Annotated in this window: 46 protein-coding genes and 1 tRNA gene (1 of these 47 running past the window's edge); 42 read left to right on the top strand and 5 right to left on the bottom strand. The window is 71.8% G+C overall.

Annotated elements, in window-relative coordinates:
* The 10 genes in view from DEI95_RS14265 to DEI95_RS14220 are tightly spaced (at most 29 nt apart) and all read left to right on the top strand, a layout consistent with a single transcriptional unit that may run on beyond the window.
* Nucleotides 1-244, top strand: partial view of an aspartate carbamoyltransferase catalytic subunit gene (locus tag DEI95_RS14265; protein ID WP_110825067.1) — the end only. The gene continues 716 nt to the left of window position 1, outside the view; 244 of the gene's 960 nt are visible here — the last part of the coding sequence; its start codon lies beyond the left edge, outside the window; the stop codon is at nt 242-244.
* A complete protein-coding gene (locus DEI95_RS14260; RefSeq protein WP_111060649.1) occupies nt 241-1,596 on the top strand; it encodes a dihydroorotase in 1,356 nt (451 codons plus the stop codon). Before DEI95_RS14265 ends, DEI95_RS14260 begins: the two co-directional genes overlap by 4 nt.
* Nucleotides 1,593-2,135, top strand: a complete 543-nt coding sequence (locus DEI95_RS14255; RefSeq protein ID WP_110890805.1) for a hypothetical protein — start codon at nt 1,593-1,595, stop codon at nt 2,133-2,135. The genes DEI95_RS14260 and DEI95_RS14255 overlap by 4 nt, the downstream gene beginning before the upstream one ends.
* Nucleotides 2,135-3,349, top strand: a complete 1,215-nt coding sequence (gene carA / locus DEI95_RS14250) for a glutamine-hydrolyzing carbamoyl-phosphate synthase small subunit (protein WP_111060648.1) — start codon at nt 2,135-2,137, stop codon at nt 3,347-3,349. Before DEI95_RS14255 ends, carA begins: the two co-directional genes overlap by 1 nt.
* Nucleotides 3,349-6,627, top strand: a complete 3,279-nt coding sequence (gene carB, locus DEI95_RS14245) for a carbamoyl-phosphate synthase large subunit (RefSeq protein WP_110910814.1) — start codon at nt 3,349-3,351, stop codon at nt 6,625-6,627. Before carA ends, carB begins: the two co-directional genes overlap by 1 nt.
* The gene (pyrF, locus tag DEI95_RS14240) at nt 6,624-7,484 is read left to right on the top strand and encodes an orotidine-5'-phosphate decarboxylase (RefSeq protein ID WP_111060655.1); all 861 of its coding nucleotides are present in this window, start codon (nt 6,624-6,626) and stop codon (nt 7,482-7,484) included. Before carB ends, pyrF begins: the two co-directional genes overlap by 4 nt.
* Nucleotides 7,481-8,443, top strand: a complete 963-nt coding sequence (gene gmk, locus DEI95_RS14235; protein ID WP_111060647.1) for a guanylate kinase — start codon at nt 7,481-7,483, stop codon at nt 8,441-8,443. Before pyrF ends, gmk begins: the two co-directional genes overlap by 4 nt.
* A 29-nt stretch (nt 8,444-8,472) precedes the next feature.
* Nucleotides 8,473-8,736, top strand: a complete 264-nt coding sequence (rpoZ, locus tag DEI95_RS14230; RefSeq protein ID WP_110825061.1) for a DNA-directed RNA polymerase subunit omega — start codon at nt 8,473-8,475, stop codon at nt 8,734-8,736.
* 5 nt (nt 8,737-8,741) lie between these two features.
* The gene (metK, locus tag DEI95_RS14225; protein WP_110900186.1) at nt 8,742-9,953 is read left to right on the top strand and encodes a methionine adenosyltransferase; all 1,212 of its coding nucleotides are present in this window, start codon (nt 8,742-8,744) and stop codon (nt 9,951-9,953) included.
* 8 nt (nt 9,954-9,961) lie between these two features.
* Nucleotides 9,962-12,106, top strand: coding sequence for a primosomal protein N' (locus DEI95_RS14220; RefSeq protein ID WP_111060646.1), 2,145 nt, complete (start codon nt 9,962-9,964; stop codon nt 12,104-12,106).
* Nucleotides 12,107-12,248: 142 nt separating this feature from the next.
* Here DEI95_RS14220 and DEI95_RS14215 read toward each other — a convergent pair whose 3' ends face one another.
* Both DEI95_RS14215 and DEI95_RS14210 read right to left on the bottom strand, forming a co-directional pair.
* Nucleotides 12,249-12,725 carry a DUF4383 domain-containing protein gene (locus tag DEI95_RS14215; protein ID WP_110825058.1) on the bottom strand — a complete coding sequence of 159 codons (477 nt, stop codon included), beginning with the start codon at nt 12,723-12,725 and terminating at the stop codon, nt 12,249-12,251.
* Between the two features lie 119 nt (nt 12,726-12,844).
* Nucleotides 12,845-13,171 carry a hypothetical protein gene (locus tag DEI95_RS14210; RefSeq protein WP_110825057.1) on the bottom strand — a complete coding sequence of 109 codons (327 nt, stop codon included), beginning with the start codon at nt 13,169-13,171 and terminating at the stop codon, nt 12,845-12,847.
* Between the two features lie 126 nt (nt 13,172-13,297).
* On the opposite strand from DEI95_RS14210, the gene fmt reads away from it, so the two are divergent.
* The 18 genes from fmt (at nt 13,298) to DEI95_RS14120 (ending at nt 34,739) form a co-directional block, all read left to right on the top strand.
* Entirely contained in the window at nt 13,298-14,236 is a 939-nt protein-coding gene (gene fmt / locus DEI95_RS14205) for a methionyl-tRNA formyltransferase (RefSeq protein ID WP_110825056.1), read from the top strand.
* Complete coding sequence (locus tag DEI95_RS14200) at nt 14,233-15,864, top strand: RsmB/NOP family class I SAM-dependent RNA methyltransferase (RefSeq protein WP_111060645.1); 1,632 nt, start codon at nt 14,233-14,235, stop codon at nt 15,862-15,864. Before fmt ends, DEI95_RS14200 begins: the two co-directional genes overlap by 4 nt.
* 23 nt (nt 15,865-15,887) lie before the next feature.
* Complete coding sequence (gene rpe, locus DEI95_RS14195) at nt 15,888-16,553, top strand: ribulose-phosphate 3-epimerase (RefSeq protein WP_110825054.1); 666 nt, start codon at nt 15,888-15,890, stop codon at nt 16,551-16,553.
* Nucleotides 16,554-16,562: 9 nt separating this feature from the next.
* Nucleotides 16,563-16,826, top strand: a complete 264-nt coding sequence (locus tag DEI95_RS14190; RefSeq protein WP_058742152.1) for a phosphoribosyl-ATP diphosphatase — start codon at nt 16,563-16,565, stop codon at nt 16,824-16,826.
* Nucleotides 16,827-16,888: 62 nt separating this feature from the next.
* A complete protein-coding gene (gene hisG, locus DEI95_RS14185; RefSeq protein ID WP_110910820.1) occupies nt 16,889-17,728 on the top strand; it encodes an ATP phosphoribosyltransferase in 840 nt (279 codons plus the stop codon).
* Nucleotides 17,725-18,516 (top strand): imidazole glycerol phosphate synthase subunit HisF, encoded by a 792-nt coding sequence (gene hisF, locus DEI95_RS14180; protein ID WP_258367617.1) that lies wholly within the window; start codon nt 17,725-17,727, stop codon nt 18,514-18,516. The genes hisG and hisF overlap by 4 nt, the downstream gene beginning before the upstream one ends.
* 89 nt (nt 18,517-18,605) lie before the next feature.
* Nucleotides 18,606-19,034, top strand: coding sequence for a phosphoribosyl-AMP cyclohydrolase (gene hisI, locus DEI95_RS14175; protein WP_111060644.1), 429 nt, complete (start codon nt 18,606-18,608; stop codon nt 19,032-19,034).
* The gene (locus tag DEI95_RS14170) at nt 19,031-20,563 is read left to right on the top strand and encodes an anthranilate synthase component I (protein WP_111060643.1); all 1,533 of its coding nucleotides are present in this window, start codon (nt 19,031-19,033) and stop codon (nt 20,561-20,563) included. The genes hisI and DEI95_RS14170 overlap by 4 nt, the downstream gene beginning before the upstream one ends.
* Nucleotides 20,560-21,384 carry a Trp biosynthesis-associated membrane protein gene (locus DEI95_RS14165; RefSeq protein ID WP_111060642.1) on the top strand — a complete coding sequence of 275 codons (825 nt, stop codon included), beginning with the start codon at nt 20,560-20,562 and terminating at the stop codon, nt 21,382-21,384. Before DEI95_RS14170 ends, DEI95_RS14165 begins: the two co-directional genes overlap by 4 nt.
* On the top strand, nt 21,371-21,610 hold the full coding sequence (locus DEI95_RS14160) for a DUF6704 family protein (RefSeq protein ID WP_110825049.1): 240 nt from the start codon (nt 21,371-21,373) through the stop codon (nt 21,608-21,610). Before DEI95_RS14165 ends, DEI95_RS14160 begins: the two co-directional genes overlap by 14 nt.
* Before the next feature lie 4 nt (nt 21,611-21,614).
* Nucleotides 21,615-22,412, top strand: coding sequence for an indole-3-glycerol phosphate synthase TrpC (trpC, locus tag DEI95_RS14155; protein WP_111060641.1), 798 nt, complete (start codon nt 21,615-21,617; stop codon nt 22,410-22,412).
* Between the two features lie 43 nt (nt 22,413-22,455).
* On the top strand, nt 22,456-23,670 hold the full coding sequence (gene trpB / locus DEI95_RS14150; protein WP_110825217.1) for a tryptophan synthase subunit beta: 1,215 nt from the start codon (nt 22,456-22,458) through the stop codon (nt 23,668-23,670).
* The gene (gene trpA / locus DEI95_RS14145; protein WP_110891290.1) at nt 23,667-24,461 is read left to right on the top strand and encodes a tryptophan synthase subunit alpha; all 795 of its coding nucleotides are present in this window, start codon (nt 23,667-23,669) and stop codon (nt 24,459-24,461) included. The genes trpB and trpA overlap by 4 nt, the downstream gene beginning before the upstream one ends.
* Before the next feature lie 96 nt (nt 24,462-24,557).
* Entirely contained in the window at nt 24,558-25,547 is a 990-nt protein-coding gene (gene lgt / locus DEI95_RS14140; protein WP_110910823.1) for a prolipoprotein diacylglyceryl transferase, read from the top strand.
* A gap of 304 nt (nt 25,548-25,851) precedes the next feature.
* Nucleotides 25,852-30,369, top strand: a complete 4,518-nt coding sequence (gene gltB, locus DEI95_RS14135) for a glutamate synthase large subunit (protein ID WP_111060640.1) — start codon at nt 25,852-25,854, stop codon at nt 30,367-30,369.
* Nucleotides 30,370-30,428: 59 nt separating this feature from the next.
* Nucleotides 30,429-31,886 carry a glutamate synthase subunit beta gene (locus DEI95_RS14130; protein WP_110825044.1) on the top strand — a complete coding sequence of 486 codons (1,458 nt, stop codon included), beginning with the start codon at nt 30,429-30,431 and terminating at the stop codon, nt 31,884-31,886.
* Between the two features lie 99 nt (nt 31,887-31,985).
* Nucleotides 31,986-33,431 carry a pyruvate kinase gene (gene pyk, locus DEI95_RS14125; RefSeq protein ID WP_110891288.1) on the top strand — a complete coding sequence of 482 codons (1,446 nt, stop codon included), beginning with the start codon at nt 31,986-31,988 and terminating at the stop codon, nt 33,429-33,431.
* 168 nt (nt 33,432-33,599) lie between these two features.
* Nucleotides 33,600-34,739 (top strand): VIT1/CCC1 transporter family protein, encoded by a 1,140-nt coding sequence (locus tag DEI95_RS14120; protein ID WP_111060639.1) that lies wholly within the window; start codon nt 33,600-33,602, stop codon nt 34,737-34,739.
* Nucleotides 34,740-34,772: 33 nt separating this feature from the next.
* Here DEI95_RS14120 and DEI95_RS14115 read toward each other — a convergent pair whose 3' ends face one another.
* Nucleotides 34,773-35,312, bottom strand: coding sequence for an HdeD family acid-resistance protein (locus DEI95_RS14115; RefSeq protein WP_181436358.1), 540 nt, complete (start codon nt 35,310-35,312; stop codon nt 34,773-34,775).
* 105 nt (nt 35,313-35,417) lie between these two features.
* Between DEI95_RS14115 and DEI95_RS14110 the strand changes: the two genes are divergently transcribed.
* The 3 genes from DEI95_RS14110 to DEI95_RS14100 all read left to right on the top strand — a co-directional run bounded on the left by DEI95_RS14110 (nt 35,418) and on the right by DEI95_RS14100 (nt 36,779).
* Nucleotides 35,418-35,497: transfer RNA gene (locus tag DEI95_RS14110), tRNA-Leu, on the top strand.
* Nucleotides 35,498-35,597: 100 nt separating this feature from the next.
* Nucleotides 35,598-36,203, top strand: a complete 606-nt coding sequence (locus DEI95_RS14105) for an ANTAR domain-containing response regulator (RefSeq protein ID WP_110825040.1) — start codon at nt 35,598-35,600, stop codon at nt 36,201-36,203.
* A gap of 108 nt (nt 36,204-36,311) precedes the next feature.
* Complete coding sequence (locus DEI95_RS14100; RefSeq protein ID WP_111060637.1) at nt 36,312-36,779, top strand: GNAT family N-acetyltransferase; 468 nt, start codon at nt 36,312-36,314, stop codon at nt 36,777-36,779.
* Between the two features lie 13 nt (nt 36,780-36,792).
* Here DEI95_RS14100 and DEI95_RS14095 read toward each other — a convergent pair whose 3' ends face one another.
* Nucleotides 36,793-37,224 (bottom strand): PaaI family thioesterase, encoded by a 432-nt coding sequence (locus tag DEI95_RS14095; RefSeq protein WP_110825038.1) that lies wholly within the window; start codon nt 37,222-37,224, stop codon nt 36,793-36,795.
* A gap of 85 nt (nt 37,225-37,309) precedes the next feature.
* On the opposite strand from DEI95_RS14095, the gene polA reads away from it, so the two are divergent.
* From polA to DEI95_RS14065, 7 genes are all read left to right on the top strand, one after another.
* The gene (gene polA / locus DEI95_RS14090; RefSeq protein ID WP_111060636.1) at nt 37,310-39,982 is read left to right on the top strand and encodes a DNA polymerase I; all 2,673 of its coding nucleotides are present in this window, start codon (nt 37,310-37,312) and stop codon (nt 39,980-39,982) included.
* 52 nt (nt 39,983-40,034) lie between these two features.
* Nucleotides 40,035-41,714: a DUF885 domain-containing protein gene (locus tag DEI95_RS14085; RefSeq protein WP_111060635.1), complete on the top strand. Its 1,680-nt coding sequence runs from the start codon at nt 40,035-40,037 to the stop codon at nt 41,712-41,714.
* Nucleotides 41,715-41,908: 194 nt separating this feature from the next.
* On the top strand, nt 41,909-43,366 hold the full coding sequence (gene rpsA / locus DEI95_RS14080) for a 30S ribosomal protein S1 (protein ID WP_110825035.1): 1,458 nt from the start codon (nt 41,909-41,911) through the stop codon (nt 43,364-43,366).
* Between the two features lie 118 nt (nt 43,367-43,484).
* Nucleotides 43,485-44,087 carry a dephospho-CoA kinase gene (gene coaE / locus DEI95_RS14075; protein WP_110910829.1) on the top strand — a complete coding sequence of 201 codons (603 nt, stop codon included), beginning with the start codon at nt 43,485-43,487 and terminating at the stop codon, nt 44,085-44,087.
* A complete protein-coding gene (locus tag DEI95_RS16755; protein ID WP_181436356.1) occupies nt 44,084-45,151 on the top strand; it encodes a hypothetical protein in 1,068 nt (355 codons plus the stop codon). Before coaE ends, DEI95_RS16755 begins: the two co-directional genes overlap by 4 nt.
* Nucleotides 45,152-45,173: 22 nt before the next feature.
* On the top strand, nt 45,174-46,739 hold the full coding sequence (locus tag DEI95_RS14070) for a class I adenylate-forming enzyme family protein (protein ID WP_181436353.1): 1,566 nt from the start codon (nt 45,174-45,176) through the stop codon (nt 46,737-46,739).
* The gene (locus DEI95_RS14065) at nt 46,736-48,025 is read left to right on the top strand and encodes an acyltransferase (protein ID WP_111060633.1); all 1,290 of its coding nucleotides are present in this window, start codon (nt 46,736-46,738) and stop codon (nt 48,023-48,025) included. The genes DEI95_RS14070 and DEI95_RS14065 overlap by 4 nt, the downstream gene beginning before the upstream one ends.
* A gap of 45 nt (nt 48,026-48,070) precedes the next feature.
* Here DEI95_RS14065 and DEI95_RS14060 read toward each other — a convergent pair whose 3' ends face one another.
* Nucleotides 48,071-49,414, bottom strand: coding sequence for an MFS transporter (locus tag DEI95_RS14060; RefSeq protein WP_111060632.1), 1,344 nt, complete (start codon nt 49,412-49,414; stop codon nt 48,071-48,073).
* Nucleotides 49,415-49,557: 143 nt separating this feature from the next.
* On the opposite strand from DEI95_RS14060, the gene uvrB reads away from it, so the two are divergent.
* The 4 genes from uvrB to uvrC form a co-directional block, all read left to right on the top strand.
* Entirely contained in the window at nt 49,558-51,648 is a 2,091-nt protein-coding gene (uvrB, locus tag DEI95_RS14055; protein ID WP_110825030.1) for an excinuclease ABC subunit UvrB, read from the top strand.
* Nucleotides 51,638-52,489 (top strand): SDR family NAD(P)-dependent oxidoreductase, encoded by an 852-nt coding sequence (locus DEI95_RS14050; RefSeq protein ID WP_111060631.1) that lies wholly within the window; start codon nt 51,638-51,640, stop codon nt 52,487-52,489. Before uvrB ends, DEI95_RS14050 begins: the two co-directional genes overlap by 11 nt.
* Nucleotides 52,490-52,663: 174 nt before the next feature.
* Nucleotides 52,664-55,687 (top strand): excinuclease ABC subunit UvrA, encoded by a 3,024-nt coding sequence (gene uvrA, locus DEI95_RS14045; protein ID WP_258365883.1) that lies wholly within the window; start codon nt 52,664-52,666, stop codon nt 55,685-55,687.
* On the top strand, nt 55,688-57,671 hold a 1,984-nt coding region (gene uvrC, locus DEI95_RS14040; protein WP_111060630.1), incomplete at its 3' end, for an excinuclease ABC subunit UvrC. It lies immediately after the preceding gene.

Below are 57,671 nucleotides of genomic sequence, written 5' to 3'. Positions count from 1 at the left end.
CTTCCCGAACCCGCGCGAGTACACCCGCCACTTCGGGCTCACCGCCGCGCGCTTCGCCCGGCTGCCCGAGCGCACGCTCGTGATGCACCCCGGCCCGATGAACCGCGGGCTCGAGATCGCCGGCGTGGCCGCCGACGACGCCCGCTCCACCGTGGTCGAGCAGGTCGCGAACGGCGTCTCGGTCCGGATGGCCGTGCTCTACCTCGCCCTCACCGGTGACCACCAGAAGGAGACCGTCGCATGACCGCACACCTCATCCGCGGCGCGCAGCTGGTCGACGGCACCCGGGCCGACATCCGCCTGGAGGGTCGGCTCGTCACCGCGGTCGGGTCCGGTCTCGACACGGCCGGTGCCACGGTCGTCGACGCTGAGGGGCTGCTCGCCCTGCCCGGTCTCGTCGACCTGCACACCCACCTCCGCGAACCCGGCCACGAGGAGTCCGAGACCGTGCTGTCCGGCTCACGGGCCGCCGCCGCCGGCGGGTTCACCGCGGTGAACGCGATGGCGAACTCCTCGCCGGTCGCCGACACCGCCGGGGTGGTCGAGCAGGTGCAGGCGCTCGGGGACGACGCCGGCTACGTCACGGTCCGGCCGATCGGCGCCGTGTCGCAGGGTCTGCAGGGCACGCACCTGTCCGAGATCGGCGCGATGGCGACCTCGCGCGCGGCCGTCCGGGTGTTCTCCGACGACGGCTCGTGCGTCGCCGACCCGCTGCTCATGCGGCGCGCGCTCGAGTACATCAAGGGCTTCGGCGGGGTGCTCGCGCAGCACGCCCAGGAACCCCGTCTGACCATCGGCGCGCAGATGAACGAGGGCCGGCTGTCCTCCGAGCTCGGCCTCGCCGGATGGCCCGCCGTGGCCGAGGAGTCGATCATCGCGCGCGACGTCCTGCTCGCCGACCACGTCGGTGCCCGGCTGCACGTCTGCCACGTCTCGACGGCGGGCAGCGTCGAGGTGATCCGTTGGGCCAAGTCCCGCGGGATCGACGTGACGGCGGAGGTCACCCCGCACCACCTCGTCCTGACCGAGGACCTCATCGCGGGCCACGACGGTGCGCCCGGGTACGACGCCCGCTACAAGGTCAACCCGCCCCTCCGCAGTCGTGAGGACGTCGACGCGCTCCGCGCAGCCCTCGCCGACGGCACGATCGACATCGTCGCCACCGACCACGCGCCGCACCCGGCCGAGGCGAAGCACTGCGAGTGGCCGGCCGCCGCGAACGGGATGGTCGGGCTCGAGTCGGCGCTCAGCGTCGTGCACGCCGCCGTGGTGGCCGACGGTCGCCTCGACTGGGCCGACGTCGCCCGGGTGCTCTCGAGCGCGCCGGCCCGGATCGGCCAGGTCGCCGGCCACGGGCACGCGATCGTCGAGGGGGCACCGGCCGAGGTCACGTTGTACGACCCGGCCGCCGTGCGCACGTTCTCGGTCGACGACCTGCACGGACAGTCGCAGAACTCGCCGTACATCGGCATGCGCCTGCCCGGCCGGGTGGTCGCCACGTTCCACCACGGCATGCCCACCGTCCTCGACGGGGAACTGCTCGACGCCGGGACGGTCGCGGCACAGGCCGCGCACGAGCGGGCGGCGACCGCATGAGCGGTGACACGGCGCGCTGGCTGCTCGGCGGGGTGATCCTGCTCGCGGTGGCGGCGCTGTTCGTCGCGATGGCCCGCACGTGGCGGACGCGCAGCCGACGGCAGGCGGAGGCCGTGCCTCCCGTCCCGGTCCCAGCGGACCCCGGGCCCGTGGTCGGGTCGTGGGACGGGTTCACCGTCGCGACGACCCGCGCCGACGAGCCGCTCGAACGCATCACGGCCGGCGGCCTCGGGTTCCGCGGCCGCGGCGGTGTGACGGTCCACCGGTCCGGCGTCGTGCTGCACCACGCCGGCACGGACGACCGCTGGATCGCCCGGAGCGCGGTGCGCGGTGCCGACCGGGCCACGTGGGCCATCGACCGGGTGGTCGAGCCCGGGGGACTGGTCCGACTGCGATGGACGGCGACCGGCGCCGCAGCTGCGACGGACCTCGACACCTACTTCCGGTTCCCCCAGGGCGACGCGGACGCGCTCCGCGCGCTGCAGGGACCGGCGACGACGAACGACTCCCCGCACACCGCGGGCGAAGGGACGAACTGATGACACGCGAACGGGCCGTACTGGTCCTCGAGGACGGCACCCGGTACGACGGCTGGGCCTACGGCGCCCGCGGGCGCACGCTCGGCGAGGTGGTCTTCGCGACCGGCATGACCGGCTACCAGGAGACGCTCACCGACCCGTCGTACGCGGGCCAGATCGTGGTGCAGACGGCACCGCACATCGGCAACACGGGGGTGAACGACGAGGACCCCGAGTCCCGGCGCATCTGGGTCGCCGGGTACGTCGTGCGCGACCCCAGCCGGGTGGTGTCGAACCACCGGGCCAACGCCTCGCTCGACGAGCACCTCGTGCGCGACGGCATCGTCGGCATCTCCGGGATCGACACCCGGGCCCTGACCCGGCGCATCCGCGACGCCGGCGCGATGAAGGGCGGTGTCTTCAGCGGGGCCGACGCGACGCTCGACGCCGACGAGCAGCTCCGGATCGTCACCGAGCAGACCGGCATGACGGGCAGGAACCTGTCCGCCGAGGTCTCCACGGCCGAGGAGTACGTGGTCGCGCCGGTCGGGGAGCGGATCGGCACGCTGGCCGTCCTCGACCTCGGCGTCAAGGCGTCCACCACGCGGTACCTGTCCGAGCGCGGCTTCGAGGTGCACGTGCTGCCGCAGGACGTCACCGTCGAGCGGCTCCGCGAGCTCGACCCCGACGCGCTGTTCTACTCGAACGGCCCCGGCGACCCGGCCGCCTCCGACGCCCAGGTGTCGCTCCTGCAGGACAGCCTGCGCGACGGCCGACCGTTCTTCGGCATCTGCTTCGGCAACCAGCTGCTCGGCCGCGCGCTCGGCTTCGGCACCTACAAGCTGCCGTTCGGCCACCGCGGGATCAACCAGCCGGTGCTCGACACCACGACGGGCAAGGTGGAGATCACGAGTCAGAACCACGGCTTCGCGGTCGACGCACCGGTCGGGGAGACCCTCGAGTCGCCGGTCGGTTTCGGCCGGGTCGAGGTGTCGCACTACTCGCTGAACGACAACGTCGTCGAGGGCCTCCGCGCGCTCGACATCCCCGCGTTCAGCGTGCAGTACCACCCCGAGGCGGCCGCCGGACCGCACGACAGCATGTACCTGTTCGACCGCTTCCGGGACATGGTCCTCGCCCGACGACAGGGGGAGCCGCTCGACGCGGCCACCGCCGACGCGACCACCCCCGCCGCCGACGTCACGACCGCCGACACCACGAAGGAGGGCAACTGATGCCCAAGCGCTCCGACATCAGCTCCGTCCTGGTCATCGGCTCCGGTCCGATCGTCATCGGGCAGGCCGCCGAGTTCGACTACTCCGGCACCCAGGCGTGCCGCGTCCTGCGCGCCGAGGGCGTCCGGGTCATCCTCGTGAACCCGAACCCGGCGACGATCATGACCGACCCGGACTTCGCCGACGCGACGTACATCGAGCCGATCACGAACGCCTCGCTCGAGGAGATCATCCGCATCGAGCAGCCCGACGCGGTCCTGCCGACGCTCGGCGGGCAGACCGCCCTGAACGCCGCGATCGCGCTCGACGAGGCCGGCATCCTCGAGAAGCACGGCGTCGAGCTCATCGGCGCGAAGGTCGACGCCATCCAGCGCGGTGAGGACCGACAGCTCTTCAAGGAGCTCGTCCTCGAGTCGGGCGCGGACGTCGCCCGCAGCCACATCGCGCACACGCTCGAGGAGGCGAAGGAGTTCGCGCAGGACCTCGGCTACCCGCTCGTGGTCCGGCCCTCCTTCACGATGGGCGGGCTCGGCTCGGGCTTCGCCTACAACGAGGAGGAGCTCGTCCGCTTCGTCGGCGACGGCCTGCAGTCGTCCCCGACGACGGAGGTCCTGCTCGAGGAGTCGATCCTCGGCTGGAAGGAGTACGAGCTCGAGCTGATGCGGGACAACGCCGACAACACGGTCGTCATCTGCTCGATCGAGAACGTCGACCCGGTGGGCGTGCACACCGGTGACTCGATCACGGTCGCCCCCGCGCTCACGCTGACCGACCGCGAGTACCAGAACATGCGGAACATCGGCATCGACATCATCCGTCGGGTGGGCGTCGACACCGGGGGCTGCAACATCCAGTTCGCGGTCGACCCCTCGAACGGTCGCGTGATCGTCATCGAGATGAACCCGCGCGTCTCCCGCTCGTCGGCCCTCGCGTCGAAGGCGACGGGCTTCCCGATCGCCAAGATCGCCGCGAAGCTCGCCATCGGGTACCGGCTCGACGAGATCCAGAACGACATCACGCAGGTCACCCCGGCGAGCTTCGAGCCGACGCTGGACTACGTCGTCGTGAAGACCCCGCGCTTCGCGTTCGAGAAGTTCCCCGCCGCCGACGCGACGCTCACCACGACGATGAAGAGCGTCGGCGAGGCGATGGCCATCGGCCGCAACTACGCCACCGCGCTGCAGAAGTCGCTCCGGTCGCTCGAGAAGCGCGGGTCGAGCTTCCACTGGGACGTCCCGGCGGACCAGCTCGACAAGGCCGCCCTGCTCGAGAAGTCGCGCATCCCGACGGACGGCCGGATCGTCACGGTCCAGCAGGCCCTCGTCGCCGGCGCCACCACGGCGGAGGTCTTCGACGCCACCGGCATCGACCCCTGGTTCATCGACCAGATCGTCCTCATCAACGAGGTCGCGGCCGAGGTCCGGGACGCCGCGACGCTCGACGCCGACACGGTCCGCTGGGCGAAGGAGCACGGGTTCAGCGACGTGCAGATCGCCGCGCTCCGGGGCATCACCGAGCAGGAGGCCCGCGACCAGCGGCACGCGCTCGGCATCCGGCCGGTGTTCAAGACCGTCGACACCTGCGCGGGCGAGTTCCCCGCCCTGACGCCGTACCACTACTCGTCCTACGACACCGAGACCGAGGTCGCCCCGAGCGACCGCAAGAAGGTCGTCATCCTCGGCTCCGGCCCGAACCGCATCGGCCAGGGCGTCGAGTTCGACTACTCCTGCGTGCACGCGTCCTTCGCGCTGAGCGACGCCGGGTTCGAGACGATCATGGTGAACTGCAACCCGGAGACGGTCTCGACCGACTACGACACCTCGGACCGCCTGTACTTCGAGCCGCTCACGGCCGAGGACGTCCTCGAGGTCATCGAGGCCGAGCAGGCGTCCGGGCAGGTGGTGGGCGTCGTCGTGCAGCTCGGCGGGCAGACCGCGCTGGGCCTGGCGAAGCCGCTCGAGGCCGCGGGCATCCCGATCCTCGGCACGAGCCCGGACGCCATCGACCTCGCCGAGGAGCGCGGGGCCTTCTCCCGCATCCTCGACGACGCCGGCCTCCTCGCCCCGAAGAACGGCACCGCCCACGACCTGGCGAGCGCGACCACCGTCGCCGAGGGCATCGGCTACCCGGTGCTCGTCCGCCCGTCCTTCGTGCTCGGTGGGCGCGGCATGGAGATCGTCTACGACTCCGCCGCCCTCGCCGACTACTTCGACCGGATGGCCGACCAGGCGATCATCGGCCCCGACCTGCCGCTGCTGGTGGACCGCTTCCTCGACGACGCGGTGGAGATCGACATCGACGCGCTGTACGACGGCGAGCGGCTGTACGTCGGCGGCATCATGGAGCACATCGAGGAGGCCGGGATCCACTCCGGTGACTCGTCCTGCACCCTGCCCCCGGTCGGCCTCGGTCGCGCCGAGATCCAGGCCGTCGTGGACGCGACCGAGGAGATCGCGCGGGGCGTCGGAGTCCGCGGTCTGCTCAACGTGCAGTTCGCGATCGGTGCGGGCGTGCTCTACGTCCTCGAGGCGAACCCGCGTGCCAGCCGCACGGTGCCGTTCGTGTCGAAGGCACTGGGCATCGCCCTGGCGAAGGCCGCCGCGCGTATCATGACCGGCTCGACGATCGACGGGTTGGTCGACGAGGGGATGCTGCCCGCCCGCGACGGCGCGTTCGTCCCGGCGCAGGCGCCGGTCGCCGTCAAGGAGGCCGTGCTCCCGTTCCGCCGCTTCCGCACCGCCGACGGGCAGGTCGTCGACTCCGTGCTCAGCCCGGAGATGCGCTCGACCGGCGAGGTCATGGGCATCGACCGCGACTTCCCGCGGGCGTTCCTGAAGAGCCAGGAGGCCGCGTACGGCGGGCTCCCGACCAGCGGCACGGTCTTCGTGAGCGTCGCCGACACGGACAAGCGCGCCATCGTCCTGCCGGTGCACCGCCTGCAGCAGCTCGGGTTCCGGATCATCGCGACCGAGGGCACCGCCGAGGTGCTCCGCCGCAACGGCATCCTGGTCGGCACGGTCGGCAAGTACAGCCAGGGGCAGGAGAGCGTCGTCGACCTGCTCGCCCGCAACGAGGTCGACATCGTCATCAACACGCCGAGCGGTGCCTCGGGTCGTGCGGACGGGTACGAGATCCGTGCGGCCACCGTGGCGGCCGACAAGCCGCTGTTCACGACGATCTCGCAGCTCGGCGCGGCGGTCGCGGCGATCGAGACGATCGGGACGCCGCACAGCGTCCGCAGCCTGCAGGACTACGCGCTCGAGCGGGCCGGGTGGTGACGCCGTTCGGCGTCCGGCTCGCGGCCGCCATCGACGCGCGCTCGGCCCTGTGCGTCGGGATCGACCCCCACGCCGCCACGCTGGCGGCGTGGGGGCTCGGCCGCGACGAGGAGGGCCTCACGGCGTTCGGCGCCACCCTCGTCGACGCGGCCGCGGGCCGTGCGGCCGTCGTGAAGCCGCAGGTCGCGTTCTTCGAGGCCGCCGGGGCGGCCGGGTTCCGGGCGCTCGAGGCGACGATCCGTCGGGCGCGGGACGCGGGCCTCCTGGTCGTGGCCGACGTGAAGCGCGGCGACATCGGGTCCACCGGGGACGACTACGCGCTCGCCTGGCTGGACCGCGACGGGCCGTTCGCGGCGGACGCGATGACCGTGTCGCCGTACCTGGGGTACGCCTCGCTCGCCGGGACGATCCGCGTCGCCCGTGCGCACGGAGCGGGTGTGTTCGTGCTCGCCGCGACGAGCAACCCGGAGGCACGCGTGCTCCAGACGGCGGTGGTGGCCGAGGGGCCACGTGCCGGTCGGACCGTGGCGGCCGGTATCGTCGTGGACGTGGCAGACGAGAACCGGACGACGGCCGACCAGGCCCTGGGGGACGTCGGGCTCGTGCTCGGCGCGACGCTCGACCTCGACGACTTCGGCATCACCGCCGACGACATCGGCGCGGCGCCGGTGCTCGCGCCCGGGTTCGGCGCGCAGGGCGCACGCATCGAGGACCTCCGCGGGCTGTACGGCAGCCGTGCCGAGCAGGTCCTGGTGAACGAGTCGCGCGGCCTGCTCGTCGACGGTCCGGACGCCGTCGCCGGCCTGGTGGCGGACCGTGCGGAACGGATCGCGCACGCCCTGGCGGTGGCCGCGTGACCGAGCAGACCGGGGCAGCGCCCGACTCGTCCACGGATGACCGCGCCGAGCTCCCCGCGCACCGGAACCCGCCGGAGGTCGACCGTGTCGCGGCCGCGAAGGCCGCCGTCGCCGCACGACGAGCACGTGCCGCCGTCAAGGCCGCGGTGGCGTCGGGGGAGCGGTCGCCGCTCGAGGTCGCCAAGGCCGCGTGGTCGGAGGACGAGTCGGTCGTCGCGGCGACCGCCGCCGAGCGGTCGCTCCGGGTGCGGGACCTCCTCACGAGCCTGCCCGGTGTCGGTCCGGCCCGGGCCGAGGCCGTGATGGGCGCCCTCCGCATCGCGCCGTCCAAGCGCCTGGGCGGCCTCGGCAGTCGACAGCGCACCGAGCTCGCGGACTGGTTGGCGGCACGTGGGCGCAAGCGGGGGGCCTCGAAGCTCGTCGTGCTCGCGGGGCCGACCGCGGTCGGGAAGGGCACCGTCAGCGCGCACATCCGCGAGCAGTACCCCGAGGTGAACCTCAGCGTGTCCGCGACGACCCGCAAGCCCCGCCCGGGCGAGGTCGACGGCGTGCACTACTACTTCGTCGACGACGCCGAGTTCGACCGGATGATCCGCGACCGCGAACTGCTCGAGTACGCCACCGTGCACAACTCGTACCGGTACGGCACCCCGCGGCCGCCGATCGACCGTGCGCTCGACGCCGGCGAGAAGGTCATGCTCGAGATCGACCTGCAGGGTGCCCGGCAGGTGCGGGACGCCATGCCCGAGGCGGTGCTCGTGTTCCTGCTGCCGCCGACCTGGGACGAACTCGTCCGCCGGCTCATCGGCCGCGGCACCGAGTCCGCCGAGGAGCAGGCCCGGCGGCTCGAGACCGCGAAGGTGGAGCTCGCCGCGCAGGACGAGTTCGACGTGCGGATCGTGAACTCGGATGTCAGCACGGCGGCACGCGAGGTCGTAGACTTGTTCTCTGCGCCCTGACGGGTGCACCGACGACGAGGAGCAACCCCATGGCCAACCCCCAGGGCATCATCGACCCGCCCATCGACGACCTGCTCAGCAAGGTCGAGTCGAAGTACGCGCTCGTGATCTTCGCCTCCAAGCGCGCCCGCCAGATCAACGACTACTACGCCGACCTGCACGAGGGCTCGCTCTTCGACAACGTCGGCCCGCTCGTCGACTCGACGATCGACGACAAGCCGCTCTCGGTCGCGCTCCACGAGATCAACGAGGACAAGCTGACCGTCACCAAGCAGCAGCAGCCCACCGTCTGATCCCGGTGACGAGCGCACTCCGTCTCTTCACGTCGGAATCGGTGACAGAAGGCCACCCCGACAAGATCTGCGACCAGATCTCGGACGCCATCCTGGACGCCCTCCTCACGGTCGACCCGCACGCCCGGGTCGCCGTCGAGACGATGGTGACGACCGGGCTCGTGCACGTCGCCGGCGAGGTCACCACCTCCGGCTACGTCGAGATCCCGCAGCTGGTCCGTGACGTCATCACGGGCATCGGTTACGACTCCTCCGACGTGAGCTTCGACGGCCGTACCTGCGGCGTCGAGATCTCGATCGGTGCGCAGTCGCCCGACATCGCGCAGGGCGTCGACGAGTCGCTCGACACCCGATCGGGTGCCGGGGTCGACCCGCTCGACCGCCAGGGCGCGGGCGACCAGGGCATCATGTTCGGCTTCGCGACGAACGAGACGCCCGAGTACATGCCCGTCGCCATCTGGCTCGCACACCGTCTGGCGGAGAAGCTCGCAGCGGTCCGCAAGTCCGGTGAGCTGACGTACCTGCGCCCGGACGGCAAGACCCAGGTCACGGTCGGGTACGACGGCGTCACGCCGAAGACCGTCGAGACCGTGGTGCTGTCGACGCAGCACGCGCCGAGCGTCACGCTCGAGCAGCTGACGGCCGACATCACCGAGCACGTCATCCGTCCGGTCCTCGACCTGGTGGACCTCGACTCGTCCCGTGTGGACGTCATCGTGAACCCGACCGGTCGGTTCGAGATCGGCGGGCCCCAGGGCGACGCGGGCCTGACCGGGCGCAAGGTGATCGTCGACACCTACGGTGGGGCATCGCGGCACGGCGGTGGCGCGTTCAGCGGCAAGGACCCCTCGAAGGTGGACCGCTCGGCGGCGTACGCCCTGCGCTGGGTCGCCAAGAACGCCGTCGCGGCGGGACTCGCCGACCGGCTCGAGGTGCAGGTCGCCTACGCGATCGGTCGCGCCAAGCCGGTCGGTCTGTACGTCGAGTCCTTCGGCACCGGCCACGTCGACGACGCCACGATCGAAGCCGCGATCACCGAGGTGTTCGACCTCCGACCGGCCGCGATCATCCGCGACCTCGACCTGCTCACGCCGAAGTACGCGCAGACGGCGACCTACGGGCACTTCGGTCGCGACCTGCCCGGCTTCACCTGGGAGCAGCTCGACCGCGTCGAGGAGCTCCGCACCGCGGCAGGACTCGTCCCCGCCACCGCCTGAGGCCCTCCGTGGCCACCGTCGCGCGCGTCGTCCTCGACTCGCCGCTCCCGCAGCTCGACCGTCTGTTCGACTACCGGGTGCCGACCGAGTTCGAGGACGACTGCGTGCCGGGGGTCCGCGTGAAGGTGCCGCTGCGCTCCGGTGCGCGCATGACCGACGCCTACGTGGTCGAGGTCGTGTCGGACGACGCCCTGTCCCCGGAACACGACTTCCCGGGGGAACTCAGCGTCATCGAGGAACTCGTGAGCCCGGTGCCGGTGCTCGCGCCCGAGGTCTGGCGACTCGCGCGGGCCGTGGCCGACCGTGCCGCCGGGGTCGCGAGTGACGTGCTGCGGCTCGCGGTGCCGACCCGGCAGGTCCGGCCCGAGAAGGCCTGGCTCGAGCGGGACCCGGAGCACGTACCGCCGGCGGTCGAGGCGGTCCCGGTCACCGGGTACGCGGACGGCGCGCTCGAGGCCGTCATCGACGCCGGTGGCCGTGCGGCGGTCAGTGCCGTCCCGCACCCGGTGCTGCTCGCGGCACCGGCACCGGCACCGGCACCGGCACCGACGCCCGCGACGGAGCCAGACGTCGACGCTGACGCTGACGCTGACGCCGGCGCTGACGCCGACCCGACAGCGGACGGCCCTGCTCCCGGCGACGGCGGTCCGCAGCCGGTCGCCGCAGACGCGCCCGACGGCGTCTGGGTGCCGGGCTGGGCCGCCACCCTGGCCCAGGCCGCGGCGCACACCCTGGCGGGCGAGCGCTCCGCCGTGCTTGCCGTCCCCGACTTCCGGGACGTCGCCGACCTCGAGCGTGCGCTGCACGTCCTCGTGCCGCCGGAGCGGGTCGTCCGCTTCGACGCCAAGCAGACGAACGGGCAGCGGGCCCGCGCGCTCCTGACCGCCCGGACCCACCCCGTGGTGGCGATCGGCAGCCGGGCCGCCGTGTACGCCCCGGCCGCCGACCTCGGGCTCATCGCGCTGTGGGACGACGGCGACCCGTCTTTCGCCGAGCAGCGTGCACCGTACGTGCACACCCGGGACGTCGCCCTCGTGCGGACCGCGCAGTCGGGCGCGGCGCTGCTCATGCTCTCGCACGCCCGGAGCACCGACGTGCAGCGGCTCGTCGAGCTCGGCTGGTTGCAGGAGCTCGCTCCGCACCGGGTCCGGGTGCCGAAGGTCGTGCCGACGGCGCACCAGACGAACGCCGACGGGTACGCCGCGCAGGCCCGGATCCCGAGCAGCGCGTGGCGGGCCGCCCGCGAGGCGAGTCGTGAGGGTCCGGTCCTCGTCCAGGTGTCGAACCCTGGGTTCGGGACGGGACTGGTCTGCTCCGAGTGCGGGGAGCGCGCGCACTGCCGGGTCTGCGGCGGCCCGCTCGGCAGTCCACACGCGGGATCGACCCCGCAGTGCCGGTTCTGCGGTGCCCTCGCCGCCGGCTACCGCTGCCCGACGTGCGGCAACGGCACGCTCAAGCCGGTCGGCCAGGGGGCACAGCGCACCGCCGACGAACTCGGCCGGGCCTTCCCGAACACCCGCATCGTCGTCGCCGACGGGTCCCGCCCGATCGACGAGGTCCCGGCGCGTCCCGCGGTCGTCGTCGCGACCCGCGGAGCCGAGCCGGACGTCGCCGGCGGGTACGCGTGCGTCCTGCTCCTCGACGGCGAGCGGATGCTGGCGCGGGAGGGGCTCCGGGTGCAGGAGGACGTCCTGCGCGTGTGGGCGAACGCCGCGGCCAAGGGCGCGCCCGGTGCTCCGGTCTACCTGGTCGGGATCGGCGGGAAGCTCGCGAACGCGATGGCACTCTGGCGGCTCGACCTGCCTGCGCACGACGAGTTGACCGACCGCCGCGAGCTGTTCTTCCCGCCGGCCGTCCGGGTCGCGACCCTCACCGGCACCGACGAGGCCGTCACCGGCGCGGTCGAGGCACTCGGCGACGCTCCGGTGGGGCCCGTCCTCGGGCCCGTCCCGGTGGAGGACCCGACGCCGGGCACGGTCCGCGCGATCGTGCGGTTCCCGTATGGACACGGCGCCGAGGTCGCGGCGACGCTCAAGGCGGAGGTGATCCGGCGCTCCTCGACGCGACGGGTCGTCGCCGGTGGCACGAAGCGGCGGGCGGCCCCGGCGCTCCGGGTCCGGATGGACGACGCCGAACCCTTCTCCGAGGTCTGACCCGCGCTGCACGGGCCCCGCGCTGTACGCGCCCGGCGCTCCACGGGCCCCGCGCTGTACGCGCCCCCGCGCTGTGCCGCCCGGACGGACGGGAGGCCCGTGGCGATCCCGCCACGGGCCTCCCGTCCGTCACCGACGCGGATCAGCGAGCAGTGCGCTCCGCACCGACCGGTGCGCGACGGCCGCGGGACAGCACGACGCCGAGCGCGACCATGCCGATCGCGAGGACGAGGTGCAGCCAGTTGTCGGCCGAGTTGAGCGGCACGAAGTTCGCCGCGCTGTCGCTGTTCGCGGTGAAGAGGCCGTAGATCCAGAGGACGAAGTACACGACGCCGCCGATCACCAGGTAGAACCGGGACCCGCTGGCACGACGTGCTGCGAGGACCCCGACGACACCGAACAGCAGGTGGACGATGTTGTGCAGCACCGACACCTGGAAGATGCCGAGCAGCATGCCCATGGAGTCGTTGCCGGCGCCGCCCAGGTCACCGGTCGTGAGGCCGGGGACGAAGCCGGCGAGGCCGACGAGCAGGAAGACGATCCCGACGACGAGGGCGCCCTTCTGGACGGGCGTCTCGGCGAAGCTGGTGGGAGCGGGGGTGGACAGTCGGTCTGACATGGTCGTTCCTTTCAGCGGATTGCCTGTGACCGTACCCGTGCGACGACGGGGACGTCCGGAGGTGCCGCGGACCCTCGTCCCGGGGACGGAGCGGCCGACGGGACCTCCGGCTGCCGGGCTCAGCGCGGCTGGGCGGGGTTGGTCGGGTCGCCGTGCGACGGCGGGTTGACCACCGGGCCGGAGGTCGCGGGCGTGACGGCGGGCGAGGCGGTGCCCTGCTGGACCTCGGGCAGGTGCTCGGGGACCGTCCCGGTCGGCTCGGCGCCGGCGTCGAGGGCTGCGATGCGGGAGGTCAGCACCTGCACGACCGGCAGTCGATCGCCGTGGCCCCGTTCGTGGTCGAGCAGGGTCTGCAGTTGGTCGCGGTCGAGCGGGCGGACGTGTTCGGCGAGGTTGCCGAGCGGGAGGTGGTCGAAGTCGGGCAGGGGCAGTGCGTCGCTGGTCATGGTGGTCCTTCCGTCGAGGTGCCAGCGACCGTAGGCAGGACCGCCTCCGCACACACCCAGTCCCGGCGCGGACCGAGCGCGACCTCGGCCGCCCGTCCCGTCCGGGTCTCGTGGGAGACTGGTCCGATGCGTCTCGTCGTCGCCGGCAGCCCCGCTGCCGCGGTCCCCACCCTCCGCGCTCTGGCGGCGTCCGACCACGAGATCGCGGCGGTGCTCACCCGGCCGCCGACGCCGCAGGGACGGAAGCGCGTGCTCACCCCCACGCCGGTCGCGCAGGTCGCGTCGGAGCTCGGGCTCCCGGTGATCGAGGCCGCCCGCGTGGACGACGAGGTGACCGCCCGGATCGCGGACCTGGACGTCGACCTCGGCGTGATCGTCGCGTACGGGGCGCTGCTCCGCCGTCCGGCCCTCGACGCCCCGCGGCTCGGATGGGTGAACCTGCACTTCTCGGACCTCCCGGCGTACCGCGGCGCCGCCCCGGTGCAGCGCGCCGTGATGGCCGGTGAGACGACCACCGCGGCGACGGTGTTCCAGCTCGTCGAGGCCCTGGACGCCGGCCCGGTCTTCGCGACCGAGCCGTTCACGATCGATCCCGAGGCGACGTCGGGCGACGTCCTCAGCGCGATGGCCGAGCGCGGCGCGGAGCTCGTCGTCCGGGTCGTCGACGACCTCGCCGCCGGGACCGCGGTCGCCGCCGACCAGGTCGGCGAGCCGACGACGGCGCCGAAGCTGACGCTCGAGGACGGCCGCACCGACTTCGCCGCCCCCGCCGCCGTCGTGCACGCACGACTCCGCGGGGTCACCCCCGAGCCCGGCGCGTTCGCGCTGCTCGGCGAGACCCGGGTCAAGCTGCTCCGGGCGGGCCGGGTCGGACCGGGAGGCGCGGGGGAGGCCGCCCCGCGTCCCGCCCCCGGTGCGCTCCGACTGGTGGACGGTGTGCTGCTGGTCGGCACGGCGGACGAGCCGCTCGTGCTGCGCGAGGTGCAGCCGGCCGGCAAGAAGGCGATGGACGCCGCGGCCTGGGCCCGCGGGCTCGGTCCGCTCGACGGGAAGGTGCTCGCATGAGCGCGGGACAGGAACGGCCGCGGGGCCGACAGGGGAGCGGCGACGAGGGCCGGCGCAGCGGCGGACCCGGTGTCGGCGGTCGTCGGACCGGCGGTCGTCCCCAGGCAGCCCGCCAGGTCAGCGCCCGCCGGGTCGCGTTCGACGTGCTCCGTGCCGTGCAGGTCGACGACGCCTACGCGAACCTCCTGCTGCCGACCCGCATCCGCCGCGCCGGGTTGAGCGCCCGCGACGCCGGCTTCGCGACCGAGCTGACCTACGGCACCATCCGGATGATCGGCCGGTACGACGCCGTCGTCGCCCTGGCCTCCGGACGTCGCGCGGACCTCGTCGAGGCCGACGTGCTCGACGTGATGCGCCTCGGCGTCCACCAGCTGCTCGCCATGCGGACACCGACCCACGCGGCCGTGTCCGCCACGGTCGAACTCGCCCGAGAGGTCGGGGTCGCCCGGGCGACCGGCTTCGTCAACGCCGTGATGCGGAAGGTCGCCGCGAAGACCCCGGAGGAGTGGGACGCCCTGGTGACGGCGGGCCTCGGTGGCGAGGCACTGCTCGCGACGCGGTGGTCGCACCCGGTCTGGGTCGTGTCGGCGTTCCGTGACGCCCTCGCCGCCGAGCGCTCCCGCGACGAACTCGTCGCACTCCTGGCGGCCGACAACGAGGCGCCCCGGGTCCAGCTCGCGGCACTGCCCGGCGTCGCCACCGCGGAGGACGTCGAGCAGGCGACCGCGCGCGCCACGGGTGACGGCGACGCCTCCGGTGACGAGCCTCCCGTCGGTCCCGTCGACGACGACACGACCGGCGACCGTGCTGTCGGCGGCGACGCCGCCGCCGCCGACACCGCCGGTGGCGACACCGCGCCCGCGACCGCACCGGTCGCGCCCGACCTGCCCGTCTCACCGGTCGGCATCCGCGGGGTCGCCGGCGACCCGGCACGCGTCCCCGGCGTCGCGGCCGGGCGCCTCCGCGTGCAGGACGAGGGCTCGCAGCTCGCCGCCCTCGCGCTCTCCCGGTCCTCCGAGGTCCGGCCCGGCGAGCGGTGGCTCGACCTCTGCGCCGGTCCCGGCGGCAAGGCGGCGCTCCTGGCGGCCGAGGCCGCGCAGGCCGGGGCGACCCTCGTCGCGAACGAGCTCGTCCCGGCCCGGGTGGGACTCGTCCGGGAGGCCCTCCGCGACTTCCGCGACACCGTCACGGTGGTCGAGGGCGACGGCCGTCGCTTCGGACAGGACGGCTCCGGCGTGCGGTTCGACCGCATCCTGCTCGACGCGCCGTGCACCGGGCTCGGTGCGCTGCGCCGTCGTCCGGAGGCCCGCTGGCGGAAGCAGCCCGAGGACGTCGCCGAGCTGGCCGTCCTGCAGGAGGAACTGCTCGAGGCCGCGGTCCGGGTCCTCGCACCGGGCGGCACGCTCGCCTACGTGACGTGCTCGCCGCACCTGGCGGAGACCCGCGGACAGGTCGACGCCCTGATGCGCCGCCACGGGCACGAGCTCGAGCAGCTCGACACGGCGTCCGTGGTCCGGTCGGTGGCCGCTCGTGACCCCCGGGTCGCGGACGGCCGGACGGTGCAGCTCTGGCCGCACCGCATCGGCACCGACGCGATGTTCATCGCACTCGTGCGCCGAACGGCCTGAACCGCGGCCGGTAGGCTCGACGGGTGACGATCCGCATCTCGCCGAGCATCCTGTCCGCCGACTTCGCGAACCTCGAGCGCGAGCTCCAGCGCATCGACACCGCCGACATGGTGCACGTCGACGTCATGGACAACCACTTCGTGCCGAACCTGACGCTCGGGCTGCCGATCGTGCAGCGCCTGCAGCAGGTCTCGCCGGTCCCGCTCGACGTCCACCTCATGATCACCGACGCCGACACCGAGGCACCGAAGTACGCCGAGACCGGCGCGGCCAGCGTGACGTTCCACTTCGAGGCGGCGACCGACCCCGTGGCCACCGCCGCGGCGATCCGGTCGAACGGGGCCCGTGCCGCCGTCGCCCTGAAGCCCGGCACGCCGGTGACCCAGGTGCTGCACCACCTCGACGCCTACGACATGGTCCTGCTCATGACCGTCGAGCCGGGGTTCGGCGGGCAGTCGTTCATGCCCGAGGTGATGCCGAAGCTCGCCGACGCCCGCGCGGCGGTCGACGCGTCGGGGCTCGACGTCTGGCTCGAGGTCGACGGCGGCATCGCGGTCGACACCGTGCCCCAGGCCGTGCGGAGCGGTGCCGACACCCTGGTCGCCGGCTCCGCGGTGTACGGCGGGGAGCCGGCAGCGCGCATCGCCGATCTCCGGGCGGCGGCGCAGCGTGCCCTCGCGGACCGGTAGCCTGGGATCGTGAAGACGTTCGACGACCTGTTCGCGGAGCTGACCGAGAAGGCGCGGACGCGCCCCGAGGGCTCCGGCACCGTCGCCGAACTGGATGCCGGCGTGCACCAGATCGGCAAGAAGATCGTGGAAGAGGCCGCCGAGGTCTGGATGGCGGCCGAGTACGAGGGCGACGAGCGCACCTCGGAGGAGATCTCGCAGCTCGTGTACCACCTGCAGGTGCTCATGGTCGCGAAGGGCCTCACCCCGGCGGACGTCTGGCGACATCTGTAGGGAGCGCTGGTCCAGCGCACCGCAGACCCGTCACCGACCCTCCTCCAGGAAGCAGACCCCTGATGCTCCGCATCGCCGTGCCCAACAAGGGCTCCCTGTCCGAGACCGCCTCCGAGATGCTCAGGGAGGCCGGGTACGCCGGTCGCCGTGACCCGAAGGCGCTGCACCTGCTCGACGAGCGCAACGGGGTGGAGTTCTTCTTCCTGCGGCCGCGCGACATCGCGACCTACGTCGGCTCGGGCGCGCTCGACGTCGGCGTCACCGGCCGTGACCTGCTGCTCGACTCCGGCTCGGCCGCGCACGAGGTCGACGCGCTCGGGTTCGCCGACTCCACCTTCCGGTTCGCCGGGGCCCCCGGTCGCTACGCCACGCTGCAGGACCTCGAGGGCGTCCGGGTCGCGACGAGCTACCCCGGACTCGTCGGCGAGTTCCTCGCGCGGCACGGCGTGACCGCGACGCTCGTGAAGCTCGACGGCGCCGTGGAGAGCGCGGTCCGCCTCGGTGTCGCCGACGCGGTCGCGGACGTCGTGTCCACCGGCAGCACGCTCCGCGCCGCGGGCCTCGAGATCTTCGGCCCGGTCATCCTCGAGTCCACCGCGGTCCTCATCACCACGGACGAGACCATCGCCGGGATCGACGTCCTCCGCCGCCGCCTGCAGGGCGTGCTGGTCGCCCGCGGGTACGTCATGCTCGACTACGACATCCCGTCCGAGCTGCTCGAACGAGCGACGGCGATCGCCTCGGGCATCGAGTCACCGACCGTCTCACCGCTGCACGACCGCGACTGGTCCGCGGTCCGGGTGATGATCCCGCGCGAGGACGCGAACCTCATCATGGACGCGCTCTACGACCTCGGCGCGCGGGCCATCCTCGTCAGCCCCATCCACGCCGCACGCCTGTGACCGACGCGCCCGTCGCGACCGCCATCGGCGGCGTGTCCGTCCGTGTCATCCCGTGCCTGGACGTGTCCGGTGGCCGCGTCGTAAAGGGCGTCAACTTCCTCGACCTGCAGGACGCCGGCGACCCGGTCGAGCTGGCCGCCCGCTACTACGAGCAGGGCGCGGACGAACTGACCTTCCTGGACGTCGGGGCGACGGTCGAGAACCGCGCGACGATGTGGGACACCGTCACCCGCACCGCCGAGCAGGTGTTCATCCCGCTCACCGTCGGGGGTGGTGTCCGGAGCGTCGACGACGTCTCGCGGCTGCAGCAGTGCGGTGCGGACAAGATCGGCGTGAACAGCGCCGCGATCGCCCGGCCCGAGCTCGTCACCGAGATCGCCGACCGGTTCGGCTCGCAGGCGGTCGTGCTCTCGCTCGACGTAAAGCGCTCCGCCCGCACCACCTCGGGCTTCGTCGTCACGACCCACGGCGGCCGCACCGACACCGACATCGACGCGATCGCCTGGGCGCGCGACGCGGTCGAGCGCGGCGCGGGCGAGCTCCTCGTCAACTCGATCGACGCGGACGGCACGAAGAACGGGTTCGACCTCGAGCTCGTCACCGCGGTCCGCGCGGTGTCCTCGGTGCCGGTCATCGCCTCGGGAGGCGCGGGACGCGTCGAGCACTTCGCACCGGCCATCGACGCGGGAGCCGACGCGGTCCTCGCGGCGAGCGTCTTCCACCGTGGCGAGATGACCGTCGGCGACGTCAAGGACGCGCTGCGCGCCACCGGGCACGTCGTCCGCTGAGCCGGCCGGACCGCGCGGGACGGGCCTCCCGGCCGGGTCGGACCGCCGCGCCGGTCGCCGACCGCGCCGGGCCGTAGGCTGGTGGTCTAATGACCGACAGCACCAGCACCAGCACCGGAGCGGTCCTCGACCGCGCGCGCTTCGGTGCGGACGGACTGCTCCCCGCCATCGTGCAGGAGGAATCGTCGAAGGACGTCCTCATGCTCGGCTACATGGACCGGGAGGCCCTCCGCCGCACCCTGACCGAGGGCCGGGTGACCTTCTGGTCGCGGTCCCGGCGCGAGTACTGGCGCAAGGGCGACACGTCCGGGCACGCCCAGTACGTCCGCGGTGCGGCCCTCGACTGCGACGACGACACCCTGCTCGTGACGGTGCACCAGGTGGGGGCCGCCTGCCACACCGGTGCGCACAGCTGCTTCGACGTCGACCCGCTGGACCCGGTGACGGGGTCCGCACCGGCCGACGCGCCGACCGGCACCGGCGACGCCGCCGAGCCCGCGGCCGGGTCCGACCGGTGAGCGACGCACCCCGCACCACCAGCCGTTCCGACTTCGACCGGCTGGTCGCCGAGGGGCACCGCGTCGTCCCCGTCGTCCGTGCGCTCTTCGCCGACAGCGAGACGCCCGTCGGTGTCTACCGGAAGCTCGCCGACGGTCGCCCCGGGTCGTTCCTGCTCGAGTCCGCCGGACAGGGTGGGCTGTGGTCGCGCTGGTCCTTCGTCGGCGTGCGGAGCTTCGGCGTCCTGACGCAGGAGGGTGCCCGGGCGGCCTGGATCGACACCGGCCTGTCGGCGGAACGTGCCGTCGGGTCCCTCGACGGCGCTCCGCTGGAGGTCCTCGCCCGCCTGCACGAGCGGTGGGCCACCCCCCGCGTGCCCGGGACCCCGCCGCTCGTCGGCGGCACGGTGGGGTTCATCGGGTGGGAGGCCGTCCGCCAGCTCGAGCACCTGCCCGACGCGCCGCCGGCGGACTTCGACGTGCCCGGCCAGGCGCTGTCCTTCGTCGCCGAGCTGGCCGCGCTCGACCACCGCACCGGGCTCGTGCTGCTCGTCGCGAGCGCCCTGCACGACGGCACGGACGACGCCGACACGCTGTGGTCCGACGCCCAGACCCGACTCGACCGGATGCAGGCCGACCTCGTGCAGCCGAGCGTCGCCACCGTCGCCGAGGCGTTCGACATCGCCGAACCGACCGCACGCTCCCGGTCCACCCGGGAGGAGTACGCGGCGGCGATCGAGCGGTCGAAGCGGTACATCCGCGACGGCGACGTCTTCCAGGTGGTCATCTCGCAACGGTTCGACCACGACGTGACGGCCGACCCGCTGGACGTCTACCGCGTGCTGCGGACGCTCAACCCGAGCCCGTACATGTACTTCCTGTCCCTGGCGGGCACCGACGGCGAGCCCTTCTGGATCGTCGGCGCGTCGCCGGAGGCGCTCGTGAAGGTCCAGGACGGCCGGGCCATGACGCACCCGATCGCCGGCTCCCGACCCCGCGGTGCCACCACGGAGGAGGACGTCCGCCTGGGCGAGGAACTGCTGCAGGACCCGAAGGAACGGGCCGAGCACCTCATGCTCGTCGACCTGGCCCGCAACGACCTGCAGAAGGTGTGCGAGCCGGGCACGGTCGCGGTGACCGAGTTCATGACGGTCGAACGCTTCAGCCACGTCATGCACCTCGTGTCGAGCGTCGAGGGGGCCGTCCGGCCCGGGGCGTCCGCGATCGACGTGTTCCGCGCGACCTTCCCGGCCGGCACGCTCTCCGGGGCACCGAAGCCGCGCGCACTGCAGATCATCGACGAGCTCGAACCGGCGGCGCGCGGTGCCTACGCGGGCGTCGTCGGCTACTTCGACTTCGCCGGGGACGCCGACGTCGCGATCGCGATCCGCACCGCGCTCATCCAGGACGGCGTCGCCCGGGTGCAGGCCGGGGCCGGGCTCGTCGCCGACTCCGACCCGACGAGCGAGCACCTCGAGTCGGTCAACAAGGCCGCGGCGCCGCTGCGTGCCGTCGCGACCGCGAACCGGATGACCGGGGTGCTCCGGTGAAGCGCTCCCGACCGCTCGTGGTCGTCGTCGGGCTCGCGGTCGCGGGCCTCGTGATGCTCGCGTGGACGCAGACCTGGTTCACCGTGCACCTCGACCACTCCGCGGCGGTCGTGAAGACCGTGGCCGCCGACGGCGCGACGGTCGTGCCGCAGTACACCGCGGTCGCGATCGCGAGCCTCGCGCTGTTCCTCGCGTTGACGATCGCCGGTCGTGTCGTCCGGGTCGTGCTCGCGGTCGTGCAGGTCCTGCTCGGCGTGGCCGTCGTGGTGACCGGGATCTCCGCACTGTCCGACCCGGTGGCCGCCGCACGCAGCGCCGTGGGGTCCGTCGCCGGCGTGAGTGACATCGGCGCCGTCCGGCAGGTCGTCACGCGCGTCGACGTCAGCATCTGGCCCGTGGTGGGGATCACCGGCGGCGTGCTCGCAGCCCTCCTCGGCGTCGCCGTGCTCGTCCTGCAGCGGTCCTGGCCCGGTCCGAGCCGGAAGTACGGCGACGCCGCCACGCCCGGCTCAGCGTCGGCAGCGGACGTCTCCGGCTCCCACGCGTCGGACGGCACCGGTACGGCGGACGGCACCGGCACGTCGGACGGGACCGACGCCTCCCGGACCGACGCCTCCCGGACCGGCGCCTCCCGGACCGGGTCCCGGGCGCCCGTCGTCCGTGACGCCGTCGTCGACTGGGACGACCTCAGCGCGGGTGTCGACCCGACCGCGGGGGACACTGCCGACGGGAGGGTCCGGACCACGGACGCGGTAGGATCGTCGGAGCGTCGCCCGACCGGCGGCGCCAGCGACAACGAGGAGCACCGTGAGCAACACTGAGCCCGCAGAACTCGGCGAAGGCCACTCGCCGGCGGCCTGGACGGCCGTCGTCATCATGCTGATCGGCTTCGCCGCCGGGACGCTCTTCTTCTGGTTCGACATGGCCTGGGGCGTGTGGGCATCCGCTGCCGTCGTGGTCATCGGTCTCGTCGTCGGCGCGGTCATGGGCAAGGCCGGCTACGGCGTGAACGGCCCGAAGTTCGTCCCCAAGCACCACGGCGAGTGAGCGCGTGCCTGCCGCGCCCTCCGAGAACCTCCTCCTGACCCTCGTCGCCGGCGCGCTCGAGGACGCCGCGGCCCGTCGCCTGGACCGGCCGTGCGCGGACGTCGAGCGTGACCTCGACCGGGTCGCGTCCCCGCTCGACGCCCTCACGTTCCTCGCGCCGGGGGACCGCGTCAAGGTCCTCGCCGAGGTCAAGCGGGCCAGCCCGTCCCGCGGGTCGATGGCGCCCATCGAGGACCCGGCGTCGCTCGCCGCCGACTACGAGCGCGGCGGAGCCTCGGCGATCAGCGTCCTGACCGAGGGGCGCAGGTTCCTCGGGTCGCTCGCCGACCTCGAGGCGGTCAAGGCCCGGGTGTCGGTGCCGGTGCTCCGCAAGGACTTCATCGCCGACCCGTACCAGGTGCTGGAAGCGCGTGCGGCGGGGGCAGACCTCGTCCTGCTGATCGTCGCCGCACTCGAGCAGCCCGCCCTGGTCGAGCTGCACGGCCTCGCCGAGGAGCTCGGCATGCGGGTCCTGGTCGAGGCGCACTCGGCGGACGAGGTCTCCCGTGGGCTCGACGCCGGTGCTCGCATCCTGGGTGTCAACGCCCGTGACCTCACCGACTTCTCGCTCGACCGTGACCTGTTCGGCTCGCTCGCCGACCGCATCCCCGACGGGGTCGTGCGCGTCGCCGAGTCCGCCGTGAAGACCCCCGCCGACGTCGCCCACTACCGGTCCGCCGGAGCGGACGTCGTCCTCGTCGGGGAGGCGCTCGTCACCGGCGCCGACCCCGCCGCCACGCTCGCGTCGTTCATCGACGGCTGACAACCCGTCCGGCCCCGTGCCGGGCATTCCCGGGAGCACCACCGTGACCTCACTCCGTGACCTGCAAGGCCCGTACTTCGGCGACTTCGGCGGGCGGTTCGTCCCCGAGTCGCTCGTCCTGGCGCTCGACGAGCTCGAAGCCGCCTTCCGGGAGGCCTGGGCCGACCAGTCCTTCCGGGACGAGCTCGACACGCTCCACCGCGAGTACACCGGGCGGCCGTCGATCATCACCGAGGTGCCGCGGTTCGCGAAGCACGCCGGTGGTGCCCGGGTGGTCCTGAAGCGCGAGGACCTCAACCACACCGGCTCGCACAAGATCAACAACGTCCTCGGGCAGGCGCTCGTCGCGCGCCGGCTCGGCAAGACCCGCCTGATCGCGGAGACCGGAGCGGGACAGCACGGCGTCGCGACCGCGACGGCGGCGGCCCTCTTCGGCATGGACTGCGTCGTGTACATGGGCGCCGTCGACACCGAGCGACAGGCGCTCAACGTGGCCCGCATGCGGCTCCTCGGGGCGCAGGTCATCCCGGTGGAGACCGGCTCGCGCACGCTGAAGGACGCCATCAACGAGGCCCTGCGGGACTGGGTCGCGAACGTCGACTCGACGCACTACCTGCTCGGGACCGTCGCCGGCCCGCACCCGTTCCCGGAGATGGTGCGACAGTTCCACAAGGTCATCGGCGAAGAGGCGCGTCAGCAGGTCCTCGACCGCGTCGGGCGCCTGCCGGACGTCGTCGCCGCCTGCGTCGGCGGTGGGTCGAACGCCATGGGCATCTTCGAGGCCTTCCTCGACGACGAGTCCGTCCGGCTGTACGGCTTCGAGGCCGGGGGCGACGGGGTGGAGACGGGTCGGCACGCCGCGAGCATCACCCTCGGTCGCGAGGGCGTCCTGCAGGGTGCGAAGTCCTACCTGATGCAGGACGAGGACGGGCAGACGATCGAGAGCCACAGCATCTCGGCCGGGCTCGACTACCCGAGCGTCGGACCGGAGCACGCCTACCTGGCCTCGATCGGTCGGGCGACGTACGAGCCGATCACGGACACCGAGGCGATGGAGGCCTTCCGCCTGCTGAGCCGGACCGAGGGCATCATCCCCGCGATCGAGTCGTCCCACGCGCTGGCCGGGGCGATCAAGCTCGGCAAGGAGCTCGGCCCCGACGGCGTCGTCCTCGTGAACCTGTCCGGCCGCGGCGACAAGGACGTGGCCTCCGCCAGTCGGTACTTCGGCATCCTCGATGAGACGGCGGTGCAGTCGTGAGCACGAACAAGACCGTCGCCGCGACCATCGACCGCGCGAACGACGAGCGGGCCGGTGCCGTCGTCGGGTACCTCCCGGCGGGCTACCCGGACCTGCAGACGAGCATCGACGCCGCAGTGGCCCTCGCCGAGAACGGCGTCGACGTCATCGAGCTCGGGCTGCCGTACTCCGACCCCGTGATGGACGGACCGGTCATCCAGCGCGCCGCGGAGGAGAGCCTGGCGAACGGCTTCAAGGTCGCGCAGGTCTTCGACGCCGTGCACGCGATCACCGAGCGCGTCGACACCCCCGTCCTCGTGATGACGTACTGGAACCCCGTGCTGCGGTACGGCGTGGACCGCTTCGCGGACGACCTCGTCGCGGCCGGGGCGGCCGGCCTCATCACGCCGGACCTGATCCCGGACGAGGGCCGGCAGTGGATCGACGCCTCGGAGCGCACCGGGCTCGACCGGGTGTTCCTCGCGGCCCCGTCCTCCACGGACGCCCGGATGAAGCAGGCCGTGGACCGGAGCCGCGGCTTCGTCTACGCCGTCTCGACGATGGGCGTCACCGGTGCCCGCTCCGGCGTCGACAGCGCGGCCCGCACCGTCGTCTCGCGGCTCCGCGACGCCGGTGTCGAGCGCACGTGCGTCGGCCTCGGCATCTCGACCGCCGACCAGGTCGCCGAGGTGCTCGAGTACGCGGACGGAGCGATCATCGGCTCCGCGTTCGTCCGGGCACTGGCGGACCTCGGGGTCTCCGGCGTCGCGGAGCGTGCCGCCGACCTGTCGTCGGGTTCCGCGCGGCGCTGAGCCGGGTCGACCCGCGCTACAGTGATCGGGGCCGACCGGCCCCCGGCACCACCAGGACCGGCGACCACCAGCCCCGTGAAAGGCGACAGCACCCACATGTCCCTCCTGAGCATCCCGAGCCCGAGCACGGCGTGGCAGTACTTCGACCTGACCGCCTGGCTGCAGAGCACGTTCGGCATCTCGATGCCGCTGGACTTCCGGATCCACGCGTACGCGATCTGCATCCTCGTCGGGATCGTCATCGCGGTGCTGCTCACGAACTCCCGGCTGAACGCCCGCGGTGCCGAGCGCTGGATCATCATCGACATCGCCATCTGGGCGGTGCCGGCGGGCATCATCGGCGGCCGGCTGTTCCACGTGCTCACGCACGTCGACGACTACTTCGGTCCCGGGATCGACCCGCTCTCGGTGTTCTACGTGTGGGAGGGCGGACTCGCGATCTTCGGCGCGCTGATCCTCGGGTCGCTCGGCGCCTGGATCGGCTGCCGGCAGACCGGCCTGCGGTTCTCGGCGTTCATCGACGCCGCCGCGCCCGGCGTCCTGCTCGCCCAGGCCGCCGGCCGTCTCGGCAACTACTTCAACCACGAGCTGTTCGGCATGCCGACGAGCCTGCCGTGGGGCCTGCAGATCGAGGCGACCAACCCGGCGTACCCGGCAGGGCTGCCCGAGGGCGTCCTGTTCCACCCGACCTTCCTGTACGAGATCATCTGGAACGTCGTCGGTGCCGTGGTCATCCTGCTCCTCGACCGGAAGTTCCGCCTGCAGTGGGGTCGTGTGATGGCCCTGTACCTCATCTGGTACGGCGTCGGCCGCTCCGTCCTCGAGTCGATCCGCGTGGACACGAGCGAGACCTTCGGCGGGGTCCGGACGAACGTCTGGATGTCCTTCGCCGCGATCCTGCTGGGCCTGCTGGTCTTCTGGGTGCAGTCCCGTCGTCACCTCGGCAAGGAGCCGAGCCCGTACCTGCCGGGTCGCGAGCCCCGCTCGAAGTCCGATGTAGACTCGGACGACACCTACTCGGAGCACGACACCACGACCGGTGTCGCCGATCCGGAGCCGGTCGCCAGCGCAGCCGACCGACACTGAGGTCCCGACCTCTCCCGAACCCAGCACCACACCGCGATCGCGGTCCGCCACAAGCGGGCCCCACTCCTCGCACGCCGCCCGGACACCTCCTGGCGGCGAGCACGGGCACCAGTCCCGCCCGCTCGGGCGGAACGCACCACCGGGCCACCGCTGTCCCTGTTCCACTTCCTCGTGAGGACGGTTCCCCATGGCGCTCCTGCCATCTCAGCCCTCTGCAGTCCCGAACGGCGCGACGGACTCGTCGTCCCGGACCGGGCTCCGCTCGCCGCACCGACGTTTCTCGGCGGTCCCCGACGCCGCCGGGATGTACGACCCGGCGAACGAGAAGGACGCCTGTGGTCTCGCGATGGTCGCGACGCTCCGCGGGACGCCCGGGCACGACATCGTCGACGCCGCGCTCGGCGCGCTCCGGAACCTCGAGCACCGCGGTGCCGTGGGCTCGGACGCCGGCACCGGTGACGGCGCGGGCATCCTCTGTCAGGTCCCGGATGCGTTCTTCCGCGAGGTCGCGCCGTTCGCCCTGCCGGACGCCGGCCAGTACGCGGTCGGCACCGCCTACCTGCCGCTCGACGTCGACGCCCGCGCCACCGTGAAGGCGACCGTCGAGGCACTCGCGGCGGACGAGGGGCTCCGCGTGCTCGGCTGGCGTGAGGTGCCGGTCCGGCCCGAGGTCCTCGGCACCCTGGCGCGTGCGGCGATGCCCGCCTTCGAGCAGGTCTTCGTCGTGTCCACGCACACGGACGAGCACGGCGCGCCGCGTTCCGGCATCGAGCTCGACCGCCAGGCGTTCCGACTCCGGAAGCGTGCGGAGCAGGACAGCGAGCTCTACTTCATGTCGCTGTCGAGCCGCACCATGGTCTACAAGGGCATGGTCACGACGCTCCAGCTCGAGCCGTTCTACCCCGACCTCAGCGACGAGCGCTTCGCGTCGCGTCTGGCGATCGTGCACTCGCGCTACTCGACGAACACCTTCCCGTCGTGGCCGCTCGCGCAGCCGTTCCGCTCCCTCGCCCACAACGGTGAGATCAACACCGTGCGCGGCAACCGGAACTGGATGCGGGCCCGCCAGTCGCAGCTCGAGAGCGAGTTCCTCGGTGACATGGCACCGCTGCTGCCGATCGTGAGCCCGGGTGCGAGCGACTCCGCCTCGTTCGACGAGGTGCTCGAACTCCTCACCCTGACCGGTCGGTCCCTCCCGCACGCGATGTCGATGATGGTGCCGGAGGCCTGGGAGAACCAGGTCGACATGGACCCCGAGCTCCGCGCCTTCTACGAGTACCACTCGATGCTCATGGAGCCGTGGGACGGCCCCGCCGCGATCACGTTCACCGACGGCACGCTCGTCGGCGCCACGCTCGACCGCAACGGCCTGCGTCCCGGACGCTTCCTGGTGACCGACGACGGGCTCATCGTGATGGGCAGCGAGACGGGTGTCATCGACGTGCCCGCGTCGAAGGTGGTCCGCAAGGGCCGTCTGCGCCCGGGCCGGATGTTCCTCGTCGACACCGAGAACGGCCGGATCATCGAGGACGACGAGGTCAAGCGCGAGCTCGCCGCGTCCGGACCCTGGTCCGAGTGGCTCGAGTCCGGTCGCATCAACCTGGCCGACCTGCCCGAGCGCGAGCACATCGTGCACACCCCGGCCTCGGTCACCCGACGGCAGCGCGCCTTCGGGTACACCGAGGAAGAGGTCCGGATCCTGCTCCGCCCGATGGCGCAGACCGGGGCCGAGCCGCTCGGCGCGATGGGCTCCGACACCCCGATCGCGGTCCTGTCGCAGCGTCCGCGACTGCTGTTCGACTACTTCACGCAGCAGTTCGCCCAGGTGACGAACCCGCCGCTCGACTCGATCCGCGAGCAGGTCATCACCTCGATGGGGCTCGGCCTCGGGCCGGAGCGCAACCTGCTCACCGCCGGGCCCGAGCACGCGAAGCAGATCGTGCTCGACTTCCCGGTGATCGACAACGACGAGCTCGCGAAGATCCAGCACTTCGAGACGGCGTCCGGGCGGCACCTCACCGTGACGGTCCGCGGGCTCTACCGCGTGGACGCCGGCGAGACGGCCATGGAGCAGCGGATCACCGCCGTGTGCGACGAGGTCGACGCGGCGATCGATTCCGGCAAGCAGTTCATCGTCCTGTCGGACCGTGACGGCAACGCCGAGTACGCGCCGATCCCGAGCCTGCTGCTGCTCGCCGCCGTGCACCACCACCTCATCCGCACCGAGCAGCGCATGAAGGTCGGTCTGATCGTCGAGGCCGGTGACGTCCGCGAGGTGCACCACGTCGCGACGCTCATCGGCTACGGCGCGTCCGCGATCAACCCGTACCTGGCGATGGAGACGTGCGAGAACCTCGTGCGCTCGGGCATGATCACCGGGCTCACGCCGGAGCAGGCCGTCAAGAACGTGATCAAGGCGCTCGGCAAGGGCGTCCTGAAGATCATGTCGAAGATGGGCATCTCGACGGTGTCGAGCTACGCCGGCGCCCAGGCGTTCGAGGCGGTCGGTCTCAGCCAGGAGGTCGTCGACCGGTACTTCACCGGCACGTCGTCGATCCTCGGTGGAGTCGACGTCGACGTGATCGCCGCGGAGAACGCCGAGCGACACGCCCAGGCGTACCCGCAGGACGGCGCCGTGCTCTCGCACGAGCGACTGCAGACCGGCGGCGAGTACCAGTGGCGCCGTGAGGGCCCGCCGCACCTCTTCAACCCGGATACCGTCTTCCGGCTGCAGCACGCCACGCGAGCCCGCCGGTACGACGTGTTCCGCGAGTACTCGAAGGCCGTCGACGACCAGTCCGAGCAGCTCATGACGCTGCGCGGCCTGTTCGGGTTCTCGCACGGCACGCGCAAGCCCGTACCGCTCGACGAGGTCGAGCCGATCGCGGAGATCGTCAAGCGGTTCAACACCGGCGCGATGTCGTACGGGTCGATCTCGCAGGAGGCACACGAGACGCTCGCGATCGCCATGAACCGCCTCGGCGGTCGCTCGAACACGGGCGAGGGCGGCGAGGACGTCGAGCGTCTGCTCGACCCCGAGCGGCGCAGCGCCATCAAGCAGGTCGCGTCCGGCCGGTTCGGCGTGACGAGCATGTACCTGACCCACGCCACCGACATCCAGCTCAAGATGGCGCAGGGCGCGAAGCCCGGCGAGGGCGGGCAGCTGCCGCCGCAGAAGGTCTACCCGTGGGTGGCCCGGACGCGGCACGCCACGGCGGGCGTCGGCCTCATCTCGCCGCCGCCGCACCACGACATCTACTCGATCGAGGACCTCAAGCAGCTGATCTTCGACGTCAAGCGCGCCAACCCCTCGGCCCGCGTGCACGTCAAGCTCGTCAGCCAGTCCGGCATCGGCGCGGTCGCAGCAGGCGTGACGAAGGCACTGGCCGACGTCGTGCTCGTCTCGGGTCACGACGGCGGCACCGGCGCGAGCCCGCTCAACTCGCTCAAGCACGCGGGTACCCCGTGGGAGATCGGTCTGGCCGAGACCCAGCAGACGCTCATGCTCAACGGCATGCGCGACCGTGTCACGGTGCAGGTCGACGGCCAGATGAAGACCGGGCGCGACGTGCTCGTGGCGGCCCTGCTCGGTGCCGAGGAGTACGGCTTCGCGACGGCGCCGCTCATCGTCGAGGGCTGCATCATGATGCGCGTCTGCCACCTCGACACCTGCCCGGTGGGCGTCGCCACCCAGAACCCGGAGCTCCGGGCGCGGTTCTCGGGCAAGCCCGAGTTCGTCGTGAACTTCTTCGAGTTCATCGCGCAAGAGGTGCGCGAACTGCTCGCCGAGCTCGGGTTCCGCAGCCTCGACGAGGCCATCGGACGCGCCGACGTGCTCGACGTGGACCGTGCGGTCGCGCACTGGAAGGCGTCCGGACTCGACCTCGAACCCGTCCTCAAGGGGCCGGACTTCGGGGCGGACGAGCCGCGCACCCGGCGCCGCGCGCAGGACCACGAGCTCGAGCAGCACTTCGACAACCGGCTCATCGCCGAGGCGTCCGACGTGCTCGAGCACGGCGGCACGCTGACGCTCGACCTGCCGATCCGCAACACGGAACGCGCGGTCGGGACGATGCTCGGCCACGAGGTGACGCTCCGGCACGGGGAGAACGGCCTGCCGACCGGTTCGATCGACATCACCCTCCGCGGTTCCGCGGGTCAGTCGCTCGGCGCGTTCCTGCCGGCCGGCATCACCCTGCGGCTCGTGGGCGACAGCAACGACTACGTCGGCAAGGGGCTGTCCGGTGGCGAGATCGTCGTCCGCCCGGCGGCGGACGCGGGCTTCGACCCGTCGGAGAACGTCATCGCCGGCAACGTCATCGGCTACGGCGCGACCCAGGGCAGCATGTTCATCCGCGGCATCGTGGGGGAGCGCTTCCTGGTCCGCAACTCCGGTGCCACCGCGGTCGTCGAGGGCGTGGGCGACCACGCACTCGAGTACATGACCGGCGGGCTCGCGCTCATCCTGGGCGAGACCGGCCGGAACCTCGGCGCGGGCATGTCGGGAGGCACGGCCTACGTCCGCGGACTCCGTCGCGAGCTCGTCAACACCGATGCGCTCACGTCCGGTGAGCTCCGCCTGGAACCGCTCGACAGCGCCGACGTCGCGATCGTCACCGACCTGCTCCGCCGGCACGCCGACGAGACCGGCTCGACGATCGCCGCCGGGCTGCTCGACTCGGGCGACCTGTCCGAGTTCGTCAAGGTGCTCCCGCGTGACTACGCGGCGGTGCTCCAGACGCGTCAGCAGGCCGTCGACGAGGGCCTCGACCCGGACGGCACCGTCGTCTGGAACCGCATCCTGGAGGTCACCGGTGGCTGACCACGCGCGCACCCGCCTCCACTCCCGCTCGACCCGCACCCTCACCCAGGAGGTGACCCGTGGCTGACCCCAAGGGGTTCCTGAAGGTCCAGGAACGTGAACTGCCGGCCCGCCGTCCCGTCCCGCTGCGGCTCATGGACTGGAAAGAGGTCTACGAGCAGCAGGAGTCCGGCGCGCTCAAGCGACAGGCCGGGCGCTGCATGGACTGCGGCGTGCCGTTCTGCCACCAGGGCTGCCCGCTCGGCAACCTCATCCCGGAGTGGAACGACCTCACGTGGCGCGGCGAGGGTCGCCAGGCCATCGAGCGTCTGCACGCGACGAACAACTTCCCGGAGTTCACGGGGCGACTGTGCCCGGCTCCGTGCGAGGCGTCCTGCGTGCTCGGCATCAACCAGCCGCCGGTGACGATCAAGCAGGTCGAGGTCTCGATCATCGACGAGGCGTACCAGAACGGCTGGGTCACGCCGCACCCGCCGGAGCGCCTCACCGGCAAGACCGTCGCGGTCGTCGGTTCCGGTCCCGCAGGGCTCGCCGCCGCGCAGCAGCTGACCCGCGCCGGGCACACGGTCGCCGTGTACGAGCGCGACGACCGCATCGGTGGTCTGCTCCGCTACGGCATCCCGGACTTCAAGATGGAGAAGCGGCAGATCGACGCCCGCCTCGCCCAGATGCAGGCCGAGGGCACCCGCTTCCGTGCCGGTGTCGAGATCGGTCGGGACATCACCTGGGACGACCTGAAGTCGCGGTACGACGCGGTCGTGGTCGCCACCGGGGCGACCGTGCCGCGCGACCTCCCGATCCCGGGTCGTGACCTCGCCGGCGTGCACTTCGCCATGGACTACCTCGTCCAGCAGAACAAGGCGAACGCGGGCACCGTGGTCGACAACCAGGTCACGGCCGAGGGCAAGCACGTCGTCGTCATCGGCGGCGGTGACACCGGCGCGGACTGCATCGGCACCGCCCACCGCCAGGGTGCGCTCAGCGTGACGAACCTGGCGATCGGCAAGCAGCCGCCGCTGGAGCGCCCGTCGGACCAGCCGTGGCCGATGTTCGCCACGGTGTTCGAGGTCACGAGCGCGCACGAGGAGGGCGGGGAGCGCATGTTCCTGGCCACCACGGTCGAGTTCCTGGCGAACGAGGCCGGCGAGGTCCGTGCGCTCCGCGTCGCCGAGACCGAGTACGTCGACGGCCGCCGTGTCCCGAAGGCCGGCACCGAGCGTGAGATCCCCGCGGACCTCGTGCTCATCGCGATGGGCTTCACCGGTCCGGAGACCGACACGATCGAGCCGCAGCTGGGGCTCCCGACCACGGTGTCGGGCGCGGTGTCCCGCCAGGCGGACTACACCACGAACGAGCCGGGCGTGTTCGTCGCCGGCGACGCCGGTCGTGGGCAGTCCCTGATCGTCTGGGCGATCGCCGAGGGGCGTGCCGCCGCGGCGAAGGTCGACGAGTACCTCGAGGGGTCGACGATCCTGCCGGCTCCGGTCAAGGCGACGGACCGGGCGATCTCGGTCTGATGGTCCCCACCTCGTAGACGGGAGGCCACCGGCACTCGATAGGGTGCTGGTGGCCTCTCGTCGTTCCGCGAAGCCACCTCCACCACACGAAGGAATCCATTGAGACGCGCAAAGATCGTTTCGACGCTCGGACCTGCCACCTCCGACTACGAGGTCGTCAAGCAGATCATCCAGGCCGGGGTCGACGTCGCCCGCCTGAACCTCAGCCACGGTGACTACAGCGTGCACGAGGCCAACTACGAGAACGTGCGTCGCGCCGCCGAGGAGCTGGGCAAGCCCGTCGCGATCCTCGTCGACCTGCAGGGCCCGAAGATCCGTCTGGCGAAGTTCGCCGACGGCCCGCACGAGCTCGCCGTCGGCGACGTCTTCACGATCACGACGGAGGACGTGCCGGGCACGAAGGACGTCTGCGGGACCACGTTCAAGGGGCTGCCGCAGGACGTCAAGCCGGGCGACCCGCTGCTCATCGACGACGGCCGTGTGCGCCTCCGCGTCCTCGACACCGACGGTGTGCGCGTCCGCACCGAGGTCGTCGTCGCCGGCACCGTCTCGAACAACAAGGGCATCAACCTGCCCGGTGTCGCGGTGAACGTGCCCGCGCTGAGCGAGAAGGACGAAGCCGACCTCCGCTGGGGCATCCGCATGGGCGCGGACCTCATCGCGCTCTCGTTCGTCCGCAACGCCGCCGACGTCGAGCGTGCGCACCAGATCATGGACGAGGAGGGCAAGCGCCTCCCGGTGATCGCCAAGGTCGAGAAGCCGCAGGCCGTCGACGCGCTCGAGGAGATCATCGACGCGTTCGACTCGATCATGGTCGCCCGTGGTGACCTCGGCGTCGAGCTCCCGTTGGAGGCCGTCCCGATCGTGCAGAAGCGCGCGGTCGAGCTGTCCCGCCGCATGGCCAAGCCGGTCATCGTCGCGACCCAGATGCTCGAGTCGATGATCTCGTCCCCGATCCCGACACGCGCCGAGACGTCCGACGTCGCGAACGCCGTCCTCGACGGTGCCGACGCGGTCATGCTCTCCGGTGAGACGAGCGTCGGTGAGTACCCGGTGGAGACCGTGCGCACGATGGCCCGCATCGTCGAGTCGACGGAGGACCACGGCCTCGAGCGCATCGCCCCGCTCGGCACGAAGCCCCGCACGCTCGGTGGCGCGATCACCCTCGCGGCGGTCGAGATCGCGGAGTTCACCGAGGCGTCGTACCTCTGCGTGTTCACCGAGTCCGGTGACTCGGCCCGCCGCATGTCCCGCCTGCGACACGGGCTGCCGATCATCGCCTTCACCCCGAACGAGACGACGCGTCGTCGTCTGGCGATGACGTGGGGCGTGCGGTCCTACCTGGTGGACCGGAAGACCCACACCGACGAGCTCTTCTCCCAGGTGGACGACGTCCTCATCGGCAACGGCCTCGCCGTCCCCGGCGACCGGGTCATCGTCACGGCCGGCTCGCCTCCCGGACTCGAGGGCTCGACGAACGACCTGCGCGTGCACCGGGTGGGCGACGCGCACGCCGAGGCGGCACCCGCCTACGTCCGCGACTGAGCACGGTCGCGTCGGTCCGTGACCGACACGACCCGGAAGGCCGTCACCCACCAGGGTGGCGGCCTCCGCCGTCCCGGCCGGGAGGCACGACACCCGTCGGGCGCGGTCCGCACGCGGGTACCGTGGTCCCGTCCACACCGACCGGCACGAGTACGCGAGGAGCGTCGCATGGGTGATCCGAGCCTCCGGACCGACACCGCGTCCCGGTCCCGCGCGGACGTGCAGCGGTGGCGCCGGTACCTCGCCGACGAGCGTGCCGAGGCGGCCGTCTACCGGAACCTCGCCTCGCGACGCACCGGCGAGGAGCGCGAGATCCTCGTCGCCCTGGCCGAGGCCGAGGGGCGTCACGAGCAGCACTGGCGCGACCTGCTCGGGGACGACGTCGGACGACCGCTGCGGGGGAGCCTCCGCACCCGGGTGCTCGCCGCGCTGGCGGCGCGGTTCGGGTCGGTCTTCGTGCTCGCCCTCATGCAACGCGCGGAGGACCGCTCGCCGTACGCGGACGATGCTGACGCGACCGCGCAGATGGCGGCCGACGAGCGGATCCACGGCGAAGTCGTCCGCGGGCTGGCGAACCGCGGGCGGATGCGCCTGTCCGGCACCTTCCGCGCGGCGGTGTTCGGCGCCAACGACGGACTGGTGTCGAACCTCGCGCTCATCATCGGGGTGAGCGCCTCCGGGGCGGACCGGCACGTCGTCCTGCTCAGCGGCATCGCGGGCCTGCTGGCCGGTGCGCTGTCCATGGGGGCGGGGGAGTACGTGTCCGTCCGGTCACAGCGGGAGCTCCTCGACGCATCGACCCCGCATCCCGAAGCACAGCGCGCGGTCGCCGACCTCGACGTGGACGCGAACGAGCTCGCGCTGGTCTACCGGGCGCGCGGGATGTCCGAGGACGAGGCCGCAGCCCACGCCGACGAGGTCCTCGCCGCCCTGCTGGCCGGCCCCGCGACCGGCGGGGTGCCGGTGGTGCGGAGCCGCTCCGCGCTGCCCCGCCCGGTCGGCACCGAGGGGGCCGACGAGCACGAGGCGGTCGGCACCGGCACGAGCGCTGCGCTCTCCAGCTTCTGCTTCTTCGCCTCCGGCGCGGTCATCCCGGTCCTGCCGTACCTGGTCGGGCTCGACGGCTGGGCCGCGATCGGGGTGGCCTCGGCGCTCGTCGGCCTCGCGCTGCTCGGCACCGGTGCCGTGGTCGGTGTGCTCAGCGGAGCGTCGCCGCTCCGACGGGCGCTCCGACAGCTGGGGATCGGCTTCGGCGCCGCCGCCGTGACGTACGTCCTCGGTCTGCTCTTCGGGACCGGGTCGGCCTGACGCAGCCCCGCCGCCGGGCTGCGTCGATCCGGTTCAGCGCCGGGCGGAGGCGCGCGCGGGCAGGAGGAGCAGCGCCGCGCTGCCGACGCCGACGAGGGCGATGCCGGCCAGGACGGTGAAGACCTCGAGGGCGAGCGTCGGGGCGAGCAGCACCGCGACGCCGCAGAGCAGCGACAGCAGCCCGCTCACGACGGACGGCACCCGGGAGGAACCGGGGTGCCCGACGAGGGCACCGACGAGCGCCGCGACGCCCTCGATGAGGAACCCGACCCCGGCCAGGACCGCGTAGACGACGAGCGGTACCGCGGGGTCGACGAGCGTGACGAGTCCGGCGACCCCGACGAGGGACCCGACGACGCCGGAGGTCCAGCGCCAGACGGTCGACGTGCCGTGTCCCCGCGCGGCCGCGAAGACCCGCATGGCCCCGGAGACGACGAGGTACACCCCGAAGAGCAGCGCGACGAGCACCAGCGTCGGCCGCGGCCACACGACGGCGACGATGCCGGCGACGATCGCGACGGCGCCGGTGACGATGACGAACGCCCGGAACGTGCGGACGGCGCGTGAATCCACCGTGGCTCCTCCTGACTGGACTGCCGGACCTCCGACCGTACCGTGCGGCGAGGGCGTCGGTCCGGGCGGGTCGTCGTCGCGGTGGCTGCTACGCTGGCTCCGCTCGCGAGTGTGGTGGAATGGTAGACACGGGGCACTCAAAATGCTCTGCCTCTGGCGTGCGGGTTCGAGTCCCGCCACTCGTACTCGGTCCGCTCGGCCGGTCCCGTCAGGTGCCCGATCGGACCCGCTGGGGATCGCGTCCGGATGCCGCCGTCCGATCGCGCGTCTAGTAGGCTCTTCGTCGTGAGTGACACAGAAGCAACCGCAGCCGCACCCCGTCGCGTCGTCGTCGCCGAGGACGAGTCGCTCATCCGTCTCGACATCGTCGAGATCCTCCGCGACAACGGGTTCGACGTGGTCGGTGAAGCCGGAGACGGCGAGACCGCGGTGCAGCTCGCCACCGACCTGCGTCCCGACCTCGTGATCATGGACGTCAAGATGCCGCAGCTCGACGGCATCTCCGCGGCCGAGAAGCTGTCGAAGAACCACATCGCCCCGGTCGTCCTGCTCACGGCGTTCAGCCAGAAGGAACTCGTCGAGCGTGCGACCGAGGCCGGCGCGCTGGCCTACGTGGTGAAGCCCTTCACCCCGAACGACCTGCTCCCCGCGATCGAGATCGCCCTCTCGCGGTACCAGCAGATCATCACGCTCGAGGCCGAGGTCGCGGACCTCGTCGAGCGCTTCGAGACCCGCAAGCTCGTCGACCGCGCCAAGGGCCTGCTCAACGAGAAGATGGGCCTCACCGAGCCCGAGGCCTTCCGCTGGATCCAGAAGGCGTCCATGGACCGCCGGCTCACGATGCACGACGTCGCCAAGGCGATCATCGAGCAGCTCAGCGCGAAGAAGTAGTCCCACCAGCCACCCCACGGAAGGCGCCGTCCGGAGCGGACGGCGCCTTCCGTGCGTCCGGCGTCATGCGGTCCTCGCTCCGGCGGCGCCAGCTGGCAGGCTGGGCACATGGACGACGTGGTGATCCGGGCCTCCCGGTCGGAGGACATGGCGACGGTGGCCGACCTGCGGTGGCGGTGGCGGGTGGACGAGGACGGCACGGCCCCGGCCGGGACGCCCGAGGCGTTCCGCGAGGCCATGACGGCCTTCGCGCTCGCGCACCCGGAGACGCACCGGTGCGTGGTCGCCGAGCTCGACGGGGTCGTCGTCGGCATGGCCTGGCTCGCGATCGTCGCCCGACCACCGACCCCGGACCGCCCGGAGCGGTGCACGGCCGACGTGCAGACGGTGTACGTCGCACCCGAGGCCAGGGGCCGCGGTGTCGCGCAGCGGCTGGTCCGTGCGGCACTCGACCTCGCCGAGGAGGTCGGTGCGGAGCGGACGACCGTGCACTCGAGCGTCGCCGGCGAGACGCTGTACCGGCGGCTCGGGTTCGGGGACGCCCGACTGCTGCTCCAGGCGCCGCCCGAGGACTGACCGACCGCGGGGTTCAGCGAGCGTCGCGGATGATGTTCGTGATGCGCACGGTCGAGCAACGACGGCCCTCGTCGTCGGTGAGGACGATCTCGTGTGTCGTGAGGGTGCCGCCGAGGTGGATCGCGGTGCACGTGCCGGTCACACGGCCGCTCGTCGCGCTGCGGGAGTGCGAGGCGCTCAGCTCGATGCCCATGGCGTACCGACCGGGGCCGGCGTGGATGTTCGCCGCCATCGAGCCGAGGCTCTCGGCGAGGACGACGTACGCGCCACCGTGCAGGAGCCCGACCGGCTGGCGGTTGCCCTCGACGGGGATGCTCGCGACGGCACGCTCGGCGGAGAGCTCGGTGAAGACCATGCCCATCTTCTCCGCGAGTTCGCCCATGCCGCGGTCGGCGTACTCGGCGAGGCCCTCGGGGGAGCCGGTGGTGGTGGTCGCGTCGGTCATGCGTGCTCCTCGGGCGGTGGTCCTGCCCGCCGTCCTCGGAGCCGGCCCGGGGCCGGCCGTCGGGGGCCGTCGGTAGGCTGTCCGGGTGTCGGACTCCGCAAAGCCTACCCTCATGGTCATCGACGGCCACTCGCTCGCGTTCCGGGCGTTCTACGCCCTCCCGGTCGACAGTTTCGTGAACCGCGAGGGGCAGCACACGAACGCCATCCACGGCTTCATCTCGATGCTGCTCATGCTCCTCCAGCGCGAGAAGCCGACGCACCTGGCGGTCGCGTTCGACATCTCCCGGTTCTCGTTCCGCACCCGGGAGTACGAGGACTACAAGGGCACGCGCTCCGAGACCCCCGCGGAGTTCAAGGGCCAGATCCCGCTCCTGCAGCAGGCGCTCGAGGCGATGGGCATCACCACCGTCACGAAGGAGGACTTCGAGGCCGACGACATCCTCGCGACCCTCTCGAAGCAGGGCGCCGACCAGGGGTACCAGGTGTACGTCGTGTCCGGCGACCGCGACTCGATCCAGCTCGTGAACGACGACGTCACGCTGCTGTACCCGTCCGTGCGCGGGGTCTCCGAGCTCACCCGCTACGACCGCGACAAGGTGTACGAGCGCTACGGCATCGAGCCGCACCAGTACCCGGACATCGCCGCCCTCGTCGGTGAGACGAGCGACAACCTGATCGGCATCGACAAGGTCGGCGAGAAGACCGCCGTCAAGTGGATCACGCAGTACGGGTCGCTCGACGGCGTGCTCGAGCACGCCGACGAGATCAAGGGCGTCGTCGGCAACAACCTGCGCGAGCAGAAGGACCGGGCGATCCGGAACCGGAAGCTGAACCGGCTCGTCACCGACGTCGAGTTGCCGGTCGCTCCCGCCGACGTCGCCCTCCGACCGCTCGACGAAGCCGCGGTCCGCGAGCTGTTCGCGACCCTGCAGTTCCGCACGCTGCTCGACCGCGTCTTCAAGGTGGTGGGCGGCGGGGACGCGGCCGACGCCGTCACCACCGACGGCACCGTCGAGGACGCCGGTCCCACGCCGCCGCCGGTGAAGACCCTCATCGACGAGGAACTCGGTCACTGGCTCGAGCGGAAGGACGCCGCGGACGCCGAGAACGGCTACGGCGTCGCGGTCGAGGTCATCGACGGTCGTCTGAGCGCGATCGGCATCGCCACCCACGACGACGCCGTCCTCGTGCCGGGCGGCAGCGGGGCGCTCGACTACGAGCAGTTGGCCGCGTGGTTCGCCTCGGACGCCCCGAAGCACTTCCACGACGCGAAGGCCGCGATCAAGGCGCTCGGGACAGCGGGGTTCACGGTCGCGGGCGTCGCAGGGGACGCCCGCATCACCGGTTGGCTCGCGAACCCCGGCAAGCAGGGGCAGCCCCTCGCGGACCTCGTGTACCAGGAACTGGGCGAGGAGCTGCCGACCGCCGACCCGAACCAGCTCGTCCCCGAGACGGAGCCGGTCAACGTCGGCGTGCACGCCTGGTACGTGCTCCGCGTCACCACGGCCCTGCGAGCCCGCATCGACCCGAGCTCGCTGACGGTGCTCGACGACATCGAGCTCCCGCTGACGGCGGTGCTCGCGCGGATGGAGACCACCGGCGTCGGGATCGACCGGCCGGTGCTCACCGGGCTCTCCCACGAGCTGGGGGAGCGCGCCGCCGAGCTCGCGCAGCAGGCCTTCGCGGAGATCGGGCACGAGGTCAACCTCGGGTCGCCGAAGCAGCTGCAGGAGGTCCTGTTCACCGAACTCGCGATGCCGAAGACCCGGAAGACGAAGACCGGTTTCTCCACGGACGCCGCGAGCCTGGCCGACCTGCAGGAGCAGCACCCGCACCCGTTCCTCGGACTGCTGCTGCAGCACCGCGACGCCACGAAGCTCCGGCAGATCGTCGACACCCTCGACGCCGCGGTCGTCGACGGTCGCATCCACACCCGGTACGAGCAGACCGGCACGAGCACCGGACGGGTCTCCTCCACGGACCCGAACCTGCAGAACATCCCGGTGAAGACCGCCGTCGGGCGCCGCATCCGGTCCGCGTTCGCCGTCGCCGAGCCGTACACGACACTGCTCACGGCCGACTACTCGCAGATCGAGATGCGGATCATGGCGCACCTGTCCGGGGACGCCGGCCTGATCCAGGCGTTCAACGAGGGCGAGGACCTGCACCGGTTCGTCGGCGCCCGCGTCTTCGGCGTCGAACCGTCCGACGTCAGCCCCGAGATGCGCACCAAGGTCAAGGCGATGTCCTACGGCCTGGCGTACGGCCTCAGCGCGTTCGGGCTGTCGAAGCAGCTCCGCATCGAGCAGAGTGAGGCCCGCACGCTCATGACGGAGTACTTCGCCCGCTTCGGCGCCGTACGGGACTACCTCCGGAACGTGGTCGAGCAGGCGCGCGAGGACGGGTACACCGAGACGATCTTCGGCCGTCGCCGACCGTTCCCGGACCTGAAGAGCCCGAACCGGGTGCTCCGCGAGAACGCCGAGCGTGCCGCCTTGAACGCGCCCATCCAGGGATCCGCGGCGGACATCATGAAGATCGCGATGCTCGGGGTCGACGCGGACCTGCGCGACGGCGACCTCGGCTCCCGGCTGCTGCTGCAGGTGCACGACGAACTCATCCTCGAGGTCGCGCCCGGCGAGCAGGAGCGCGTCGAGGAGATCCTCCGGACCCGCATGGGTGGTGCCGCCGAGCTGAGCGTGCCGCTCGACGTGTCGGTCGGCGTCGGCCGGAACTGGGAGTCCGCGGCGCACTGACCGCGGCTCGCCTCCGGTGACCGGGGGAGCGGGGCTGGGTAGGGTCGACGACATGAGCGATGACCGTCCCGTCCGCCAGCCGTCCGCCGTCGACCAGGTCGCCGAGCAGTGGGTCACCACGCTCGTCGAGCTCGACCCGACGGTCGCCACGTACATCGGTGTGCCCGGGCGCACCGACTCCTACGGCGACACGTCCCCGGCGGGTGCCGCAGCCCTCGCCGACGCCGCTCGCGCCACCCGCCGAGCACTGGACGCCGCCGACGCCCGCGACGACGTCGACCGGGTCACGAAGGCCGACCTCGGCTCCGAGCTCGACCTGACCGTCGAGTCGTACGAGCGGAGACTGCACCTCCGGGACCTCAACGTCATCCAGAGCCCCGCGCAGTCCCTCCGGGACGTGTTCGACCTCATGCCGACCGCCACGACGGACGACTGGCAGGACGTCGCCGGACGCCTGCAGGCCCTCCCGGACGCCCTCGAGGGGTACCGGGAGACGCTGCTCGAGGGCACCCGCGAGGGCGTCACCGCCGCGAAGCGCCAGGTCGAGCTCATCGCCGAACAGGCCGGCCGGAACGGCGCACCGGACGGGTTCTTCCGGCAGCTCGTCGACGGCGCCGCGCTCGAGGGCGGGGCGCCGGTGCCGGAGCAGCTGCGCGCCGAACTGACGCGCGGGGCCGAGGTCGCCGCGGCCGCCTACCGGTCCTTCGGCGCCTTCCTGCAGCACGACGTCCTGCCGCTCTCGACCCCGGTCGACGCGGTCGGTCGCGACGACTACGCCCTGCACTCCCGCCGGTTCCTCGGCGCCGTCGTCGACCTGGACGAGACGTACGAGTGGGGCATCGAGGAACTCGCCCGGATGCGCGACGAGCAGGAGCGGATCGCGGACCGCATCGAGTCCGGCGCGAGCGTCGCCCGCGCGATCGAGGTCCTCGACGCCGATCCGTCGCGGGTCCTGCACGGCACGGACGCCCTCCGCGCCTGGATGCAGGAGACCAGCGACGAGTCGATCCGGGCGATGGACGGCCGGTACTTCGACATCGCCGACCCGATCAAGCGCCTGGAGTGCCGGATCGCGCCCACCCAGGAGGGCGGGATCTACTACACCGGCCCGTCGGACGACTTCTCGCGCGCCGGGCGGATGTGGTGGTCCGTCCCGCAGGGCGTCACGGAGTTCGGCACCTGGCGGGAGAAGACGACGGTCTACCACGAGGGCGTCCCGGGGCACCACCTGCAGATCAGCCAGGCCGTGTACAACCGCGGCGAGCTCAACACCTGGCGGCGCCAGCTCGCCGGTCCGTCGGGACACGTCGAGGGCTGGGCGCTGTACGCCGAGCGGTTGATGGAGCAGCTCGGGTTCCTCGACGACGACGGCGACCGCCTCGGCATGCTCGACGGTCAGCGGATGCGCGCGGCCCGCGTGGTCCTCGACATCGGGGTGCACCTGCAGAAGACCAACCCGGACGGCGGCGGCTGGACGTGGGAGTACGCGCTCGACTTCATGGGGCGGAACGTCAACATGGACCCCGCGTTCGTGCAGTTCGAGGTCGCGCGCTACTTCGGGTGGCCGGGTCAGGCCCCGTCGTACAAGGTCGGGCAGCGGGTCTGGGAGTCGATCCGGGACGACGTGGCCGCCCGCGAGGGGTCGTCCTTCGACCTCAAGGCGTTCCACCACCGCGCCCTGGCACTCGGCGGCGTCGGGCTCGACACGCTGCGGAGTGCGCTCGTCGGCTGACCGTGACACGCCCGGTTGTGGGCGCCGGTCCCGCTGGATAGACTTGTGCGGCGCAATCCGCGCCAACAACACACACCGCCACGGTGGCTCGCACCGGGTCCGACAGGTCGCACGACCTGCAGGACCGGATCGCGGACCGGGGGTCGCTCCCTCGCCGCCTGGCCCGACTCATGTCCGTTCGGAGCAATCTCTACATGACAACCACCACGACCAAGGCTCCCAAGCAGGTCGCCATCAACGACATCGGCTCGGCTGATGACTTCCTGGCCGAGGTCGAGAAGACCCTGAAGTTCTTCAACGACGGAGACCTCATCTCCGGCACCGTCGTGAAGATCGACCGCGACGAGGTCCTCCTCGACGTCGGGTACAAGACCGAGGGTGTCATCCCCTCGCGCGAGCTCTCGATCAAGCACGACGTCGACCCCAACGAGGTCGTCAACGTCGGTGACGAGGTCGAGGCCCTGGTCCTCCAGAAGGAGGACAAGGAAGGCCGCCTGATCCTGTCGAAGAAGCGTGCACAGTACGAGCGTGCATGGGGCGACGTCGAGAAGATCAAGGAGTCCGACGGTGTCGTGACCGGTACGGTCATCGAGGTCGTCAAGGGCGGTCTCATCGTCGACATCGGCCTCCGCGGCTTCCTCCCGGCCTCGCTCATCGAGCTGCGCCGTGTCCGCGACCTGACGCCGTACCTCGGTCAGGAGCTCGAGGCGAAGATCCTCGAGCTCGACAAGAACCGCAACAACGTGGTCCTCTCGCGCCGCGCCCTGCTCGAGCAGACGCAGTCCGAGTCGCGCACCACGTTCCTCAACAACCTCCACAAGGGCCAGGTCCGCAAGGGCGTCGTCTCGTCGATCGTCAACTTCGGTGCGTTCGTCGACCTCGGCGGCGTCGACGGTCTCGTCCACGTCTCCGAGCTCAGCTGGAAGCACATCGAGCACGCCAGCGAGGTCGTCGAGGTCGGTCAGGAAGTCACCGTCGAGATCCTCGAGGTGGACCTGGACCGCGAGCGCGTGTCGCTCTCGCTCAAGGCCACGCAGGAAGACCCGTGGCAGGTCTTCGCCCGCACCCACGCGATCGGTCAGATCGCGCCGGGCAAGGTCACGAAGCTCGTGCCGTTCGGTGCGTTCGTCCGCGTCGCGGACGGCATCGAGGGTCTCGTGCACATCTCGGAGCTCTCGAACAAGCACGTCGAGCTCGCCGAGCAGGTCGTGTCCGTGGGCGACGAGGTGTTCGTCAAGATCATCGACATCGACCTCGACCGTCGCCGCATCTCGCTCAGCCTCAAGCAGGCCAACGAGGGCGTCGACCCGGAGAGCACCGAGTTCGACCCGGCGCTCTACGGCATGCCGACCGAGTACGACGACAAGGGTGACTACAAGTACCCCGAGGGCTTCGACCCGGAGACGAACGAGTGGCTCGAGGGCTACGACACCCAGCGCGAGGAGTGGGAGCGTCAGTACGCTGCCGCCCAGGCCCGCTGGGAGGCCCACAAGGCCCAGGTCGCCAAGTCGCTCACCGAAGAGGCGCAGGGTGGCTTCGACCTCCCGGCCGCTGCCTCGTCGTCGTTCACGAGCGAGACGACCGGCGCCGGCACCCTCGCCGACGACGCGTCCCTCGCGGCACTCCGTGAGAAGCTCAGCTCGACCAACTGAGCACCGCTCGATCGACTGATCGAGTCGAAGTGACCGGAGCCCGGTCCTGATCGTCCCGCACGGGGCGGTCGGGCCGGGCTTCCGGCGTTCGTGGAGCCGTCCGTGCCACGCTGTCGTCGTGCGCATCATCGGACTCACGGGCGGCATCGCCGCGGGCAAGTCGACGGTCTCCAGGCGGTTCGCCGAACACGGCGCGGTGGTGGTGGACGCCGACCAGCTCGCACGGGACGCCGTCGCTCCGGGCAGTGCTGGCCTCGCCGCGGTGCGGGAGCGGTTCGGCCCCGCGGTCGTGACGGAGGAGGGCGAGCTCGACCGTCCGGCGCTCGGCGCGATCGTGTTCGCGGACGCCGCCGCCCGGAAGGACCTGGAGGGCATCACCCACCCGGAGGTGTGGCGTCTCGCGCAGGAGCGGTTCGACGCCGCCGGGGCCGCGGACCCCGACGCGGTCGTCGTCTACGACGTGCCGCTCCTGGCCGAGGCGGCCGGCGCACGCCCCCTGCGCTTCGACGCCGTCGTGGTCGTCGACGCCCCGGCCGCGGTCCGGGTCGAGCGGCTCGTCGAGCACCGTGGCATGGCGCGTGCGGACGCCGAGCGACGGGTCGCCGCCCAGGCGTCGGACGCGGATCGTCTCGCCCTCGCCGACCACGTCGTCGACGCGACCCGCTCGGTCGAGGACACGATCCGCTCGGCGGACGAGGTCTGGGCCCGACTCGTCCGATGAGGGCTCATCACCGCCTGCTCGTCGTCGCGGTCCTCGTCCTGGTCGCGATCGGTCTGGCCTCGCTCGTCGGCGCGAACGTGCTCGGCGGGCAGCGGGTCGCCGAGGGCGGGCGGCCGGGGTTGCCGCACCGTACGCTCGGCCCCGAGGAGACGCCGCACGACGTCTTCCACCGCTTCCGTCTGGGCTCCATCGACGGCGAGCGGTTGTCGCCGAACCGGAACGACTTCGCCGCCCGGACCACACCGGACGGTCCACTGCTGCTGTTCCTGCCGGCCACGCGGTCGAAGCCGGCCGAGTACCAGCGCTTCCTGACGACGGCGCTGGGCGACGGGTACCACGTGCTCGGCCTCGACTACTGGAACCTCGGCAAGACACTGTCCGCGACGTGCGAGGCCGATGCGCGCTGCTACGGACAGGTCCAGCGGAACCGGTTCGACGGCACCCGGAGTTCGGAGTACAGCAGCGTCACCCCGGCGGGCTCGATCGTGTCGCGGTTCCGGGACGCGGTGGCGCACCTGGACGAGGTGGACCCCGACGGCGGCTGGGGGCGGTTCGTGCAGGCCGACGAGGACATCACCTGGGGGGACATCGTCGTCGCCGGCCACTCACAGGGCGGAGGCGAGGCCGCGTACATCGCCCACATCCGGCCCGTCCTCGGTGCCCTGATGTTCGCCGCGCCGGTGGAGTCCGTCGGTCCGGTCCACGCGGCCTGGATGGACCGCCCCGGCCGGACCCCGGCGACCCGCATGTACGCGCTCGACGACGTCCGCGACTCCTACCGACCGAGGATCACCGGTTCGTGGACGGCGCTCGGACTCGAGGGACGGGGCGGCGCCGGTGGCACGGGCGGGCCCTGGCGGACCCGGACCGCTCCGCCACGTCCCGGGGCCGACCCGCACGCGATCCTGACCAGGCTGCCCGGCGGTGATGCCCGCCACGCGCACTCCCGGGTGGTCAAGGACACGACCCCGCTCGACGAGCACGGCGACCCGCACATGCTCGCGTTGTGGCAGTGGTTGCTGCACCGGTTCCCCACGCCCGACGTTCCCTCCGCGCGGTCATAGGCGACGGAAATACGATGGGACGGTGCAGCACGACGGCGATCCCTCCTCTCCCACCTCCCCGGGCGTCCCCGACAGCGGGGACGACCCGGCGACCGCGGTCGGTGGACCGCCGACGCTGCCCGGGCTCGCCGACCTCGTCCGCCGCCGAGCCGAGCAGGACGGCGACCGCTCGTACCTCGAGGACGCCCGCTCGGACCGCGTCCTCACGTACCGTGCGCTGCACGACGCCGTGACCGCCTGGTCGCGCACCTTCGACGCGATCGGGATGCCGGCCTCCGGCGGTGTCCTCGTCGACGTCGGCGACCCGCTCGCCTTCGCCGTCGTCCACCTCGCCGCGGTCGCCTCCGGGCGCCGGTCGGTCCCGGTCGACACCGGCCAGCCGGCCACCGAACCCGCTCGGCTCGCAGCCCTCCTGGGGGGTGCGGTCATGGTCGTCTCCGACCGTCCGGAGGACGCGACCGTCGCCGGAGCGCCGGCCGCCGGTGTGAACGCGGCCACGTACCTCCCGACCGGGGTGCGTGACGGCGACGTGGCGGAGGGTGTGCCGGACGCTCCCGGACAGGGCTCGGTCGTCCTGTTCACCTCCGGGTCGACCGGGACGCCGAAGGGCGTCGAGCTGCCGGAGTCACAGCTGCTCGCCGTCGCCCGCGCCGTGGCGGAGCACAACCGGCTGACCGAGCACGACCGCGGGTTCAACTCGCTGCCGCTGTTCCACGTCAACGCCGAGGTCGTGGGCCTCCTCGCCACCCTCGTCGCCGGCGCGACGCTCGTGCTCGACCGCCGGTTCCGACGGACCGACTTCTGGGAACTGCTCGAGGAGCGCCGGATCACCTGGCTCAACGCGGTGCCCGCGGTCCTCGCGGTCCTCGCCAAGACCGGTCCGTTGGCGTTCCCGGAGACGCTCCGCTTCGTCCGGAGCGCGTCGGCCCCGCTGCCCGACACGGTGCGCGCCGCCCTCGGGAACGTCCCGCTCGTCGTGAGTTGGGGCATGACCGAGGGAGCCAGCCAGATCACCGCGACGCCGCTCGGCGCACCGGCGCGACCCGGGTCCGTCGGACTGCCCGTCGGTTCCGAGGTGCAGGTCCGCGGCGAGGACGGTGCGGTGCTGCCGGCCGGCGAGATCGGTGCGCTCTGGGTACGGGGACCGGGCATCGTCCGGTCGTACCTGGGTGGACGCGCGGCCGACCGGTTCGACGCCGACGGGTGGCTGTCGACCGGGGACCTCGGGTCGGTCGCACCGGACGGCTGGGTGTCCCTCGCGGGCCGCTCCGACGACGTCATCAACCGCGGCGGCGAGAAGGTCTACCCGTCGGAGGTGGAGGACGTCCTGCTGCGTGACCCTCGCGTGCTCGAGGCCGTCGTGGTCGGGCGGCCGGACGACGTGCTCGGTGCCGTCCCCGTGGCCTACGTCATCGCGCAGGAGGACGTCGACACCGCGGGCCTGCTCGAGGACCTCGCGGCGCTGGCGGAGTCCGCCCTGACCCGGTTCCGTCGGCCGGCCGAGATCTCCCTGGTGCCCGACCTCCCGCGCGCCCCCACCGGCAAGGTCCAGCGGGCCCGCGTCCGAGCCATGGCCGAGTCACGGTGAGCGCGCGTCCCACATCGACCGGGCACGACGCCGCGAGCGCAACGACCGGCACGAGTGCGACCGCCACCGATGCGGCCGGCACCACTGCGGCCGACAGCACTGCGGCCGGCGCCACTGCGGCCGACACCACGGGCACGACGACGGGTGTGCAGACGCCGACGCGGACGGCGTCCGGGCGCCCGCGCCACCTGTACGAGGTCGACGTCCTGCGCATCCTCACCTTCGCCTGCGTCATCGGCGTCCACACGACGAGCCACACGGTCGCCTCCGACGACGTCGGGCTCTACGCCGTGCTCGGCCTGCTGCACTTCACCCGGCTGGTCTTCTTCTCGCTGACCGCGTTCGTCCTGGTGTACAGCTGGTCCCTCCGCCCACGGCCGCTCGCGCAGTTCTGGCCCCGCCGGTTCCTGCTCGTCGGCGTGCCGTACCTGGCCTGGTCGTTCGTGTACGTCGTGGCGGCCTGGCTCATCGACGGGACGACCCGTGGGGACGTCCCGGCACTCGTGACGACCGCAGCCGAGGGGATCGTCACCGGGACGGCCTGGTACCACCTGTACTTCCTGCTCGTGACGATGCAGGTGTACCTGCTCCTGCCGGTGATCGTCTGGTTGGTCAGGGTCACCCGGCGGCACCACGTCACGCTCCTGGTGGTCTCGTTCGTCGTCCAGCTGGCCGTCTTCGCCGCCTACAAGTACGAGCCGCACTCGATCGACTGGTTGCACGGCTACCAGAAGCAGTTCTTCTTCTCGTACGTGTTCTTCATCGTGGCGGGTGCCGTCGCCGCGGACCACGCCGATGCGTTCCTGCGCTTCATCCGCGAGCACCGACGGGCCGTCCTGTGGGCGTTCGCCGGGGCCGGTGCCGTCACGCTGGGGGTCTGGTGGGTGCAGGTCGGCCTCGGGCAGTCCCTCTACGCCGCCGGTACTCCGCTGCAGCCCGTCCAGGTGTTGTGGAGCACCGCGGTCTTCGTCGGGTTCCTGACGATCGGCGCCGCGTGGGCGGACCGCCGCCGCGCCGACAGCCCACTGGCCCGGGTCGTCGACTACGCCTCGGACCGGTCGTTCGGGATCTTCCTCAGCCACCCGTTCGTGATCTGGATCCTGCTGTACGGGGACAGCTGGCTCGAAGCCGTGGTGCCGAAGCCGTGGCTGACGCTCGTGACCGTCGTGCTCGTCCTCGTGCTGTCGGTCGCGGTGACCGAGGTGTTCCGGTGGACGCCGCTCAGCGTGCCGCTCACCGGCCGCCCGTCGCGCGCACGACGCCGCGTCGCGCGCACCGCCGCCTGAGCAGCCCTGCCGGTCCGGGGTGCTGTGGGCCTCCCGGCCGTGCGGTCAGGGGGTCCCGCCGCGCTCCGCTGCCGGGACACCGGTCTCGAGCACCCCGTCCGTCATGGTGAGCCGCTGGGGCTTCATCACCCACGCCACGACGGCGGCGGCCGCGAGGAGGGCGCAGGAGATCCCGAACGGGATCTGCCAGCCGGAGGCCTCGATGAGCGTGCCGAAGACGATGGGCGAGACGACGCCCGCCACGCCGAAGCCGGTGTTCATGAAGCCGGACGCGGTGCCCGACCACTGCGGCGCGACGTCCATCGGGATCGCCCACAGGTTCGCGTTGCAGAGCTCGAGGAAGAAGAACGACAGCGCGAGCGACACCGTGGCCACGGTGAGGCTCTGTCCGGCGACGAGCAGGGGCAGCAGGCACACGAGTGATCCGCCGAGCCCGACGACCAGGACCACCCGGCGCGCGTGGCGGCTGTCCCCGCCGCGGTGGATGATCCGGTCGCTCAGCATGCCGCCGACGGTGTCGCCGACGACGCCGGCGAGCAGCACCGCGGTGGTGAACCACGCGAAGGCGGTGATCTCGAGGTCGTACTCGTCGCTGAGGAAGGTCGGGATCCAGGTCAGGAACACCCAGAGCGTCCAGCCGTAGCCGAAGTCGACGAAGGAGACCGGCAGGATCTGCTTCGCGAGGGCTCGCCACGGGACCGGCGGCCGGGTCGCCCGGGTCTCCACGGGCGGGAGCTCCGCCAACTCGGTCGCGGTGATCCCGCGGGCGTCCTCGGGGCGGTCCCGGAAGGCGACGAACCAGACGATGCCCCAGGCGACGGACAGGAGGGCCGTGGCGAAGAAGGCGAGTCGCCATCCGCTGATCGCGATGAAGTACGCCACGAGGAGGGGCGCGAGGGCGTTGCCAAGGCGGGCGGCCGAGTGCACGACGCCCTGCGCGAAGCCGTTCCGGTCGCGCGGGATCCACCGGCTCATCGCCTGGGTCGCGGACGGGAAGGCGGCCGCTTCGCTGAGGCCGAGGAGGAGCCGTGCGGCGAGCAGCGTCCAAAACCCGACCGCGAGACCGGTCCAGAGCGTCGCGACGCCCCACACCACGGTGATGACGAAGAGCGCGCGGCGCGGACCCGCCTTCTCGCTGATCGTCCCGCCGAACACCTGGAGCAGCGCGTAGGGGAGTGAGAAGGCCGCCACGACGTACCCGGCGGCGGACTCGGTGAGCCCGAACTCCTCGGTGATGTGCGGCAGGGCCGTGGAGATGTTCGTCCGGTCGATGTACGAGATCGCGTACATGAAGCAGAGCAGGACGAGCACCCGGCCGCGGATGCGTCCGCGGAACGGGGTGCCCTTCGTCGGGATCGGTGCTGGCGCCGCAGCGGGGGCCGTGGTCATGGGGCCTCTTCGGTCGGGTTGCTGAACGGACCGGAGGCTACGACCGTCGCCGATCAGGACCCTCGGAGTCCGCTATCAGGTGACAGTACGCCGTGGGCGAGCAGAACCGTCCGATGTCGGCAGCCGCGCCTACTGTGGACAGCATGGGAGTCGCCGTCAAGCCCACGCGTGCCATCCGTCCGTTCGAGGTCGTCAGTGAGTACTCGCCGAGCGGTGACCAGCCCGCGGCGATCGCCGAGCTCGCGGGCCGCATCAACGCCGGTGAGACGGACGTGGTGCTGCTCGGCGCCACGGGTACCGGCAAGTCGGCGACGACGGCGTGGCTGATCGAGCAGGTGCAGCGGCCGACACTCGTGCTCGCGCACAACAAGACGCTGGCCGCGCAGCTCGCGAACGAGTTCCGTGGGCTCATGCCGAACAACGCCGTCGAGTACTTCGTGTCGTACTACGACTACTACCAGCCCGAGGCGTACGTCCCGCAGACCGACACCTTCATCGAGAAGGACTCCTCCGTCAACGCCGAGGTCGAGCGGCTCCGGCACTCGACGACGAACTCGCTCCTCAGCCGACGGGACTCCGTCGTGGTGTCCACCGTCTCGTGCATCTACGGCCTCGGCACGCCGGAGCAGTACATGAACGCCTCGGTGGCGCTGCACATCGGCCAGACCATCTCGCGCGACCAGCTCGTGCGGAAGTTCGTCAGCATGCAGTACCAGCGCAACGACGTCGACTTCGCCCGTGGCACCTTCCGGGTCCGCGGCGACACGCTCGAGATCATCCCGATGTACGAAGAGCACGCGATCCGCATCGAGATGTTCGGGGACGAGATCGAGGCGCTGTCCTCGCTCCACCCGCTGACGGGCAACGTCATCGACGACCTGCCGGCCGTGTCGATCTTCCCGGCGTCGCACTACGTCGCGGACACCGACGTCATGCACCGGGCGATCAGCTCCATCAAGGAGGAACTCGCCGAACGACTCGCCGAGCTCGAGGGCCAGGGGAAGCTGCTCGAGGCCCAGCGGCTCCGGATGCGCACGACGTTCGACATCGAGATGATGGAGCAGATCGGCTTCTGCTCGGGCATCGAGAACTACTCCCGGCACATGGAGGGCCGCGGCCCCGGGGAAGCGCCGCACTGTCTCATCGACTACTTCCCGGACGACTTCCTCCTCGTCATCGACGAGTCGCACGTCACCGTGCCGCAGATCGGTGCGATGTACGAGGGCGACGCCTCCCGCAAGCGCACCCTCGTCGAGCACGGGTTCCGGCTGCCGAGCGCGATGGACAACCGCCCGCTGAAGTGGGAGGAGTTCCTCGACCGCGTCGGGCAGAAGGTCTTCCTGTCCGCCACCCCGGGCAAGTACGAGCTCGGCATCACGGACAGCGTCGTCGAGCAGATCATCCGTCCGACCGGCCTGGTCGACCCCGAGATCGTCATCAAGCCGAGCGACGGCCAGATCGACGACCTGCTCGAGGAGATCAAGCAGCGGACCGAGAAGGACGAACGCGTCCTCGTCACCACCCTCACCAAGCGGATGGCGGAGGAACTGACCGACTTCCTCGGGAACGCCGGCGTGCGTGTGCGGTACCTGCACTCGGACGTGGACACCCTGAAGCGCGTGGAGCTCCTGACCGAGCTGCGCCAGGGCGTGTACGACGTCCTCATCGGCATCAACCTGCTCCGCGAGGGTCTCGACCTGCCCGAGGTCTCCCTCGTCGCGATCCTCGACGCCGACAAGGAGGGGTTCCTGCGGTCGTCGACGTCGCTCATCCAGACGATCGGTCGCGCGGCCCGCAACGTGTCGGGTCAGGTGCTCATGTACGCCGACAAGATGACCGACTCGATGAAGCAGGCCATCGAGGAGACCGACCGGCGGCGTGAGAAGCAGGTCGCCTACAACCTCGAGCACGGCATCGACCCGCAGCCGCTCCGCAAGAAGATCGCGGACATCACCGAGGTCCTGAACCGCGAGAACGACGACACCCGCGAGCTCCTCGAGCGTCGCGGTGGCGGCGTGCGGGACGGTCGACGTGCCCCCACGCCGTCCCTCCGTCGCGAGGGCATCGCGGGCGAGGGTGCGACCCAGCTCGAGGCGACGATCGCCGACCTGAACGACCAGATGCTGCAGGCCGCGGCCGAACTGAAGTTCGAGCTCGCGGCCCGGCTCCGCGACGAGGTGCAGGACCTCAAGAAGGCGCTGCGGCAGATGGAGTCCGCCGGCCATGTCGTCTGAGCCGGGGGAGCCGTCGGCGTCGGACGACGCCCGTCGCACGGTCGTCGTGACGGGCGCCAGCGCGGGCCTGGGGTACCAGGCCGCCGAGCAGCTGGCCGCCGCCGGACACCGGGTGGTCCTCGCGACCCGGAACCCCGAGAAGGCGACCGCGGCGGAGCGGAGCATCCGGGCCGTCGTCCCCGACGCGACACTCGAGCACGTGCACCTCGACCTCGCCGACCTCGGCTCCGTACGGTCCGCGGCCGACTCGCTCGCGGCGCTCGGACCGGTGCACGCGGTCCTCAACAACGCCGGGGTGGTCGGCTCGCGCGAGCGACGCTCCACCGCCGAGGGCCACGAGCTGCAGATCGGCACGAACCACCTCGGCCACTTCGCGTGGACCGGTCTCGTGCTCCCGCTGCTCACCGCCATGGGTGGTCGGGTCGTCCACCTCGGGTCCATCTCGCACCGCTGGGTGACACTCGACCACCACGACCCGCTCGGAGCCGGGCACTACAACGGCTACCGGCAGTACGCGCGGAGCAAGCTCGCCGTGATGCTCTTCGGGTTCGAACTCGCGCAGCGGCTCGCCGACGCCGGGTCGCCCGTGACGAGCGTCGTGGCGCACCCCGGCCTCGCGCTCGACTCGTTGACCGGACGGGGCACGGCGACCGGCCGTCCGGGTGCCCACGGCGTCGGGACACCGGGTCCTGTGTCCTCGGGCGGCGAGCCCGCCTGGATCGGGCCGGGCCAGCGCTGGATCGCGCAGGGCAAGGACGCCGGTGCGGTGCCGCTCGTCCACGCCGCCGTCGGCACCGACGTCCGGCCCGGCCAGTACTGGGGTCCGGCCGGCTGGTTCTAGCTCCGCGGGCCTGCGGCCGTCGTCCCCGCCGAGCCGCGCGCACACGACCGCGGCGAAGCGGCGCGGCTGTGGGCCGCGAGCGAAGACGCCTCCGGGGTCGCGTTCGCTCTCGACGCACTCGGCTGATCCGCACCGGCGGACGATTGTCGGAGCGGCTTCGTAGAATCGTCTGCGATGACCATCACCTCTGACCGCGGAACCGCCATGTCCGACCCGGATGACTTCGACGAGCCGTCGGACCTGCACCTGCCCGGTGGGACGGCTCCGCACGACACGTCGACGCTGAGCGTCCGTGGCGCACGCGTGCACAACCTCCGCGACGTCGACCTCGAGATCCCGCGCGACTCGCTCGTCGTCTTCACCGGACTGTCCGGCTCCGGCAAGTCCTCGCTGGCGTTCGACACGATCTTCGCCGAGGGGCAGCGGCGGTACGTGGAGTCGCTGTCCGCGTACGCGCGCCAGTTCCTCGGCCAGGTCGACCGGCCGGACGTCGACTTCATCGAGGGCCTGTCGCCCGCGGTGTCGATCGACCAGAAGTCGACGAACCGCAACCCGCGGTCCACGGTGGGCACCATCACCGAGGTCTACGACTACATGCGTCTGCTCTGGGCGCGCATCGGCATCCCGCACTGCCCCGTCTGCGGTGAGGTGATCAGCAAGCAGAGCGTGCAGCAGATCGCCGACCAGCTCATGACGCAGGAGACCGGCACCCGGTTCCAGGTGCTCGCGCCGATCGTGTCGAAGAAGAAGGGCGAGTTCGTCGACCTCTTCCAGGAGCTCGCCGCGTCCGGCTACGCGCGCGCGATCGTCGACGGGGAGCGCATCCAGCTGAGCAACCCGCCGACGCTCAAGAAGCAGGTCAAGCACGACATCTCGGTCATCATCGACCGACTGGTGGCGAGCGACGACATCCTCGGCCGTCTGACCGACTCCCTCGAGACGGCGCTGCGGCTCACGAACGGCACCGTCGCGATCGACCTCGTCGACCACGAGGGCCCCGGCGCGGTCCGGACCTACTCCGAGAACCTCTCGTGCCCGAACAACCACCCGCTCGCGCTCACCGAGATCGAGCCGCGGACGTTCTCCTTCAACGCGCCGTTCGGCGCCTGCCCCGAGTGCTCCGGCCTCGGCACGCGGATGTCGGTCGATCCGGACCTCGTCCTCGGCGACCCCGAGGCCTCCCTGGCCGACGGCGTCCTGTTGCCCTGGACCGGGACGAGCGGGCTGTACTCCTACTTCGAGAAGCTGCTCGCCGGTCTCGGCAAGGAGCTCGGCTTCCGCCTGGACACGCCGTGGAACCAGCTGCCCGCGTCGGTGCAGGCCGCCATCCTCACCGGCAAGGACTTCGAGGTCTCGGTGTCCTGGAAGAACCGCTTCGGCCGCGAGATGCGGTACACGAGCGGGTTCGAGGGCGTCATGCCCTACATCGAGCGCAAGTTCGCCGAGGCCGAGACCGACTCGCAGCGCCAGCGGTTCCAGGGCTACCTGCGCGAGGTGCCGTGCCCCGTGTGCGACGGCACCCGCCTCAAGCCGGAGGTCCTCGCGGTGACGGTGGACGGCCGCAGCATCGCCGACGTCACGGACATGGCGCTCGACGAGGCCTACGGCTTCATGGCCGACATCACGCTCACCGCGCGGGAGGCGCACATCGCCGCCGCCGTGCTGCGCGAGATCCGGGCGCGGCTCGAGTTCCTGCTCGAGGTCGGCCTCAACTACCTGACCCTGGCGCGCGGAGCCGGCGGTCTCTCCGGCGGCGAGGCGCAGCGCATCCGGCTCGCGACCCAGATCGGGTCCGGTCTGACGGGCGTGCTGTACGTCCTCGACGAGCCGAGCATCGGGCTGCACCAGCGCGACAACCGCCGGCTCATCGACACCCTGGTCAAGCTCAAGGACCTCGGCAACACCCTCATCGTCGTCGAGCATGACGAGGACACGATCCGCACCGCGGACTGGGTCGTCGACATCGGTCCGGGCGCGGGCGTCAACGGCGGCAACGTCGTGCACTCGGGCTCCTACGCGGACATGATCGAGAACCGCGAGTCGATCACGGGTGACTACCTGGCCGGACGTCGGGCGATCGAGATGCCGTCCGAGCGCCGGAAGGTGAACCGCAAGCGCGTCATCAGCGTGCAGGGTGCGCGGGCGAACAACCTCAAGGACGTGGACGTCGACTTCCCGCTCGGCGTGTTCACGGCGGTCACGGGCGTGAGCGGCTCCGGCAAGTCGACGCTGGTCAACGACATCCTCTACAAGGTGCTCGCCAACCAGCTCAACGGTGCCCGGCACATCGCCGGCAAGCACACCCGCGTGAAGGGCCTCGACCAGCTCGACAAGGTCGTGCACGTCGACCAGGCGCCCATCGGCCGGACGCCGCGGTCCAACCCGGCGACCTACACGGGCGTGTTCGACCGCATCCGGCAGCTGTTCGCCGAGACGCAGGAGGCGAAGACCCGCGGGTACCAGCCCGGGCGCTTCAGCTTCAACGTGAAGGGCGGTCGCTGCGAGAACTGCTCCGGCGACGGCACGATCAAGATCGAGATGAACTTCCTGCCCGACGTCTACGTCGCGTGCGAGGTCTGCGGCGGTGCCCGGTACAACCGCGAGACGCTGCAGGTGCACTACAAGGGCAAGAACATCTCCGAGGTGCTCGACATGCCGATCAGCGAAGCGGCCGAGTTCTTCGAGCCGATCTCCGCGATCCACCGCTACATGGCGACCCTCGTCGACGTCGGCCTCGGGTACGTCCGGCTCGGGCAGAGCGCCACGACGCTCTCCGGCGGCGAGGCCCAGCGCGTGAAGCTCGCCACCGAGCTCCAGCGCCGTTCGAACGGCCGCACGGTGTACGTGCTCGACGAGCCGACCACGGGTCTGCACTTCGAGGACGTCCGCAAGCTGCTCCTCGTGCTGCAGAGCCTGGTCGACAAGGGCAACACGGTGATCACGATCGAACACAACCTCGACGTCATCAAGTCCGCCGACTGGCTCATCGACATGGGGCCCGAGGGCGGTTCCGGCGGCGGTACGGTGCTCGCGACCGGCACGCCGGAGCACGTCGCCGACGTCCCCGAGAGCCACACCGGGGTCTTCCTGCGGGAGATCCTCGACGCCCAGGACGCCCGCGTCGGCAAGCAGCGGTCCGTGCAGGGCCGACAGGGCGAGGTGCGCGGCGCCGCGGCGGCGAAGGCGGGTGCTCGGTAGGTGGCGGACACCGTCGCATGGCGTCCGAAGGCCGGTGAGATCCCGACCGACCCGGGCGTGTACCGGTGGCGCGACGAGGCCGGCCGGGTGCTCTACGTCGGCAAGGCGAAGAACCTCCGCGCGCGGCTGAGCAACTACTTCGCGCCGTTGCCGACGCTGCACGAGCGCACCCGGCGCATGGTGCTGACGGCGCGCAGCGTCGAGTGGACCACGGTCGGTTCCGAGATCGAGGCGCTCCAGCTCGAGTACACCTGGATCAAGGAGTTCGACCCGCCCTTCAACGTCAAGTTCCGCGACGACAAGTCCTACCCGTACATGGCGATCACGATGGCGGACGAGGCGCCGCGGGTGATGGTCACGCGCAACCGCAAGATCAAGGGCGCGAAGTACTTCGGGCCCTACCCGAAGATCTGGGCGGTGCACGACACGATCGACCTCATGATCAAGGTGTTCCCGATCCGCACCTGCTCGGAGTCGTCGTACAAGCGCGCGATGCAGACCGGCAAGCCGTGCTTCCCGGGGCAGATCGGCAAGTGCGGCGGGCCGTGCTCGCAGCGGGTCACGATCGAGGAGCACCGGGCGCTGGTCGAGGAGTTCGTCCGCTTCATGGGCAGCTACGACCGGCGTGTGATCACGCAGCTGCGGCAGCGCATGGCCGCCTCGGCCGACGCCATGCAGTACGAGCAGGCGGCGCGCTACCGGGACCAGGTCGAGGCCCTCGAAGCCGTGCTCGAGAAGTCCGCCGTGGTGCTCAAGGACTCGGTGGACCTCGACCTGTTCGGCATCGCCGAGGACGAGCTCGCCGCCGCCGTGCAGCTGTTCTCGGTGCGGGGCGGCCGGATCCGCGGTGTGCGCGGTTGGGTGGTCGACAAGGAACTCGACATCAGCACCGGGGACCTCGTCGAGCAGATCGTCCAGGGCGTGTACGCCGGGACGGACCTGCCCGCCGGTGCCGGTGGCGAGGAACCGCCGCGTGAGGTCGTGGTTCCGGTCCTGCCCGACGACGCCGACGCCCTGCAGCAGTGGCTCAGCGACCGCCGGGGTGGTCGTGGCACGAAGCTCAGCACCGCCCAGCGCGGGGACCGTGCCGGTCTGGCCCGGACCGCCTCGCAGAACGCCCAGCAGGCGCTCATGCTCTACAAGACCAAGCGCTCGGCCGACTACACGACCCGTGCTGCGGCCCTCGCCGACATCCAGGAGGCCCTCGGCATGACCGAGGCGCCGCTGCGGATGGAGTGCTACGACATCTCGCACCTGCAGGGCACCAACGTCGTCGCCTCGATGGTCGTCTTCGAGGACGGGCTGCCCCGCAAGGACCAGTACCGCCGGTACACGATCGCCGAGACGACCGACGACACGGACAGCATGTACCAGGTCCTCACACGGCGGCTCGCCCGCCTCGACGAGGACGCGGCCCTGCCCGACGTCCCCGATGCGACCGTGGACGACGTGGTCGAGGGCACGAAGCCGACGAAGCGCTTCGCGTACCGGCCGCAGCTCCTCGTGGTGGACGGTGGGCAGCCGCAGGTCGCGGCGGCGAAGCGCGCGCTGGACGAGGCCGGGGTGACCGACATCGCGCTCGTCGGGATCGCGAAGCGGCTCGAGGAGCTCTGGCTGCCCGACGACGACTTCCCGGTCATCCTGCCCCGCAACTCCGAGGCGCTCTTCCTCATCCAGCGCCTGCGTGACGAGGCCCACCGCTTCGCGATCACGCACCAGCGCACGCGGCGCAAGCGGGACGTCAAGTCGCAGCTGTCGGAGATCCCCGGGCTCGGGCCGAGCCGTGTCGCGGCGCTGCTGAAGCACTTCGGCTCGGTCACCCGGTTGCGGCAGGCCACCGCGGAGGAGGTCGGCGAGGTGCCCGGTGTCGGGCCCGCGACCGCGGCCGCGGTGGTGCGCAAGCTCACCACCGTCCCGGTGAGCGCCCCGGAGTCGGCCAGTGCTCCCACCCCGACCAGTGCTCCCACCCCGGCCGGTGCACCCA

The organism is Curtobacterium sp. MCBD17_008 (assembly GCF_003234475.1).
Classification (GTDB): Bacteria; Actinomycetota; Actinomycetes; order Actinomycetales; family Microbacteriaceae; genus Curtobacterium.
The sequence above is the reverse complement of the archived record's forward strand: the minus strand, read 5'-3'. Positions and strand labels throughout refer to the sequence as shown.

Coding starts and splice junctions, on each gene's coding strand:
- DEI95_RS14215 (WP_110825058.1), bottom strand. CDS start 12,725: ATGTCAGACCGACTGTCCACCCCCGCTCCCACCAGCTTCGCCGAGACG.
- hisG (WP_110910820.1), top strand. CDS start 16,889: ATGCTCCGCATCGCCGTGCCCAACAAGGGCTCCCTGTCCGAGACCGCC.
- DEI95_RS14200 (WP_111060645.1), top strand. CDS start 14,233: ATGAGCGCGGGACAGGAACGGCCGCGGGGCCGACAGGGGAGCGGCGAC.
- uvrB (WP_110825030.1), top strand. CDS start 49,558: ATGGGAGTCGCCGTCAAGCCCACGCGTGCCATCCGTCCGTTCGAGGTC.
- DEI95_RS14050 (WP_111060631.1), top strand. CDS start 51,638: ATGTCGTCTGAGCCGGGGGAGCCGTCGGCGTCGGACGACGCCCGTCGC.
- lgt (WP_110910823.1), top strand. CDS start 24,558: ATGTCCCTCCTGAGCATCCCGAGCCCGAGCACGGCGTGGCAGTACTTC.
- DEI95_RS14255 (WP_110890805.1), top strand. CDS start 1,593: ATGAGCGGTGACACGGCGCGCTGGCTGCTCGGCGGGGTGATCCTGCTC.
- DEI95_RS14260 (WP_111060649.1), top strand. CDS start 241: ATGACCGCACACCTCATCCGCGGCGCGCAGCTGGTCGACGGCACCCGG.
- DEI95_RS14100 (WP_111060637.1), top strand. CDS start 36,312: ATGGACGACGTGGTGATCCGGGCCTCCCGGTCGGAGGACATGGCGACG.
- DEI95_RS16755 (WP_181436356.1), top strand. CDS start 44,084: ATGAGGGCTCATCACCGCCTGCTCGTCGTCGCGGTCCTCGTCCTGGTC.
- DEI95_RS14085 (WP_111060635.1), top strand. CDS start 40,035: ATGAGCGATGACCGTCCCGTCCGCCAGCCGTCCGCCGTCGACCAGGTC.
- uvrA (WP_258365883.1), top strand. CDS start 52,664: ATGACCATCACCTCTGACCGCGGAACCGCCATGTCCGACCCGGATGAC.
- fmt (WP_110825056.1), top strand. CDS start 13,298: ATGCGTCTCGTCGTCGCCGGCAGCCCCGCTGCCGCGGTCCCCACCCTC.
- DEI95_RS14210 (WP_110825057.1), bottom strand. CDS start 13,171: ATGACCAGCGACGCACTGCCCCTGCCCGACTTCGACCACCTCCCGCTC.
- DEI95_RS14060 (WP_111060632.1), bottom strand. CDS start 49,414: ATGACCACGGCCCCCGCTGCGGCGCCAGCACCGATCCCGACGAAGGGC.
- DEI95_RS14120 (WP_111060639.1), top strand. CDS start 33,600: ATGGGTGATCCGAGCCTCCGGACCGACACCGCGTCCCGGTCCCGCGCG.
- hisI (WP_111060644.1), top strand. CDS start 18,606: ATGACCGACAGCACCAGCACCAGCACCGGAGCGGTCCTCGACCGCGCG.
- carB (WP_110910814.1), top strand. CDS start 3,349: ATGCCCAAGCGCTCCGACATCAGCTCCGTCCTGGTCATCGGCTCCGGT.
- gltB (WP_111060640.1), top strand. CDS start 25,852: ATGTACGACCCGGCGAACGAGAAGGACGCCTGTGGTCTCGCGATGGTC.
- carA (WP_111060648.1), top strand. CDS start 2,135: ATGACACGCGAACGGGCCGTACTGGTCCTCGAGGACGGCACCCGGTAC.
- rpsA (WP_110825035.1), top strand. CDS start 41,909: ATGACAACCACCACGACCAAGGCTCCCAAGCAGGTCGCCATCAACGAC.
- DEI95_RS14095 (WP_110825038.1), bottom strand. CDS start 37,224: ATGACCGACGCGACCACCACCACCGGCTCCCCCGAGGGCCTCGCCGAG.
- rpoZ (WP_110825061.1), top strand. CDS start 8,473: ATGGCCAACCCCCAGGGCATCATCGACCCGCCCATCGACGACCTGCTC.